The 57,671-nt window shown below is 64.9% G+C and carries 47 protein-coding genes and 2 tRNA genes (2 of these 49 only partly in view); 17 read left to right on the top strand and 32 right to left on the bottom strand.

Annotation, left to right across the window (positions count from 1 at the left end; genetic code table 11):
- The 11 genes from EN786_RS02660 to EN786_RS02610 all read right to left on the bottom strand — a co-directional run.
- Positions 1 to 478, bottom strand: the 5' portion of a protein-coding gene (locus EN786_RS02660; RefSeq protein ID WP_127286727.1) for a 3-ketoacyl-ACP reductase. It extends 284 nt beyond the left edge of the window; the window shows 478 of its 762 coding nt (coding positions 1-478); it begins with the start codon at positions 476 to 478; the stop codon falls past the left edge of the window.
- A complete protein-coding gene (locus tag EN786_RS02655) occupies positions 475 to 1,977 on the bottom strand; it encodes a GMC family oxidoreductase (protein WP_127286726.1) in 1,503 nt (500 codons plus the stop codon). Before EN786_RS02655 ends, EN786_RS02660 begins: the two co-directional genes overlap by 4 nt.
- 5 nt (positions 1,978 to 1,982) lie before the next feature.
- Positions 1,983 to 3,098: an ABC transporter ATP-binding protein gene (locus EN786_RS02650; protein ID WP_127310893.1), complete on the bottom strand. Its 1,116-nt coding sequence runs from the start codon at positions 3,096 to 3,098 to the stop codon at positions 1,983 to 1,985.
- A 25-nt stretch (positions 3,099 to 3,123) separates the two neighbouring features.
- A complete protein-coding gene (locus EN786_RS02645) occupies positions 3,124 to 4,068 on the bottom strand; it encodes a carbohydrate ABC transporter permease (RefSeq protein ID WP_127286870.1) in 945 nt (314 codons plus the stop codon).
- A complete protein-coding gene (locus tag EN786_RS02640; RefSeq protein ID WP_126058401.1) occupies positions 4,065 to 5,024 on the bottom strand; it encodes a sugar ABC transporter permease in 960 nt (319 codons plus the stop codon). Before EN786_RS02640 ends, EN786_RS02645 begins: the two co-directional genes overlap by 4 nt.
- A 126-nt stretch (positions 5,025 to 5,150) precedes the next feature.
- Positions 5,151 to 6,404: an ABC transporter substrate-binding protein gene (locus tag EN786_RS02635; RefSeq protein ID WP_126058402.1), complete on the bottom strand. Its 1,254-nt coding sequence runs from the start codon at positions 6,402 to 6,404 to the stop codon at positions 5,151 to 5,153.
- A 58-nt stretch (positions 6,405 to 6,462) separates the two neighbouring features.
- The gene (locus EN786_RS02630) at positions 6,463 to 7,974 is read right to left on the bottom strand and encodes an aldehyde dehydrogenase family protein (RefSeq protein WP_127310894.1); all 1,512 of its coding nucleotides are present in this window, start codon (positions 7,972 to 7,974) and stop codon (positions 6,463 to 6,465) included.
- A 9-nt stretch (positions 7,975 to 7,983) separates the two neighbouring features.
- Entirely contained in the window at positions 7,984 to 8,760 is a 777-nt protein-coding gene (locus tag EN786_RS02625; RefSeq protein WP_127284378.1) for an enoyl-CoA hydratase/isomerase family protein, read from the bottom strand.
- A complete protein-coding gene (locus tag EN786_RS02620; protein WP_127310895.1) occupies positions 8,753 to 10,354 on the bottom strand; it encodes an acyl CoA:acetate/3-ketoacid CoA transferase in 1,602 nt (533 codons plus the stop codon). Before EN786_RS02620 ends, EN786_RS02625 begins: the two co-directional genes overlap by 8 nt.
- A complete protein-coding gene (locus EN786_RS02615; RefSeq protein WP_127284380.1) occupies positions 10,351 to 11,367 on the bottom strand; it encodes a Gfo/Idh/MocA family oxidoreductase in 1,017 nt (338 codons plus the stop codon). Before EN786_RS02615 ends, EN786_RS02620 begins: the two co-directional genes overlap by 4 nt.
- Positions 11,364 to 12,413 carry a LacI family DNA-binding transcriptional regulator gene (locus EN786_RS02610; RefSeq protein WP_127284381.1) on the bottom strand — a complete coding sequence of 350 codons (1,050 nt, stop codon included), beginning with the start codon at positions 12,411 to 12,413 and terminating at the stop codon, positions 11,364 to 11,366. Before EN786_RS02610 ends, EN786_RS02615 begins: the two co-directional genes overlap by 4 nt.
- A gap of 240 nt (positions 12,414 to 12,653) precedes the next feature.
- Here EN786_RS02610 and EN786_RS02605 point away from each other — a divergent pair, with 240 nt between their 5' ends.
- The 5 genes from EN786_RS02605 to EN786_RS02585 all read left to right on the top strand — a co-directional run bounded on the left by EN786_RS02605 (position 12,654) and on the right by EN786_RS02585 (position 17,708).
- Positions 12,654 to 13,808 (top strand): dihydrodipicolinate synthase family protein, encoded by a 1,155-nt coding sequence (locus EN786_RS02605; protein WP_127284382.1) that lies wholly within the window; start codon positions 12,654 to 12,656, stop codon positions 13,806 to 13,808.
- Positions 13,809 to 13,907: 99 nt separating this feature from the next.
- Positions 13,908 to 14,954: a GDP-mannose 4,6-dehydratase gene (gmd, locus tag EN786_RS02600; protein WP_127284383.1), complete on the top strand. Its 1,047-nt coding sequence runs from the start codon at positions 13,908 to 13,910 to the stop codon at positions 14,952 to 14,954.
- Between the two features lie 31 nt (positions 14,955 to 14,985).
- A complete protein-coding gene (locus tag EN786_RS02595; protein ID WP_127284384.1) occupies positions 14,986 to 15,948 on the top strand; it encodes a GDP-L-fucose synthase in 963 nt (320 codons plus the stop codon).
- Positions 15,893 to 17,371, top strand: coding sequence for a hypothetical protein (locus EN786_RS02590; RefSeq protein WP_245478316.1), 1,479 nt, complete (start codon positions 15,893 to 15,895; stop codon positions 17,369 to 17,371). Before EN786_RS02595 ends, EN786_RS02590 begins: the two co-directional genes overlap by 56 nt.
- Before the next feature lie 133 nt (positions 17,372 to 17,504).
- A complete protein-coding gene (locus EN786_RS02585) occupies positions 17,505 to 17,708 on the top strand; it encodes a hypothetical protein (RefSeq protein ID WP_127284385.1) in 204 nt (67 codons plus the stop codon).
- A gap of 508 nt (positions 17,709 to 18,216) precedes the next feature.
- Here EN786_RS02585 and EN786_RS02580 read toward each other — a convergent pair.
- A tRNA-Val gene (locus tag EN786_RS02580) sits at positions 18,217 to 18,291 on the bottom strand.
- Between the two features lie 114 nt (positions 18,292 to 18,405).
- Positions 18,406 to 18,768 carry a response regulator gene (locus EN786_RS02575; RefSeq protein ID WP_006199474.1) on the bottom strand — a complete coding sequence of 121 codons (363 nt, stop codon included), beginning with the start codon at positions 18,766 to 18,768 and terminating at the stop codon, positions 18,406 to 18,408.
- Between the two features lie 163 nt (positions 18,769 to 18,931).
- Here EN786_RS02575 and EN786_RS02570 point away from each other — a divergent pair, with 163 nt between their 5' ends.
- Complete coding sequence (locus EN786_RS02570; protein ID WP_127285164.1) at positions 18,932 to 19,873, top strand: N-formylglutamate amidohydrolase; 942 nt, start codon at positions 18,932 to 18,934, stop codon at positions 19,871 to 19,873.
- 317 nt (positions 19,874 to 20,190) lie between these two features.
- Complete coding sequence (gene hisN, locus EN786_RS02565) at positions 20,191 to 20,964, top strand: histidinol-phosphatase (RefSeq protein ID WP_127285163.1); 774 nt, start codon at positions 20,191 to 20,193, stop codon at positions 20,962 to 20,964.
- Positions 20,965 to 21,043: 79 nt separating this feature from the next.
- On the opposite strand, the gene EN786_RS02560 is transcribed toward hisN, so the two are convergent.
- Positions 21,044 to 22,000, bottom strand: a complete 957-nt coding sequence (locus tag EN786_RS02560; RefSeq protein WP_127285162.1) for an alpha/beta hydrolase — start codon at positions 21,998 to 22,000, stop codon at positions 21,044 to 21,046.
- 455 nt (positions 22,001 to 22,455) lie between these two features.
- On the opposite strand from EN786_RS02560, the gene EN786_RS02555 reads away from it, so the two are divergent.
- Entirely contained in the window at positions 22,456 to 22,923 is a 468-nt protein-coding gene (locus EN786_RS02555) for an Hsp20 family protein (RefSeq protein ID WP_126058414.1), read from the top strand.
- A gap of 147 nt (positions 22,924 to 23,070) precedes the next feature.
- Positions 23,071 to 23,823 carry a sulfite exporter TauE/SafE family protein gene (locus tag EN786_RS02550; RefSeq protein ID WP_127285161.1) on the top strand — a complete coding sequence of 251 codons (753 nt, stop codon included), beginning with the start codon at positions 23,071 to 23,073 and terminating at the stop codon, positions 23,821 to 23,823.
- Between the two features lie 3 nt (positions 23,824 to 23,826).
- On the opposite strand, the gene EN786_RS02545 is transcribed toward EN786_RS02550, so the two are convergent.
- Both EN786_RS02545 and EN786_RS02540 read right to left on the bottom strand, forming a co-directional pair.
- Entirely contained in the window at positions 23,827 to 24,717 is an 891-nt protein-coding gene (locus tag EN786_RS02545) for an MBL fold metallo-hydrolase (RefSeq protein WP_127310093.1), read from the bottom strand.
- Between the two features lie 26 nt (positions 24,718 to 24,743).
- Entirely contained in the window at positions 24,744 to 25,796 is a 1,053-nt protein-coding gene (locus tag EN786_RS02540) for a low specificity L-threonine aldolase (RefSeq protein WP_127310094.1), read from the bottom strand.
- Positions 25,797 to 26,276: 480 nt separating this feature from the next.
- On the opposite strand from EN786_RS02540, the gene gltB reads away from it, so the two are divergent.
- Both gltB and EN786_RS02530 read left to right on the top strand, forming a co-directional pair.
- Positions 26,277 to 31,013, top strand: a complete 4,737-nt coding sequence (gltB, locus tag EN786_RS02535; protein WP_135907954.1) for a glutamate synthase large subunit — start codon at positions 26,277 to 26,279, stop codon at positions 31,011 to 31,013.
- A 142-nt stretch (positions 31,014 to 31,155) separates the two neighbouring features.
- Complete coding sequence (locus EN786_RS02530) at positions 31,156 to 32,610, top strand: glutamate synthase subunit beta (RefSeq protein WP_127310096.1); 1,455 nt, start codon at positions 31,156 to 31,158, stop codon at positions 32,608 to 32,610.
- Here the strand turns inward: EN786_RS02530 and EN786_RS02525 are convergent.
- Both EN786_RS02525 and EN786_RS02520 read right to left on the bottom strand, forming a co-directional pair.
- Positions 32,607 to 33,833: a DUF459 domain-containing protein gene (locus EN786_RS02525; RefSeq protein WP_127310097.1), complete on the bottom strand. Its 1,227-nt coding sequence runs from the start codon at positions 33,831 to 33,833 to the stop codon at positions 32,607 to 32,609. The genes EN786_RS02530 and EN786_RS02525 overlap by 4 nt on opposite strands.
- 26 nt (positions 33,834 to 33,859) lie before the next feature.
- Entirely contained in the window at positions 33,860 to 35,083 is a 1,224-nt protein-coding gene (locus EN786_RS02520) for a lytic murein transglycosylase (RefSeq protein ID WP_127287155.1), read from the bottom strand.
- Positions 35,084 to 35,285: 202 nt separating this feature from the next.
- Here EN786_RS02520 and galU point away from each other — a divergent pair, with 202 nt between their 5' ends.
- Positions 35,286 to 36,200 carry a UTP--glucose-1-phosphate uridylyltransferase GalU gene (galU, locus tag EN786_RS02515; RefSeq protein WP_189340465.1) on the top strand — a complete coding sequence of 305 codons (915 nt, stop codon included), beginning with the start codon at positions 35,286 to 35,288 and terminating at the stop codon, positions 36,198 to 36,200.
- A gap of 97 nt (positions 36,201 to 36,297) precedes the next feature.
- Here galU and EN786_RS02510 read toward each other — a convergent pair whose 3' ends face one another.
- Positions 36,298 to 38,088: an outer membrane beta-barrel protein gene (locus EN786_RS02510; RefSeq protein WP_127310098.1), complete on the bottom strand. Its 1,791-nt coding sequence runs from the start codon at positions 38,086 to 38,088 to the stop codon at positions 36,298 to 36,300.
- 208 nt (positions 38,089 to 38,296) lie between these two features.
- Here EN786_RS02510 and EN786_RS02505 point away from each other — a divergent pair, with 208 nt between their 5' ends.
- Complete coding sequence (locus EN786_RS02505; protein WP_135907953.1) at positions 38,297 to 39,298, top strand: KpsF/GutQ family sugar-phosphate isomerase; 1,002 nt, start codon at positions 38,297 to 38,299, stop codon at positions 39,296 to 39,298.
- A gap of 80 nt (positions 39,299 to 39,378) precedes the next feature.
- Here EN786_RS02505 and EN786_RS02500 read toward each other — a convergent pair whose 3' ends face one another.
- The 12 genes from EN786_RS02500 to EN786_RS02445 form a co-directional block, all read right to left on the bottom strand.
- On the bottom strand, positions 39,379 to 39,843 hold the full coding sequence (locus EN786_RS02500; protein ID WP_127284907.1) for an NfeD family protein: 465 nt from the start codon (positions 39,841 to 39,843) through the stop codon (positions 39,379 to 39,381).
- A 20-nt stretch (positions 39,844 to 39,863) separates the two neighbouring features.
- The gene (locus EN786_RS02495; RefSeq protein ID WP_127284908.1) at positions 39,864 to 40,814 is read right to left on the bottom strand and encodes an SPFH domain-containing protein; all 951 of its coding nucleotides are present in this window, start codon (positions 40,812 to 40,814) and stop codon (positions 39,864 to 39,866) included.
- 158 nt (positions 40,815 to 40,972) lie between these two features.
- A complete protein-coding gene (gene hemH / locus EN786_RS02490) occupies positions 40,973 to 42,037 on the bottom strand; it encodes a ferrochelatase (RefSeq protein WP_127311676.1) in 1,065 nt (354 codons plus the stop codon).
- A gap of 161 nt (positions 42,038 to 42,198) precedes the next feature.
- Positions 42,199 to 44,181 (bottom strand): bifunctional UDP-sugar hydrolase/5'-nucleotidase, encoded by a 1,983-nt coding sequence (locus EN786_RS02485; protein WP_127311677.1) that lies wholly within the window; start codon positions 44,179 to 44,181, stop codon positions 42,199 to 42,201.
- A 166-nt stretch (positions 44,182 to 44,347) separates the two neighbouring features.
- Positions 44,348 to 44,722, bottom strand: coding sequence for a hypothetical protein (locus tag EN786_RS02480; protein WP_127284911.1), 375 nt, complete (start codon positions 44,720 to 44,722; stop codon positions 44,348 to 44,350).
- Between the two features lie 171 nt (positions 44,723 to 44,893).
- Positions 44,894 to 46,339 (bottom strand): homospermidine synthase, encoded by a 1,446-nt coding sequence (locus tag EN786_RS02475; protein ID WP_127311931.1) that lies wholly within the window; start codon positions 46,337 to 46,339, stop codon positions 44,894 to 44,896.
- Between the two features lie 132 nt (positions 46,340 to 46,471).
- On the bottom strand, positions 46,472 to 47,398 hold the full coding sequence (locus tag EN786_RS02470; RefSeq protein WP_127311932.1) for a DUF3445 domain-containing protein: 927 nt from the start codon (positions 47,396 to 47,398) through the stop codon (positions 46,472 to 46,474).
- Complete coding sequence (locus EN786_RS02465) at positions 47,395 to 47,682, bottom strand: YciI family protein (RefSeq protein WP_127311933.1); 288 nt, start codon at positions 47,680 to 47,682, stop codon at positions 47,395 to 47,397. The genes EN786_RS02470 and EN786_RS02465 overlap by 4 nt, the downstream gene beginning before the upstream one ends.
- Before the next feature lie 19 nt (positions 47,683 to 47,701).
- Entirely contained in the window at positions 47,702 to 48,364 is a 663-nt protein-coding gene (locus tag EN786_RS02460) for an aminotransferase class IV family protein (RefSeq protein WP_135907952.1), read from the bottom strand.
- Complete coding sequence (locus EN786_RS02455; protein WP_127311592.1) at positions 48,313 to 49,458, bottom strand: aminodeoxychorismate synthase component I; 1,146 nt, start codon at positions 49,456 to 49,458, stop codon at positions 48,313 to 48,315. The genes EN786_RS02460 and EN786_RS02455 overlap by 52 nt, the downstream gene beginning before the upstream one ends.
- 162 nt (positions 49,459 to 49,620) lie before the next feature.
- Positions 49,621 to 50,409, bottom strand: a complete 789-nt coding sequence (locus EN786_RS02450; protein ID WP_127311591.1) for a proton-conducting membrane transporter — start codon at positions 50,407 to 50,409, stop codon at positions 49,621 to 49,623.
- A gap of 355 nt (positions 50,410 to 50,764) precedes the next feature.
- Complete coding sequence (locus EN786_RS02445; RefSeq protein ID WP_189340655.1) at positions 50,765 to 52,603, bottom strand: M3 family oligoendopeptidase; 1,839 nt, start codon at positions 52,601 to 52,603, stop codon at positions 50,765 to 50,767.
- A 141-nt stretch (positions 52,604 to 52,744) separates the two neighbouring features.
- Here EN786_RS02445 and EN786_RS02440 point away from each other — a divergent pair, with 141 nt between their 5' ends.
- The 3 genes from EN786_RS02440 to EN786_RS02430 all read left to right on the top strand — a co-directional run bounded on the left by EN786_RS02440 (position 52,745) and on the right by EN786_RS02430 (position 56,732).
- Positions 52,745 to 54,271 (top strand): sigma-54 dependent transcriptional regulator, encoded by a 1,527-nt coding sequence (locus EN786_RS02440; protein WP_127286201.1) that lies wholly within the window; start codon positions 52,745 to 52,747, stop codon positions 54,269 to 54,271.
- A 391-nt stretch (positions 54,272 to 54,662) separates the two neighbouring features.
- Positions 54,663 to 56,522 carry a DUF882 domain-containing protein gene (locus tag EN786_RS02435; RefSeq protein WP_127311726.1) on the top strand — a complete coding sequence of 620 codons (1,860 nt, stop codon included), beginning with the start codon at positions 54,663 to 54,665 and terminating at the stop codon, positions 56,520 to 56,522.
- 136 nt (positions 56,523 to 56,658) lie between these two features.
- Positions 56,659 to 56,732, top strand: a tRNA-Gln gene (locus EN786_RS02430).
- A gap of 109 nt (positions 56,733 to 56,841) precedes the next feature.
- Here EN786_RS02430 and EN786_RS02425 read toward each other — a convergent pair.
- A complete protein-coding gene (locus tag EN786_RS02425) occupies positions 56,842 to 57,480 on the bottom strand; it encodes a 2-dehydro-3-deoxy-phosphogluconate aldolase (protein ID WP_127311727.1) in 639 nt (212 codons plus the stop codon).
- Between the two features lie 171 nt (positions 57,481 to 57,651).
- On the opposite strand from EN786_RS02425, the gene EN786_RS02420 reads away from it, so the two are divergent.
- On the top strand, positions 57,652 to 57,671 hold the start of the coding sequence (locus EN786_RS02420; RefSeq protein WP_127393550.1) for a rhodanese-related sulfurtransferase. It continues 910 nt past the right edge of the window; only the first 20 of its 930 coding nucleotides appear in the window; the start codon lies at positions 57,652 to 57,654; its stop codon lies off the right edge, out of view.

The following is a 57,671-nucleotide window of genomic DNA, read 5'->3' as shown; positions in this document are numbered from 1 at the left end:
AGACGCAGTAGTCCGCGCGCTCCGGCGAGGCCGCTTCGGCGCTGATCGAGGTGATGGTGATGATCGATTTCGCCTGATCGCTTGGTTTCGCCAGCATGGCCTTGGCGACGGCCTGGCTGAGGAACACGGTGCCGCGCAGATTGATGCCGAGGGCGCGGTCGAAATTCTCCGGCTTCAGCTCCAGCAGATCGCCGCGCACGACGGCGCCGACGCCGGCATTGTTGACCAGGCAATCGATGCGGCTGAAGGCGCCCATCGCGGTCTCAACCAGCGCCGCGTGGGCGCCGAGATCGGCGATGTCGCAGCTTGCATAGGCGAACTTCGCGCCGCGCGCGGTGATATTCCTTGCAAGTCCGTCGGCAGGCTTGTCGGCCAAGTCGGCGACCAGGATGTCGAAGCCGGCATCGGCCAATGCCTCGGCGCAGGCCAGTCCGATGCCCCGCGCGCCGCCCGTGATGATGGCCGCCGGGCGGGTCATGCGGAAAGCTCCGTTTTGCGGATGTGATCGGCCACGCGCAGCGCCTGCGCCGCAATCGACAGCGCCGGGTTGACCGCGGCCGAGGTCGGCAGGAAGCCGCCGTCGACGACGAACAGGTTCTGGTGATCGTAGGCGCGGCAGAACGGGTCGAGCGGCGAGCTGCCCGGATCGTCGCCCATCCTCACCGTGCCGCACTGGTGCGAGGGCGTGCGCTTGTCGAAGGGACGCGACAGCACGATCGGATAGCCGCAAGCGCGGAAATTCTCGCGCATCACCTTGGTCAGGCCTTCCAGCGACTGCATGTTGGAGCGCCGCCACTGCATGACGATGTCCTTGCCGTCGACCATGATGCGGCTCTCGGGGTCGGGCAGGTCCTCGCACATCAGATACCAGTCGACGGCATGGCCGGCCATGAAGTCGAGCGCGAATTTTGGCGCCAATTTCACGTTGGCCCTCAGCATGTTGCCGTCGATCTTGCCGAGCAGTTGCACATTGCCGAGCGGCTTGCCGCCCTTGCCGTCCGACAGATAGTAATCGTTGAGCATCAACGTCTTCTGGTAGACGGCGTCGTTGCGGCGGCGCGGGTCGATCGCCAGCATGGCGCTCGAATTGTGGTTCATGAAGTTGCGGCCGACCTGGTCTGAGCTGTTGGCAAGACCCTTTCCATCGGAGGAAGGCGAGCGCAGCAGGATCACGGCGGAGTTGACGGCGCCGGCCGAGAGGATGACCAGCTTCGGCGAGAGCGTCTTTTGCGCGCCCTTCTGCGTGTAATGGATGGCGGCAATCGACCTGCCATCCGGCGATGCCTCCAGATAGTCGACATGGGCACCGGTCTCGAGCCGGATGTTCGGGTCGGCAAGGGCCGCCGCCAGCGGTCCGGTCTGCGCATCGACCTTGCCCTGGCCGGCATTGGGAAACGCGTCCCAGCCTGTCCTGCCGTCCTTCAGCCAGGCGTCAATGTCGACACCGAGCGGCAGCGATGCAGGATGCAGGCCGAGCCCCTTCAATTCGGCACGGGCGCGCGCGATCGGCGCCTCGTCGGGCACGGGTTTGAAAGCGTAGGGAATCGAATGGAAGGGCTCTGTCGGGTCTTCGCCCAGTGTGCCGCGCACGCGAAAAAGCTGTTCGGCCTTCGAATACCACGGCTCGAACTCCTCGTAGGAGAACGGCCATGCCGGCGAGACGCCGCCGAAATGCTCCATGGCGGAAAAGTCTTCCTTGCGGTAGCGGATCAGCACCGCGCCATAGAATTTCGAATTGCCGCCGACATAATAGTAGTTGCCGGGATTGAAGGCCGCGCCGCCGGCCTCGCGCCACATCTCCTTCGGCCGGTAGTGGCCGTTGACGAAGATGGCGCGGGTGTCGCGCGTCTCCGGCGTCGCCGGCAGCGGCTCGCCGCGTTCCAGGATCAGGATCGAGGCGCCACTGCAGGCTAAGCCGGAGGCGATCGCGGCGCCGCCGATGCCGGAGCCGATGATGACGATATCGGGGCTTGCCATGGCGGTCAGAGAATGCGCTTCTCGGTCGCCGGATCGAAGAACACGGCCTTGGTCAGGTTGAAGGCGAGCGGCGTCACCGTGCCTGGCTGGATCTTGGCATCGGCGCGCAGCCGCGCCACCACCGCCTTGCCGCCGAGATTGGTGACGGCGAAGGTGTCGGAACCTGCCGGCTCGATCACCTCGATGTGGCAGTCGGCAGTGGCGATGCTGGAGGCGTTGCGTTCGGCGCCTTCCGGATCGGTCAGCGCCTCCGGACGGACGCCGAAGATGACCGGCTTGCCCTGGAAGGCCGACAAGCCCGGCGTAGCCCCGGCGAGCGGCAGCGAGATCGGCTCGCGCCCGTCGCGCTGCAGCACCACAGACAGCCCACTGCCATTGCCACCGATCGTCGCCGGCACCAGGTTCATGGCCGGCGAGCCCATGAAATCGGCGACGAAGATGTTGGTCGGGTTGTTGTAGATCTCGGCCGGCGTGCCGAACTGCTGCACCTCGCCATCGCGCATCACGGCGATTTTGGTGGCCAGCGTCATCGCCTCGATCTGGTCATGGGTGACGTAGACGATCGTCGTGCCGGTGTTGGCGTGCAGGCGCTTGATCTCGATGCGCATGTCGACGCGCAGCTTGGCGTCGAGGTTGGAGAGCGGCTCGTCGAACAGGAACAGTTTCGGGTCGCGCACCAGCGCCCGGCCCATGGCGACACGCTGGCGCTGGCCGCCGGAAAGCTGGCTCGGCTTGCGCTGCAGCAGGTGGCCGATCTGCAGCACCTTGGCCACCTTGTCGATCGCCTTCTGGCGCTCTTCGGCCGGCACGCCGCGCATCTCCATTCCGAATGAGATGTTCCCGGCGACCGTCATGTTCGGATAGAGCGCGTAGCTCTGGAACACCATGGCGATGTCGCGCTTGGACGGGTGGAGATCGTTGATCGCGCGCCCATCGACGCGGATCTCGCCCTCGGTGATGTTTTCCAGCCCGGCGATGGTGTTGAGCAGCGTGGACTTGCCGCAGCCGGACGGACCGACCAGCACGAGGAAGCCGCCCTTCTCCAACTCGACATTGATGCCCTTCAGGATCTCGACATTCCCGAAGCGCTTCTTCAGCCCATCAATTTCCAGAAAAGCCATGGTCGTTCCTTAAGCAAAAAGAGGGTCAGCCCTTGACCGCGCCCGCCATCAGCCCGCGCACGAAATAGCGGCCGGCGACGACGTAGACGAGAAGGGTGGGGAGGGCGGCGATCATCGCCGCCGCCATGTTGACGTTGTATTCGACGACGCCGGTCGAGGTGTTGACGACGTTGTTCAGCGCCACCGTCATCGGCATCACGTCGCCGGTGCCGGCATAGGCGGAAGCGAACAGGAAGTCGTTCCAGATGTTGGTGAACTGGTAGATCACGGTGACGACGAAGATCGGCATCGAATTCGGCAGCATGATGCGGCGGAAGATCTGGAAGAAGGATGCGCCGTCGACCTGCGCCGCCTTGATCAGTTCGGTCGGGAAGGCCTCGTAGTAATTGCGGAAGAACAGCGTGGTGAAGCCGAGGCCGTAGACGACATGGACGAAGACGAGGTTGACCGTCGAATTGCCGAGACCGAAGTTGAACCCGGTCGCGTTCTGCAGGGTGACGCCGAAGCGGCCGATGCTGCCGAGGATCGTCGCCATCGGCAGCAGCACCGACTGGAACGGGATGAAGCAGGCGAACAGCATCATCGCGAAGACCAGCGTGTGGCCGCGGAAGCGCCATTTGGTCAGCACATAGCCGTTGAGCGCGCCGAGCAGCGTCGAGATCAGCACCGCCGGCACCACCATCTTGATGGAGTTCCAGAAGTAGCCCTTGATGCCGGCGCAGGTGAGACCGACGCAGGCCTCGCCCCAGGCCTTCCACCAGGGGTCGAAGGTCGGCGCCTGCGGCAGCGCCAGCATGTTGCCGTTCTGGATCTCGTCCATTGTCTTGAACGAGGTGACCAGCATGACGAAGAGCGGCATCAGGTAGAAGATCGCGAACAGCGCGAGCAGCCCGTAGATGACGATGCGGTTGATCGTCCTAGCGCTGATGCCGCTCGAGGTCGGGCGGGCGGGTGAGGCAACAGTGCTCATCGCGGCTTCTCCCTGAGCTCGGAATAGAGGTACGGCACGATGATCGCGGTCAGCGTCATCAGCATGATCACGGCGCTCGCCGAGCCGACGGCCATCTCGTTGCGCTTGAAGGTGAACTCGTACATGAAGTTGGACGGCAACCAGGCCGAGCCGCCCGGTCCGCCGCTGGTCAGCGCCACCACCAGGTCATAGGACTTGATGGCGAGGTGGGCGAGGACGATGAACGCCGAGAGGAAGACCGGCCGCAAGAGCGGAATGACGATGCGGCGGTAGAGCTGGAAGGTGGTGGCGCCGTCGATCTGCGCCGCCTTCATGATCTCGCCGTCGATGCCGCGCAAGCCGGCCAGGAACATCGCCATGATGAAGCCGGAGGCCTGCCAGACACCGGCGATCACCACCGTGTAGATGACGAAATCCTTGTTCTTGATCCAGTCGAAATGGAAGCTCGTCCAGCCCCACTGGTGCAGCGTCTGCTCGAGGCCGAGGCCGGGATCGAGGAACCATTTCCAGGCGACGCCGGTGACGATGAAGGAGAGCGCCATCGGGTAGAGGTAGATCGGCCTGAGCATGCCTTCGCCGCGGATCTTCTGGTCGAGCAGGATGGCCAGGAACAGGCCGAGCGCCAGGCAGATGAAGATGTAGAGGAAGCCGAAAATGCCCATGTTGGTGATCGAAGTGTACCAGCTCGAGGGCGGATCGCTCTCGAAGGTCCAGCGCCACAGCCGCTGATAGGCGCGGGCACCGGTGATGGCATAGGACGGGAAGGTCTTGGAGTTGGTGAACGACAAATAGATCGTCCACAGGATGAAGCCATAGACGAAGACGATCGTCGCCGCGAAGCTCGGCGCCAGCACGATCTTCGGCAGCAGATCCTGCAGCCGCGAGCGAACGGACGCACCTGGGCGGGCGTCGTGCTCCGGTGTCAGCTTCGCAGTGGTTTCGGCTACTGTGCTCATCGGCTCATCCAGTACCGGTTCGTCGGGGACCGGCCGGCGCAAAGCGCCAGCCCGGGCAATCCCGGACCTTGCCTCGGTGAAATTCTCCCCCGCCCTGGGGCGGGGGAGATTTGTTTTGAGCGCCGCTTACTTGGCGTCGTCGATCGCCTTGACCAGCTCGGTCACGGCCTCGTCCGAGGTCTTGATCTGGCCATGGACGAACTTCGAGACGACGTCCTTGTAGGCGTTGGCGACGGCCGGCGGGGCGCCATAGCCCTGGGCCAGCGAGCCGAACAGTGTGCCGCCCTCATTGGCCGCCTTCAGGTCGGCGATGCCCTTCTTGCCGCAAGCGTCGAAGTCGGTGTCAGGCACGTCGGTGCGGGCCGGAACCGAACCCTTGACGACGTTGAAGGCCGACTGGAAGCTCTTCGACAGCGTGGCGGTGGCAAGCGCTGCCTGGGCGGCCTTGCGGTCGTCCGGAACGTTGAACATGCCGAACATGTCGGAGTTGTAGATCACCGAGCCGTCGGTGCCCGGGAAGCGATAGCACAGGAAGTCGGTGCCCGGGGTCTTCTTGGCGGCGTGGAACTCGCCCTTGGCCCAGTCGCCCATGACCTGAACCAGCGCGTCGCCCTTGATGACCATGGCAGTGGCGAGGTTCCAGTCGCGGCCCGAGAAGTTCGGGTCGACATAGGTGACCAGCTTGGCGAGGTTGTCGAACGACTTCTTCATCGTGTCGGACTTCAGCGATTCCTCGTCGAGGTCGTTGAAGGCCTTCTTGTAGAATTCCGGGCCGCCGGTCGACAGCACGACGGAGTCGAACATCGTAGCTTCCTGCCAGTTCTGACCGCCGAGCGCGAGCGGGATGACGCCCGCGGCCTTGGCCTTGTCGAGCAAGGCGACGAAGTCGTCGAAGGTCTTCGGCTCGGCGCCGCCGATCTTGTCCATCACCGCCTTGTTGATCCACAGCCAGTTGACCGAGTGGACGTTGACCGGAGCCGCGACCCACTTGCCGTCATAGACCGAGAACTTCTGCAGGGCCGCCGGAACCGACTTGTCCCAGCCTTCCTTCTTCGCCGTCTCGGTCAGGTCGCCCATGACGCCGGCGGCGGCATAGTCGAGCACGGTGTAGCCGAGCATCTGCGAGGCGGTCGGGTAGTTGCCGGCCGCGACCATCGCCTTCAGCGCCGTCATCGCGGCGTCGCCGCCGCCGCCAGCCACCGGCACGTCCTTCCAGGCATAGCCTTCCTTGGACAGATCCTCCTTGAGGACGTTCAGAGCAGCCGCTTCGCCACCCGACGTCCACCAATGCAGCATCTGCACTTCCTTGACGTCGGCGGCATGCGCCGAAAACGCAAAGGTCGACGCAAGAGCCGTTCCGATAAGCAGTTTGCGCAACATGTAGTTCCTCCCTTGTTGCATGCACATAACCGACGGATGTCCGCCGGGGTCTCCCAACTCAGCCGACCCACCAACGGGTGCGCTGGCCGCGATGAAACTGGATTGTCTTTTCCTCTGTATAGTCCTCGACAGCGCGCTTGCCGAGTTCACGTCCGAGACCGGACTGTTTGTAGCCTCCGAACGGCAGCTCAGGGTTACCTTCCATGAACGTGTTCACCCAAACCGTCCCCGAACGCACACTCCGCGCCACCGACATGCAGGTGTCGATGCTGGCGCTCCACACACCCGCAGACAGACCATAGGGCGTGTTGTTGGCGATGTGCAATGCCCTTTCAATCGATTCAAAAGTCAGCACGGAAAGCACCGGCCCGAACACTTCTTCGCGCGCGACGGCCATATCCTCGGTGACGCCGCGGATGATGGTCGGATCGAGATACTGGCCGGCGTTTGACGCAAGCTGGCGGCCGCCTGCATAGACGGCGCCGCCGTCGCCGGCCGCAGCCGTCACATAGCCGGCTACCTTCGCGAGATGGTCGGTGGAGATCATCGCGCCGACCTTGGTGCGATCGTCGAGCGGATCGCCGACCGTCACCCTTGCGGTCAGCGCCTTGACGGCGGCGAGGAAGTCGTCGGCGATCGCTTCATGCACGATCAGCCGGCTGCCGGCATTGCAGCATTCGCCGGCATTGAAGAAGCCGCCGAACACCGCGGCGTCGGCGGCGGCTTCGAGATCGGCGTCGGGGAAGACGATCTGGCCATTCTTGCCGCCGAGTTCCATCGACACCTTTTTCAGGGAATTCGAGGCGGCAGCCATGGTCATCTTGCCGACCCGGGTCGAGCCGGTGAAGGACACCATCTCGACCAGCGGATGGCTGACCATCGGCGCGCCGACATCGCCGCCCAAGCCGGCGAGGATGTTGACGACGCCGGCGGGGAGGCCTGCTTCGAGCAGGATGTCGCCGAGCACGAAGGTCGAGGCCGAGGTCATCTCGCTCGGCTTGACCACCGCCGTGCAGCCGGCGGCGAGCGCGAAGGGCAGTTTCTGGCTGACGATCAGGAAGGGGAAATTCCACGGCGTGATGATCGAGACGACGCCGATCGGCTCGCGCAGCACGACGCCGAGCATCGCGTCGCCGAGATTGGCATAGCTCTCGCCATGCAGCGTGCGGGCGAGCGAGGCGGCATAGCGCCAGATGTCGACGGCGCCGCCGATCTCGCCGCGCGCCTGGGCGATCGGCTTGCCGGATTCCAGCGCGTCGAGCCTGGCAATCTCTTCCAGTCGGACCTCGATCAGGTCGGCCGCCTTGAGCAGGATGGCAGCGCGCTCGGAGGCCTTCATGCGTGGCCAGGGGCCGGCCTCGAAGGCCCTGTGCGCGGCGGCCACCGCGGCCTCGACTTCCGCCTCGCCGGCCTGCGCATAGAGCGAGACGGCGAAGCCATGACCGGGACTCTTGCGCTCCAGCGAGCGGCCGTCGCGGGCCTCGACATGCTTGCCGTCGATCAGCAGCTTGTAGGTCTTCGGCGCCGCGGACGCCTCGGCCGGCATGGTAATCTTGAGGGGTGCGTTCATCGGATTCCTCTAGGACCTCGAAAAGGCCGGCTTCTGCTTGGCCTTGAAGGCATCGACGCCGGCCTTGAGGTCGCCGGTCAGCGCGATGAAGCCGCTGGCCAGCGCTTCCGTGGCTGCAGCACTCTCCTCGCCTTCGGCGACCGCGATCATCAGCTTGGCGGCTTCGGTCGCCAGCGGCCCGCGCTCGGCGATTTTTTCTCCCCATGTCCTGGCCTCGGCGAGCGCCTTGCCGGTCTCGACGACGCGGTCGACAACGCCGAGCGCAAGCGCTTCGCTCGCCAGCAGGACTTCGCCTCCAATGGTCATGCGCCGCACCGCCTGCGCGCCGAAGCGGCGCACGGCGCGCTGCGTGCCAGACCAGCCGGGAACGACGCCGATCGAGGTTTCGGGAAAGCCGAGCTTCACCTGTGTCTCCGCGACGCGGAAATCGCAGGCCACCGCCAGCTCCAGGCCGCCGCCCAGGGCATGGCCGGACAGCACCGCGATGGTCGGCTGCCGGAGCCGTGCCAGCCGGTCGAAGACACGGTGGCCATAGCGGACCCATTGCACCTGGAAATCGGCGGCGCTCAATTGCGCCCAGGCCTCGACGTCGCCGCCGGCGCAAAAGCCCTTGCCTTCGCCACGGACGAGCACGACACGCACGCCTTCGGCCAGCTCCGCCTCGTCGAGTGCCGCTTCGAGCGCGCGCAGCATCGGAATGTCCAGCGCGTTGAACTTTTCCGGCCGGCGCAGCGTGACGATGCCGATGGCGCCGTCCTGTTCGAAGCTGACGAGACGATCAGCCATGCGCGCCTCCGAGCGAAGCGCCGCCATTCAGCGATAGGCCGATCGGCCGATCCTGGTAGAGCGACGCCGGCGTCACCTTGAGGTCATTGGCAATGCCGAGCGGAATGTCGGCCTGCGCCAACACATCGCGCTCGAGATCGATGCCGGGCGCCAGCTCGGTCACCATCAACCCGTCGGGCGTCAGCTTCATCACGCAGCGCTCGGTGACATAGGTGATGTCCTGCCCTTGCGCGACCGCGCGCTTGCCGGAGAAGGAGATGTGCTCGACCTCTTCGACGACCTTCTTGACCTTGCCTTCCTGGTCGATGCGGATGCAGCCGTCAGCCAGCGACAGCTTGGCGCCGGCGTTGAAGAAGCCGGAGAAGACGATCTTCTTCGCCCGCGAGGTGATGTCGACGAACCCGCCGGCGCCGGCGGTGACATGCGGCCGCGCCGAAAGCTTCGAGACATTGACCGAGCCATGGCGGTCGATCTGCAGGAAGGACAAGAGCGAGGCGTCGAAGCCGCCGGCCTGGAAGTAGATGAACTGGTGCGGCGAGGGCATGATCGCCTCGGCATTGGAGGCGCAGCCGAACTTGAAGTCGAGCAGCGGCACGCCGCCTACGGCGCCCTGCTCGATCACCCAGGTGACCTTGCCGTGCTGGCCTTCCTCCAGAAGGATGCGCGGCACGTTGGCGGAGATGCCGAAGCCGATGTTGACAGCCATGCCGTCGCGCAACTCCATGGCGACGCGGCGCGCGATCACCTTCTGGACGTTCATCTCCGCGTTGCGGAAGGTCGACAGCGGCCGGAAGATCTCGCCGGAGATCGCCGGATCGTAAGGGGTCAGCGTCGTCTGCAGCTGATCGGGCGCGACGACGATGTGGTCGACGAGCACCCCAGGCACACGGACGTCGTGCGGCTTCAGCGTGCCATTCTCGACGACGCGTTTGACCTGCGCGATGACGACGCCGCCATTGTTGCGGGCGGCGAGAGCCTGCTCCAGCCCGCCGAGATAGGCGCCTTCGTGCTCATAGGTGAGGTTGCCGCGCTCGTCGGCGGTGGTGGCGCGGATGATCGAGACGTTGGGAACGATGGCGCGGAAATAGAGCCATTCCTCGCCGTCGAACTGCTGCACCGATACGATCGGCTCGCTGGCCGCCGCGTTCATGGCGCAGCCCTGGTGGCGGGGATCGGCGAAAGTGTCGAGACCAACCTTGGTCAGCACCCCCGGCCGCTTGGCGGCGGCCTCGCGGTGCATGTCGAACAGGATGCCGGACGGCACATTGTAGGCCGCGACCGAATTGTCGCCGATCATCTTCCAGATCTGCGGCGGCTCGGCGGAGGACGGCCCGGAAGGGTAGGAGCCGCAAAGCGTGCGCTTCAACAGGCCGGGTTTCGCCAGATGATCGATGCCCTTGATGCCGTACATGTCACCGGCGGCGATCGGGTGCAGCGTGGTGATGGCCTTCGGGTGGCCTTCAGCGTCGAAGCGCTCGCCGATCGCGGCAAGCACGGCGTCCGGGCAGCCGAGGCCGCTCGACGACGACACCGACACGACCATGCCGTCCTTGATCAGGCTGGCGGCTTGCGCCGCGGAAATGACCTTGCTCACGCCGCGCTCCCGAGTTTCGGATCGATGGTGACGGCCTTGCCCGATTTGGCCGATTGCAGCGCGGCTTCAGCCGCTGCCAGCGACCAGACACCGTCCTCGCCGGTGGCGGAAGGCCGGCCTTCGCCGCGGATCGCGGCATGGAACTGGCGCAGCGAGCGCGCGTAGAGGTCCTCGCGGTCGAAGCTCAGCTCTTCCTCGCCGGCGCCCGTGCGTAACAGCACCGAGCCGACCGGCTTCTGGGTCATGACATTGGTGGCGAACAGCGAACCTTCCGAGCCGTGCACCTCGAAGCCGGTGCCGGCGAATTTCGTCGTGAAGCCCTCATGCGACTGGGCGATGACGCCCGATTTGAAGCGCCAGATGCACATGGCGCCGTCCTCCAGCCCGCTGCCGGCCATGCCGGCGCTTTGCGTGAAGGCGGAAATCTCGACCGGATCGTCGCCGAGCACGAAGCGCAGCGTGTCGGCATCATGCACTGTGATGTCGAGCACCACGCCGCCGCCGGCCTCGGGCTTGCTGATGCGCCAGCCCTGGAGGCTCTCCGGCAGGTAGACGGAATGGAAGACGCGCGCCGCGACCGGCTTGCCGATCCTGCCGGCGGCGATCGCCTCGCGCATGGCGCGATGCGCGCCGGCATTGCGCAGATGATGGTTGGTGCCGAGCACGACACCGGCAGCGTTGGCGGCGGCGACCATCTTCCTGGCATCGGCGCTGGTCAGCGCCAGCGGCTTTTCGCACAGCACATGCTTGCCCGCCTCGATCGCGGCAAGCGCTTGTTCAAGATGCAACTCGTTGGTGGTCGAGATGTAGACGGCGTCGACGCCGGCGCTGAGCAGATCGGCGAGTGTCGAGACGCCGCGCGGAATGCCGTTCTCGCCGGCATAGGTGCTGGCGCGCTCGGGGCTGGAACTCATCACCGCAACGACCTCGCCATCGCCTTGCGCGCGGATGGCTTTGATCATGAACTGCCTGGCGATCGTGCTGGCGCCGATCAGTCCCCATCTGACGGTCATGCCGCGTCTCCCATTCCCGGACGGCGCGGGCGGTCCGGCCCGCAGCTTTCCCTGACCACCAGGTTGACCGCGCCGATGTGGTCCTCGGCGCGGGTGGTGCGCGACTGGATCATCTTCAGCATGGCATGGGCGGCGCGCTCGCCGAGGCCGGCCGCGTCGACCGCGACGCTGGTCAGCGCGGGCATGTAGTGTTCGGCCTCGGTCACGTCGTCGAAGCCGACGACGGCGAAATCCGCGCCGGGCTCCAGTCCGTGCTTGCGCAGCGCCAGCATGGCGCCGAAGGCGACCGCGTCGTTGAAGCAAAGCGCGGCCGTCGGCGGCTCGGCCATGGCGATGGCGGTATCCAGGCAGGCGATGCCGCCCTTGCGGCTGGTCTCACCTTCGAAGACCAGCGTGTCGGCGGCGGCAATGCCCAGCGTCGCGCAGGCCTCGCGGAAACCGCCGAGCCGCTCGTGATAGACGACGAGGTCGGAAGAACCGCCGAAGAAGGCCAGCCGGCGATGGCCCTTGCCGATCAGGTGGGCGGTGGCGAGAAAGGCGCCGCGATGATTGTCGGGCGCGATCACCGGGATGCGGCTCTCGGGCAGCCGGCGCATGGCGAAGACAACGGGAACGCCGGCTGTCTCGATGCGGCGGAAAGCGCCCGGCGTGGTGCCGCGCGCCGGCGACACGATTAGCCCGGCGACGCCCTGCTCCATCAGCGACTTCAGCACTTCTTCCTGGCGCACCGGGTTCTCGGCCGTGTTGGCGATGAAGGGCACGATGCCGGCCGACTGGAAGACGCGCTCCATGCCGACCGCCAGCTCGGTGAAGAAGGGATTGGTGAGGTCGTTGATGACCATGCCGATGACGTTGGAGTGAGCCTTGCGCAAATTGGCGGCGCCGCGGTTGTAAACGTAGCCGACATCCTCGATCGCCTTGCGCACCTTGACCGCCGTCTCGGGCCGGATCAGCCCGCTGCCCTGCAGCACGAGCGACACCGTCGACTTGGACACGCCCGCCTCGCGGGCGATGTCGAGTATCGTCGCCTTGGCCCGGCTGGCCATCCAGATCGTTCCTCCCAATTGGTCAAATTTATTGGAACGTTCTAATCACGGGATGCAGCGAGAGTCAATCCGGTTTTCTGGAAAACGGAAAAATCGACAATTCTCTTACATCAACGCCTTATTCGGTAAGGGATGCTGTGTTGCGTTGCAAGCATTCCGGCGAACCGAGGCGCCAAAATCATAAAGCTTCTTGATTTATTGGAACGTTCCATCTATAGGCGCTGCCAAAGGGAGAGTTTCATGGACATCACCTTGCCGGGCGAGGGTGGCCGTCGCGCCAGCTACCGGCTTCTCGGCCGGCCTGCGCAGCCGGTTGCCGGGGCGCGCTTTTCGCGCATCGCCTATGCCGCCGCCCATGTCGTCGCCGACCCGCTTGCGATGACCGACCCGTGGTCGCTGCCCGTCGTCGACTGGGACAGGACGATGGCGTTCCGCCATCACCTGTGGCGGCTCGGCTTCCGCATCGCCGAGGCGATGGACACCTCGCAGCGCGGCATGGGTTTCGACTGGGCAAGCGCGAAGGAATTGATCCGCCGCTCGATCGCAGAGGCGCGGACCGCCGAAGGGGCCGATCTCGCTTCCGGGGCGGGCACCGATCATCTGGCGCGTTCCGCGGCGAGCACGCTCGACGATGTGATTGCCGCCTATGAGGAGCAGTTCGGCTTCATCGAGGGGCAGGGCGGCAAGGCGATCATGATGGCGAGCCGCGCGCTGGCGGTGGTCGCCAAAGGTCCGGACGACTATGCCCGCGTCTACGACCGGATTCTGGCGCAGGCGTCCGGCAAGGTGATCCTGCACTGGCTGGGCGACATGTTCGACCCGGCCCTGAAGGGATACTGGGGCAGTGGTGATTTCGAGACGGCGCTCGATACGGTCGTGGCCATCATCGAGCGGCATGCCGGCAAGGTCGAGGGCATAAAGATATCGCTGCTCGATGCCGGCAAGGAGGTGGCGCTGCGGGACCGGTTGCCGGACGGCGTCGTCATGTTCACCGGCGACGACTTCAACTACCCAGAGCTGATCGCCGGCGACGGCAGCAAGCACTCGCATGCCTTGCTTGGGATTTTCGACGCCATCGCGCCGGTCGCCAACGCGGCGCTGGCCAGGCTCGCCGATGGCGACCGCGCCGGCTATGACGCGCTGATGGCGCCGACGGTGCCGCTGTCGCGCAAGATCTTCGAGGCGCCGACCGAGTACTATAAGGCCGGCATCGTCTTCATGGCCTGGCTCAACGGCCACCAGGAGCATTTCGCGATGGTCGGCGGCATGCAGTCGGCGCGCGGCATCCTGCATTATGCCGATGTATTCCGGCTGGCCGACCAGGCGGGATTGCTGGCCGACCCCGAGCTTGCGGTGGCCAGAATGAAGAGCCTCTGCGACGTCGCGGGTATTTGACCGCGACGCCCGATCGGTTGCGATCGAAGACCACAAATTTGCCTTGGCCGGACAAATCTGTTTTCCCTATGCGTCCCGAGGGGCGGGCGAAGACGGACAATGACGGGCAAAGTGGCGCTCATCACCGGCGTGACCGGGCAGGACGGAGCCTATCTGGCGCAATTGCTGCTTGAGAAGGGTTACGTCGTCCACGGCGTCAAACGCCGCTCGTCCTCGTTCAACACCGGGCGCATCGACGACATCTATGTCGATCCGCATGAGCGCGACGCGCGCCTCTTCCTGCACTATGGCGATCTGACCGACGCGGCCAACCTGATCCGCCTCGTGCAGGAGACGCGGCCCAACGAAATCTACAATCTTGGCGCCCAAAGCCACGTCCAGGTGAGTTTCGAGGAACCGGAATACACTGGCAACGCCAATGCGCTGGGGACGCTCAGGCTGCTGGAGGCGATCCGTATCCTCGGCCTTGAAAAGTCGGTGCGCTTCTATCAGGCCTCGACCTCCGAGCTCTACGGCAAGGCCTCGGAAGCGCCGCAGAACGAGACCACGCCCTTCCGTCCGCGCTCGCCCTATGCGGCGTCCAAGCTCTACGCCTACTGGACGACGGTCAACTATCGCGAGGCCTATGGCCTGTTCGCCGCCAACGGCATCCTGTTCAACCATGAGAGTCCGCGCCGTGGCGAGACCTTCGTCACCCGCAAGATCACGCGCGCCGTGGCCGCGATCCATCACCGGCGGCAGGATACGCTCTATCTCGGCAATATCGACGCCAGGCGCGACTGGGGCCACGCGCGCGACTATGTCGAAGGCATGTGGCGCATCCTGCAGCATGACGAGGCCGACGACTTCGTGCTGGCGACCGGCGAGATGCATTCGGTGCGCGAATTCGTCGAGCTGGCTTTCGCCGAGACGGGACGCACCATCCAATGGCAGGGCCAGGGCGCCGACGAGGTCGGCATCGACGCCGCCTCAGGTGAGATTGTGGTGCGCATCGACCCGCGCTATTTCCGGCCGACCGAGGTCGACCACCTGGTCGGCGACGCGTCCAAGGCCAGGGAGAAGCTGGGCTGGTCGCACAGGACCGGGTTCAGGGAGCTGGTGGCGGAAATGGTGCAGGCCGATCTCAAGCGTTCGGCCGTGCCGTAGCGGCCGGTGAACGCGGTTCGGGGGCAAGTTCATGATTTTCGATCTCAGGGGAAAACGGGTGTTCGTCGCCGGGCATCGCGGCATGGTCGGCTCGGCGATCGTGCGCCGGCTGGCGGGCGAGGACTGCGAGATCCTGACGGTCGCGCGCAGCGAACTCGATCTGCTCGACCAGGCCGGCGTGCGGCGCTGGATGGCCGAGCACAAGCCGGACGCGGTGGTCATGGCGGCCGCCAAGGTCGGCGGCATCCTGGCCAACGACACGCTTCCGGTCGACTTCCTGCACGAGAACCTTGTCGTGCAGACCAATGTCATGGAGAGCGCGTTTCGCAGCGAGGTGCAAAAGCTGCTGTTCCTGGGCTCGTCCTGCATCTATCCAAAACACGCGCCGCAGCCGATCCCGGAAGACGCGCTGCTGACCGGGCCGCTCGAGCCCACCAATGAATGGTATGCGGTCGCCAAGATCGCCGGGCTGAAACTTTGCCAGGCCTACCGGCGGCAATATGGCGTCGACTACATCTCGGCGATGCCGACCAACCTCTATGGTCCGGGCGACAATTTCGACCTGACCAGCAGCCATGTCGTGCCGGCCCTGATGCGCAAGGCCCATGAGGTCAAGCGCGCCGGCGAGCGGACCCTTCAGGTCTGGGGATCGGGCAGGCCGATGCGCGAGTTCCTGCATGTCGACGATGCCGCTGACGCGCTGGTCTGGCTGTTGAATAACTATTCCGGCGATGGCCACGTCAATGTCGGCTCGGGAGAAGACATCAGCATTGGGGAGCTTGCCCGCACGATCCTGTCCGTGGTCGGCGAAGAAGCCACGGTCACCTTCGACGCGACCAAGCCGGACGGCACGCCGCGCAAGCTGATGGACGTGTCGCGCCTGTTTGCCACGGGCTGGCATCCGCGCTACTCGCTGCGCGATGGATTGGAACAGACCTATGCGTGGTTTCTCCGGCATGTCGAGAAAGGCGACGTCCGCCTCGGCGCGGGCTGAACCGCAAGCGCCGCTGATTGTGGCGACGCGAAGGGACGGGCTGGGCAGCCGCCTTCTGGCAATGGCCAATGCAAAGTCGGTCGCGGACGCGTTCGGCTACCGCTTCGGCTTCACCTGGAACCGGACGGCCGTTGCGGACAAGACCTTCCACGTCGTCGATGTCGTAGACAGGATCTTCTCCGCCGAATTCATCGAACGGCATTGGCTGGGGGCACGGATCAGAGAATCCGATTTCGACGTTCTCGATGGGGCCACCCTCAAGCGGCTCAGTCTTGAAGCTGGCAAGCGACAAGGAGATCCGAGCGGTTGGATCTGCGACGACTTTCGCGTCCTGGATCCTTTTCGCGGTGGCGAAGCCGGGCTCTTCGACGCATCCCGGGCGCTGCGCAGCTTCGGCTTCTCGGACAGCGTGCGGCAGGCGACCGACGCAGCCGCCCGCAATCGATTTCCACGCCCCATGGCCGCGCTGCATTTGCGCAGCGGCGACATTGTCCGTGGCAAATACCGGACGCGGCTGGTCTTCGGTCGCAAGGTCATCCCCGCGACGCTGGCCAAGGCGATCGTGAGGGAGTTGTCCTCGATGGGCCTGGCGACGCTGCTGATCGGAGAGGACCGCGCCACGCTCGACTATCTGAAGGCTGAAACCGGGGCGTCGCTGGCGGAGGACTTCGGAGCCGGCGCGTTCGAGGACCGGACGCAGCGGGCATTCTTCGAAATGGCGTTGATGGCGCAATGCCAGCGGATCCATGCAGGCAGCAGCATCTTTGCCTCGATTGCGTCGCTGATGGGCGGCATTCCCATGATCGGAACGAACACCCTGTTCGACAAATCCCGAGCCGCGGAAATCATCCTGGACGAATTGAAGGATCGCCAGGCAGACTATCATCCGCTCGAGGCTGCCTTCGGCTATCAAGCGGCCTTTCTCAACCTGGAAGACCGGATCGGTCCGGCGCAGGCGCGTGACATCCTCGAGAGGGCTCACGGGCTGGATCCGCAAAACGACGTCTATGCCCTGAAAATGGCCTCGGCCTATTTTCGCGAGCACGACTATCCGTCGGGCGAGGCTGTCTTGCGGTCGCGGATGGCAGCGCAATTCCAGGCCCGCCCGCAAATCCCATTGCCGATGATGAAAGTCCTCGGGGACGAGGCTTCGGGCGGCTTTGTCCTGATGAGGGACTTCGAATTCTTCCTCGCGGCGGCCAGGGCTGGCTATCCCTGTGCTGCGGCGTGCTCGGCCTGGATCCGCCAGCAGGTGTCGGCCGAGAGGAAGGCGGCGCTGGCGATGGCGCGGCAGGCGGTGACCGCGGAGCCGGCAAATCGCATGTTCAGGAAGATCGAACGGCGAATAAGGCAGGGTCGAAAACCGAAAGCGGGGCGGCTGGCGAAGTTAAGGTGGCGGCTCGCCGGACTGGCGCGGTTCTAACGCTCCGCGCCGAACCAGGAGGCGCGATCGCCCGGGGCATCGTTCGCCGATTTTTTCCGATTCGTTTGAACCAATCCATCGAGGGGCGCGACCCAGCGCCGCGTAACAAACGCGGTCATCAAGGAGAACGCCCATGTTTACTGTTTCAAGAAACGTCTTGCTTGCCGTCGTCGCCGCTTCGGTGGTCGCGGGCTGCAAGACGACCACCCCCTGGGATTGCGACAACCTCAAGCCGAACGTCACCTATCACGGCAAATGCTGCGGCATTGGCGATGCGCCCTGCCGCGAAGGCAAGAACGGCAACCACGACCACAGGCACGATCCCCGGCCGCAGTGAAGGCAGGGGATCAAGGCCGCAGGGAGTTGGTCGGGTCGTACTCCACCTTTTAGTTGCATCCTTCGTTCAATTGGTTGTGTTCCAGTCATATTGGCTGGCACGTATATGTTTGATAGCCGGCGCCCGCCCTTCGATGACCACGCCGGTCAGGCTCGGCATCTGCTGGCCTCCCCGCCACAGATGCCGGGCCGCTCCTTCCTCTGCGGGTGCTTCCGGTGCTTCGGTCCTCTTACAAGTCCTCGGCGGGGCGATTTGCCCAACAGGAGGTCGCAGTGGGTTAGCTGCAATCATCCAAAGCAGCTATCGCCGCGCCAGTCAGGGTCTTCGGCTGCTGCGTCGAGCATGCTAAAAATCGACATCTCGGAAGCGGGCGCACGCTTGGCATGTCCGCCAAGACGGTCGACAAGCCGCACGGGTCATCAGCACGATTTGTAAAAGGAGGCGGCCGAGAACGAGCGGTTTTTTGCGTGCCCCACGACGCGGGCAGGTCGCCAAGTTATTGAAAGGATGGTGGGCGTGACAAGGATTGAACTTGTGACCCCTGCAATGTCAATGCAGTGCTCTCCCGCTGAGCTACACGCCCATCCGATGCCGCGCATACACCATTTTTGATCCAGCACGTCAATAGGTGGAAAAATGAAAGAAGGGCTCGTTTTGTCGCGCCCCGAAGGCGCGCCGGGATCGAGCCGGAAACGCCTCAGGCCGCCTGCAGCATCTTTTCGACCTCGTTGACGAGGTCGCGCAGGTGGAACGGCTTCGACAGCACCTTGGCGTCCTTCGGCGCCTTGGAGTCGGGATTGAGCGCGACGGCGGCGAAGCCGGTGATGAACATCACCTTGAGGTCGGGGTCGATCTCGGTGGCGCGGCGCGCAAGCTCGATGCCGTCCATCTCCGGCATGACGATATCGGTCAGAAGCAGCGAGAACGGCTCCTCGCGCAAGCGTTCGTAGGCGCTGGCGCCATTGTCGAAATCGCTCACCTGATAGCCGGCGCGCTCCAGTGCCTTGACGAGGAACCGGCGCATATCGTCATCGTCTTCCGCCAGCAGAATGCGTGCCATCATATCCCGTCCGAATCACCCGCCCAACCTTGGCGCCGGGCTAGCCCGTTAACCATCCTGTATATGAGGAGGTGACGGTAAACATCAAGTGAACGAAGGCCGTATTATACTCAGTTCGGGCAGGGGTTCGGGGCGCCTAAAAGCTGGACATGCGGCTATCGAAATGGCAGTTTTGACTCATGATGCAGTGCTGTTTCCTGGTTCATTCACATTGAAGACGGCAGCCGAGGATTTTTCGGTCGTTCCACCCTTCGAAATCCGATCGGGCGCCGAGCAGCGCGTCCCCTTCCTGTTCAACTCGCCGCATAGCGGCCGCCACTATCCCGAACGCTTCCTGGCCATGGCCAGGCTCGACCGCAACGCCATCCGCCGGTCCGAGGATTGCTACGTCGACGAATTGTTCGGCGGCGCCATCGCGCTCGGCGCGCCGCTGCTGGCGGCGAATTTCCCGCGCGCCTATCTCGACGTGAACCGGGAACCCTGGGAGCTCGACCCGCGCATGTTCGCCGAGCCGGTGCCGTCCTTCTGCAACATCCGCTCGGCGCGAGTGGCTGGCGGATTGGGCACCGTGCCCAAGCTCGTCGGGGAGGGGCTCGACATCTATTCCGGCCGCTTGCCGCTGGCCGAGGCGGTGGCGCGCATCGAGACCGTGTACAAGCCCTATCACGAGACGCTGAAGCGGCTTTTGACCCGCACGCATGCCAGGTTCGGCTACGCGGTGCTGATCGACTGCCATTCGATGCCGGCAAGCATCAGGGTCGGCGACAACGGCGTGCGACCGGATTTCATCATCGGCGACCGTTTCGGGATTTCCGCGACGGCGGCGCTGACCGAGACGGCGATCGCCCTGCTCACCGGCATGGGCTACACGGTGGCCCACAACAAGCCCTATGCCGGCGGCTTCATCACCGAGCATTACGGCCGTCCGGCGCGCCATCTGCATGCGCTGCAGATCGAGGTCAATCGCGGGCTCTACATGAACGAGCGGACGTTCCAGAAATCCGCCGGCTTCGACGCGCTTGCCGACGACCTCACCCGCTTCTCGGCCGATCTAATGGCGATGCCGGACCATCATTTCGTCGATCTGCCGCTGGCCGCCGAATAAAGCCAGGCGCTCCCCGCCCGCGCCGCGAGCCGGTGAAAAAAAGACCGCATCGTTTTCACGACACGGTCGAAGTCTAGGGAGGAAACGCCCAAGGAGGGCATGGACAGGAAAACCTGTCCGAGAACAAATCTATTGTGCGATGCACAAATGTCAATCGACTTCAGGCTTTTTTAATTCACAGTGAATGGGAAATTGCGTTTCGGTGGCGTTTGCGTGACATTCAGGCAACAGTTGCCGCGGCGCTAAAGTGATCCCTCCCCTTGTTCCGGCAGGAAATCATCGGCAAAGGACGGCATGCTGCAAAGCGGGAGAATCAGTTGGACATCAGCATCGACTTTATCCGGCGCATCGCGCATGCCGCCGCCGCCGAGACCTTGCCGCGCTTCCGCAGCCAGGGCGCGGTAACCAACAAGGAGGCTGGCAGCTTCGATCCGGTCACCGAAGCCGATCGCGAGGCCGAGCGGGCGATCCGCGCACTGATATCGGCCGAGTATCCCGATCACGGCATTCTCGGCGAGGAGCACGGCAGCGAGAACATCTCCAGCCGGCATGTCTGGGTGATCGATCCGATCGACGGCACGCGTGCCTTCATCTCCGGCCTGCCGGTCTGGGGAACGCTGGTCGGACTGACCGTCGAGGGCGACGCCGTCGCCGGGCTGATGTCGCAGCCTTTCACCGGCGAGCTGTTCTATGCCAACGCGTCCGGTTCCCACTATGAGGGTCCGGGCGGGCCGCGCAAGCTTGCGACGCGCAAGACGACCGACCTCGCCAAGGCGACGCTGTTCACGACGACGCCGGCGCTGTTCAAGGGCGAGGCGCGCACGCGCTACGACCAGTTCGAAAAGCAGGTCCAGCTCGCCCGCTACGGCACCGATTGCTATGCCTTCGCCATGGTCGCCGCGGGAAGCGTCGACATCGTCGCCGACCCCGGGCTGAAACCCTATGACATCGTGGCGCTGATCCCGATCATCGAGAAGGCCGGCGGCGTCGTCACCACGTTTGAGGGCGGACCGGCGGAGAAGGGCGGGGACATCCTCGCTGGGGCGACGCCGGAGCTCCACGCGGCGGCGATGGCTGCTCTGCGCGGCTGAGAGCCCGCGGTCGTTGGTCCTGAGAGCAGGCTGTCAGCTGCCCTCGGTCATGGACGCCATGACAGTGCCCGGGCGCTGATCAGGGCGCGTCGCCGGTTCCGGGAATGAAGGCGTCGAAGGCGGCGAGAAGCTGCTCGCGATAGAGGTCCTTCTCCTGCAGGATCTCGTGGCGGGCGCCGTCGATCATCAGCAGCGAGCCGAGGCGCAGGCGCCTGGCATAGGCTTCCACCGCCTTGGTCGAGACGACCTGGTCGGCACCGGCGGCGATCACCAGCATCGGAACCTGGATCGCGCCCATGAAATCCGGATCGCCTATCTTGACGGAGGCCTCGGCCGCCGCCTTCAGCCAGCGGATCGTCGGCCCGCCGAGCGCCAGCTGCGGCCAGGCTTCGTAGATGCCGGTGTTGCGCCGGTAGCGCGCGGGATCCGACGTCACCTTGTTGATCTCGAACGGCGTCGTCTCCTTCGGTCGCGGTCCCATCGCGGCATAGAGCCGGCCAAGGCCGATCGCGCAGAACACCGTGCAGACGCGGCGGACGGTGCTTATCGACACCGGCAGATCGGGCAAGGTCAGGAAAGGCGCGATCAGCACCATGCGCCGCACCCGATTGACCATCGAAGGCGAGGCGAGCAGCGCGACCACCGCACCGGCGGAATGGGCCAGGATGTAGTAGGGCCCGCGACAGTCAGGCAGCACCACCTCCTCGAAGAACTGCTCGAGATCGCTGGCATAGTCGCGGAAGCTGCGGACGTAGCCTCGCTGCCGGTCGCCGATCAGCCGGTCGGAGCCGCCCTGGCCGCGCCAGTCGAGCGTGGCGACGCCGAAGCCGCGGCCGCAAAGATCGCGGATGGTCTCGAAATATTTCTCAACGCATTCGTTGCGGCCGGTGAGCAGGACCACGGTGCCCTTGAGCGGGCGGGTGGTGGCAGCAAAGACGCCGTAGCGGATCTTCTTGCGGTCACGCGTGGTGAAGAAGCCGCCGGCGGCGTTCTCCGGCGGCGGATTGTCCGGCGTCTGATAAAAGAGATCCGTCATTCGGCGTTTCGTTCTTTGCTCCGTCGCCCGAGCTGGCGAGGCGTCGCATGGTGATAGACGGCCATGCGGCAAAAGCAAAGGCGTCGCGGAGGTGAGGTGGAGACAACGAACGAGGCCGGAAGCAGCGTTGGCGGCCTCCGGCCTCTGTCGATCCGGGAGGAAGGGACGTTAACACCCGGCTCGGCCTCGTCGCGGCGTCTGTTGGGCGCGCCGCCTGGTCCTTGATCCTGGCCGCATCCTAACGCCGCCTGGCTGAACGCAGGCCGAAACCGCGGTTCATCTGCCGTTCATCGAGGCCGGAATGTCATGTCCGCAAAAAATCTTGAAATGCCCTTTTGCGCTTCCCAAATGTCTGGTGCGGTCGCCGATGTCGGGACCGCTGGCCCATCCGAAGCGCCATTCCGGGTTTCGCAGCGGCCAAACGCAAACTCTGTTGCTCAGTAGGAGAACACCCCATGCGTCACGTTGATTTTTCCCCGCTTTATCGTTCGACCGTCGGTTTCGACCGTCTCTTCACCATGCTCGATTCGCTCGGCCAGCCCGACGGCGCGCAGACCTATCCGCCCTACAACATCGAGCGCACCGGCGAGAACGCCTACCGTATCTCGATGGCGGTTGCCGGCTTCTCGGAAGACGAGATCTCGATCGAAGCCCACCGCAACGTGCTGACCGTCAAGGGTGAGCGCAAGGAAGAGGGCAATGGCGAGGGCTCCGAGCTGCTCTATCGCGGCATCGCGTCCAGGGCTTTCGAGCGGCGTTTCCAGCTCGCCGACCATGTCGAGGTCGAGGGCGCCACGCTGAAGAACGGCCTGCTCTTCGTCGACCTCAAGCGCAACATCCCCGAGGAGCTGAAGCCGCGCAAGATCGCGATCACCCAGTCCTCGGACAAGGCCAGGCAGATCGAGGCCAAGGCGGCCGCCTAAGCGCGGGCTCCATCCTCAAAAGTCCGTCTCCTCCCGAGACGAAAGCGGCGCCGAGAGGCGCCGCTTTTTGTTTGCGCGGATTCTGTGCCATCCGCAACAAAGGCTTCTGGCCCTTTTGAAGCAGGCGCCGGCCCAGCATGAAGGGCGATGTCCGATTTTTCCCTGGCGCTGACGGCAACCATCGCCATCACCTTCCTGCTGGCCGGCATCGTCAAGGGCGTGACCGGCATGGGCTTGCCGACGCTGGCGATGGGGCTTCTGGGCACCGTCATGCCGCCTGTCACCGCGGCCTCGCTGCTGATCGTGCCGTCCTTCGTCACCAATGTCTGGCAGCTGTTCGCCGGCCCGAGCTTCGCGTCGATCCTGCGCCGGCTGTGGCTGATGATGGCCGGCATCCTGATCGGCACGATTGCCGGCGCGCGGCTGCTCGCCAGCGACAATGTCAAATGGACGACCGCCGGCCTCGGCGCCGCCCTTGTCCTCTACGCCGCCTACACACTCCTGGCGCGGCAGCCCGGCATTCCGGCCCGGGCCGAGCGCTGGCTGTCGCCCATCATCGGCGTCCTCACCGGCCTCGTCACCGGCGGCACCGGCGTCTTCGTGGTGCCGGCCGTGCCCTACATCCAGGCGCTGGGGCTCGGCAGGGACGACCTGATCCAGGCGCTCGGCCTTTCCTTCACCGTGTCCACCATCGCGCTGGCGCTTGGCCTCGCCTCGCACGGAGCGTTCGAGGTCGAGCATCTCGCGATGTCGTCGCTGGCGGTGCTGCCGGCCCTGCTCGGCATGTGGCTCGGCCAGTTGCTCAGGCAGCGCATCAGCCCGGCGACCTTCCGGCGCTGGTTTCTGATCTTCCTGATCGTGCTTGGCCTGGAGCTGCTGGCGCGGCCGTTCCTGGGCTAGCCATTAGCCCTTTGCCGCCAGCACAGCCTCGACATTTTGTCGGTGAACGGCTTCGTATGGCGCGAAATACTCGACGGCCGTCGAGGCAAACATGTCCGCGCCGAAGGTTCTCAGATCCTGCTTGGCCAGGTCAGGCACTTGCCGGCAGGCAAGGAGTTTTCGAACATAGGCCTGGGTCGCGGCGATAAGGCTTCTGTCATAGCCACCCGCTGCAATTATTTCCCAGGAGCCGTGGTTGGGCAGGATGCGATCGAACCGCCAGCCGGCCATGCGCTCGAGGTCGATCAGATGTTCGGCGAGACGCTCCGGTTCGGAGACATAGGTGATCGAGTCCTCCACCGTGTCGCCCGCCAGCAACAGGCCGGCATCGGGCATCAGCAGGACCGTGCCGTCATGGCTGTGGATTTCGACCTGGCGGAGTTCGACGGGGATCGCTCCGACGGTCAAATGGAGGTTGTTGTCGAATATCCTGTTGGGGAGCACGAGCGGCCTGATCGGCGGATTGCCGCCTTCGATCTCGGCCCGGCCGCGTTCCAGGGCCGAGGCTGTGAGGCGGTTGGCGATGATCTCGCAATCATGGAACACCTCGTTGCCGGCAATATGATCGTCATGCCAGTGGCTGAGCACGACGCGGATCGAGGTCACGCCCATCTCTTCGAGTGTCCGCCGGACAAGGCGGGCGTGGGGCAGGGATATATGCGTGTCATAGACAAGCGCTTGCGATCCATCGACGATCGCATAGGTGCAAATGCCCAGCGTATAAGCGCCGTCGTCGAGCCAGTTCGGCTCCTCCGACCAGATGCGAACGCCATCGACGCGGCCATCGTAGAAGCCGACAACGTTTGGCGCCGGACGAACCAGCCGCATGGTCGAGCCGAGAGAGGGCCTGGTCATCCGGTTACTCCCGATCGCTGCAGCGCTTAAGGGGCGAGCAGTTGCCCGAGGCGATCGATCTCTTCCGTCGCGGTGGCGAAGCTGGCGACGAAACGGTAGATCGCCTCGTTGTCGCCGAGATGGCCGTCAAAACCTTGCGGCACGCCCCATTCGTAGAATTTGGCGCCAGCCGCCTGCAGCCTTTCGGCGATAGCGCGGTCGAGGATGGCGAACACCTCGTTGGCTTGCGGCAGCCATGCCAGCCTGCCCGTCGGCGCGTCCTCAATCGTCTCGGCCAAATGCGCGGCCATGGCATTGGCATGGCCTGCCATCCGCAGCCAGAGGTCATCGGTGAGATAGGCTTCGAACTGGGCCGAGATGAAGCGGGCCTTGGAGAAGGTCTGGCCGGCGCGCTGGCGAAGCAGGCGCAGGTCCTTGCCGACCTCCGGATTGAAGATCACGACAGCGTCGGCCATCCAGCAGCCGTTCTTGGTGGCGCCGAAGGAGATGATGTCGACGCCGCTCTTCCAGGTCATCTCGGCCGGCGTGACACCGGTCGCGGCGATGGCGTTGGCGAAACGGGCACCGTCCATGTGGAGCGGCAGGCCGTGGCGACGGCTGATCTCGGAGATCGCCTTGACGTCGTCGACAGCGTAGACCGTGCCGACTTCGGTCGCCTGGGTGATGGTCACGGCCATCGGCTGGCCGCCGGGCGCGAGGTCCCGCGAATAGCGCTGGATGGCCTTGTCCAGCGCCTGCGGGTTAATGCGACCCAGAGGCCCGGGCACCGGCATCACGCGCGCGCCGCCCGTGTAGAAACCCATCGCGCCGAATTCATCGACATTCACGTGTGCTTCGGAATGGCAAAGCGCGATGCCGCCGATACGGTTCAACGCCGCCATCGACAACGCGTTCGCCGCCGTGCCGGTGGCGACGAAGAACACCTGAACGTCGCGCTCGAAGATCTCGTTGAAGCGGCGGTAGACGGCGCGGTCCAGGTCTCCGTCGCCATAGGCGGTGGCGATGCCGACGGCGTGCCGCGCAAGGTTGGCAGAGATGTCGGGATGGACGCCCGCCCAGTTGTCGGATGCAAAGAACATCGAGAGGTCCGTAGCTGATTTGCAGAAGCCGGCGCGACTTGACCGTTTTGGTCTTGCAAGTGCAAGGGGCCAACTGCCGGGAAAGCGGTGATGCCAGCCGAAGCTGAAATGGGCGGGCGACCGAACCTTGCGTTGCGCCTCCATCTCACGAAATTTTGTGTCGCATCCTGGGCAAGATTTTTGTGAATCGGTCTTGTGCGGGCGGCTGATTTCTGCCATAAAAAATTTAGGACAGTAGTGCTGTCTTATTTTGTCGCGCAAAACAGGCCGGACTGGCGTATCATATGGGCCATTCCGGCCGTTGCCGCGCGCGACGGGTAGACGGCTCGGCTCTGGCCTGTACGATACCGGATACGACCCAGGCGGCCAGCCGCATGGTTCGGCAAGGATTTCGCAAGACGTGCAGCAAGGATGAAGGGGAAGCAACGCGCTTCCCGAGGCAAACCAGCGCCCGAAGGGCTGGGAACGGAGGATAGGACGATGACGGAATTGACGCCATCTGCGATCAACGGCCAGGCCGCGCAGACGAAAGCGGCAACCGTCAAAAATACCTCCCTGACCAATGCCGGGCGCGCCGCCAACGGTTTCGCCGCCCAGGGCCTTTACGATCCGCGCAATGAGCACGACGCCTGCGGCGTCGGCTTCATCGTCAACATGAAGGGCGTGAAGTCGAACCAGATCGTCAAGGACGGTCTGGCGATGCTGGAGAACCTCACGCATCGCGGCGCCGTCGGCGCCGATCCGCTGGTCGGCGACGGCGCTGGCGTTCTGGTGCAGCTTCCCGACAGCTTCTTCCGCGAGGAGATGGCAGCCAAGGGCATCGACCTGCCGCCGGCGGGCCAATACGGCGTCGGACACTGGTTCATGCCGCAGGACGCGGCACTGCGCGCCCATATCGAGGACATCATCACCGAATCGGCGCAGTCCGAGGGGCTGCCGCTGATCGGCTTCCGTGACGTGCCGGTCGACAATTCATCTTTGTCGAAGGCTCCGGACATCGCGGCGTCGGAGCCGTTCCACAGGCAGGTCTTCATCGGCCGCACGGCCGACATCCCCGACGACGAAGAGTACGAGGCCAGGCTCTATCTGCTGCGCAAGGTCATATCCGGCCGCATCTATGCCGAGAACGACAACAAGGACATCGGCGCCTATTGCGTGTCGCTGTCGGCGCGCACCATCGTCTACAAGGGCATGTTCCTGGCCTACCAGGTCGGCGCCTACTACAGGGATCTCAGCGATCCGCGCTTCGAAACGGCGCTGATCCTGGTCCACCAGCGCTTCTCGACCAACACCTTCCCGTCGTGGAAGCTGGCGCACCCGTACCGCATGGTCGCGCACAACGGCGAAATCAACACCGTGCGCGGCAACAACAACTGGATGGCCGCCCGCCAGGCCTCGGTCGATTCCGAGTTGTTCGGCAACAACATCTCGAAGCTGTGGCCGATCTCCTATGAGGGCCAGTCGGATACGGCGTGCTTCGACAACGCGCTCGAATTCCTGTTCCAGGGCGGCTACAGCCTGAGCCACGCCATGATGATGCTGATCCCGGAAGCCTGGGCCGGCAACAAGCTCATGGATGCCGATCGCAAGGCCTTCTACGAATACCATGCGGCGTTGATGGAGCCGTGGGACGGCCCGGCGGCGGTGGTCTTCACCGACGGTCGCCAGATCGGCGCCACGCTCGACCGCAACGGCCTGCGCCCGGCGCGCTATATCGTCACCGATGATGACCGGGTCATCATGGCCTCCGAGGCCGGCGTGCTACCGGTGCCGGAGGAGAAGATCGTCCAGAAGTGGCGGCTGCAGCCCGGCCGCATGCTGCTGATCGACTTGGAGAAGGGCCGCATCATCTCCGACGAGGAGATCAAGTCGGAGATCGCGACCAGGCACCCCTACAAGAATTGGCTCGCCAACACGCAGCTCATCCTGGAAGATTTGAAGCCGGTCGAGCCGCGCGCTTTGCGCAAGGACGTCAGCCTGCTCGATCGCCAGCAGGCGTTCGGCTACAGCCAGGAAGACACCAAGCTGTTGATGTCGCCGATGGCCACCACCGGCCAGGAAGCGGTCGGCTCGATGGGCACCGACACGCCGATCTCGGCGATGTCGGACAAGTCGAAGTTGCTCTACACCTATTTCAAGCAGAACTTCGCACAGGTCACCAATCCGCCGATCGACCCGATCCGCGAGGAGCTGGTGATGAGCCTGGTGTCGTTCATCGGGCCGCGGCCGAACATCTTCGACCTGGTCGGCAATTCGCGCCGCAAGCGGCTCGAGGTGCGCCAGCCGATCCTGACCAATGGCGATCTGGAGAAGATCCGCTCCATCGGCCACACCGAGGATCGTTTCGACACCAAGACGATCGACATCACCTATGGCTCGAACGAAGGCGCTGCGGGCATGCAAGGCGCCATCGACCGGCTCTGCGAGCGCGCCGAGGCGGCTGTTGCCGGCGGCTACAACATCATCATCCTGTCCGACCGCCAGCTCGGGCCGGACCGCATCGCCATCCCGGCGCTGCTGGCGACGGCCGCGGTGCACCACCATCTGATCCGCAAGGGCTTGCGCACCTCGGTTGGCCTGGTGGTCGAATCCGGCGAGCCACGCGAGGTGCATCATTTCTGCTGCCTCGCCGGCTACGGCGCGGAAGCGATCAACCCATATCTCGCCTTCGACACGCTGCTCGACATGCACAAGCGCGGCGAGCTGCCGGAGGAGGTCGACGCCTACGAAGTGGTCTCGCGCTACATCAAGTCGATCGGCAAGGGCATCCTCAAGGTGATGTCCAAGATGGGCATCTCGACCTACCAGTCCTATTGCGGCGCGCAGATCTTCGACGCCATCGGCCTGAAGTCGGACTTCGTCGAGAAGTACTTCACCGGCACCGCGACGCTGATCGAGGGCGTCGGGCTGGACGAGATCGCGGCCGAGACGCTCAGCCGCCACACCGACGGCTTCGGCAACGATCCGGTGCTGCGCAACGGCCTCGAGGTCGGCGGCGAGTACATGTACCGCATGCGCGGCGAGGCGCATATGTGGTCGCCAGACGCGGTCGCCACGTTGCAGCACGCCGTGCGCCAGGGCTCGTGGGACACGTTCAAGGACTATTCGGCGCAGATCGACAGCGAGACGGCGCGCGCCCAGACCATTCGCGGCCTGTTCAAGATCAGGCTCGCCGAAGAGACCGGCCGCAACAAGGTCGCGCTCGACGATGTCATGCCGGCGGCAGAGATCGTCAAGCGCTTCTCGACCGGTGCGATGTCGTTCGGCTCGATCTCCAGGGAAGCGCACACGACGCTGGCGCGCGCCATGAACGCCATCGGCGGCAAGTCGAACACCGGCGAGGGCGGCGAAGAGTCGGACCGCTATCTGCCGCTGCCCGGCGGCGGCAAGAACCCCGAGCGCTCGGCGATCAAGCAGGTCGCGTCGGGGCGGTTCGGCGTGACGGCGGAATATCTCGTCAACTCGGACGTCATGCAGATCAAGGTCGCGCAGGGCGCCAAGCCCGGCGAGGGCGGACAACTGCCCGGACACAAGGTCGACGCGACCATCGCCAAGGTCAGGCATTCGACGCCCGGCGTCGGCCTGATCTCGCCGCCGCCGCATCACGACATCTATTCGATCGAGGATCTGGCGCAGCTCATCTACGACCTGAAGAACGTCAACCCGGCGGCCGACGTCTCGGTCAAGCTGGTGTCGGAGGTCGGCGTCGGCACGGTCGCGGCCGGCGTCGCCAAGGCGCGCGCCGACCACATCACCATCTCGGGCTATGACGGCGGCACCGGCGCTTCGCCGCTGACCTCGCTCAAGCATGCCGGCAGCCCGTGGGAAATGGGCCTCGCCGAGACGCATCAGACGCTGGTGCTCAACGGCCTGAGGTCGCGCGTGGCGCTGCAGGTCGACGGTGGCCTGCGCACCGGGCGCGACGTCATCATCGGCGCGCTGCTCGGCGCCGACGAGTTCGGCTTCTCGACCGCGCCGCTGATCGCGGCCGGCTGCATCATGATGCGCAAGTGCCACCTCAATACCTGCCCGGTCGGCGTGGCGACGCAGGACCCGGTGCTGCGCAAGCGCTTCAAGGGCGCGCCCGAGCACGTCATCAACTTCTTCTTCTATGTGGCGGAAGAGGTGCGCGCGCTGCTCGCCGAAATGGGCTTCACCCATCTCGACCAGATCATCGGCGACACCGATCTTCTGGAGAAGCGCGACGTGATCCGGCACTGGAAGGCGCGCGGGCTCGATTTCGGCAAGATGTTCTTCAAGCCGGACGCGCCGCACGAGGCGGTGCACTGGACCGAGCGCCAGAAGCACCCGATCGACGACGTGCTCGACCGCAAGCTGATCGAGCTGGCCAAGCCGGCGCTGGAAGCCAAGCAGGCCGTGTCCATCGAGCTGCCGATCCGCAACGTCGATCGTTCGGCGGGCGCGATGCTGTCGGGCGAAGTGGCCAAGCGCTTCAAGCACAAGGGCCTGCGCGAGGACACGATCCAGGTGAAGCTTACCGGCACCGCCGGCCAGTCCTTCGGCGCCTTCCTGGCGCGGGGCGTCTCGTTCGAGCTGGTCGGCGCCGGCAACGACTATGTCGGCAAGGGCCTGTCGGGCGGCCGTATCGTCATCCGCCCGCCGGAAGAGGCCAAGATCGTCGCGGCTGACTCCATCATCGTCGGCAATACGGTGCTTTACGGCGCGACCGAGGGCGAAGCCTATTTCGCCGGCGTCGCCGGCGAGCGCTTCGCGGTGCGCAATTCGGGCGTCGCGGCAGTCGTCGAAGGCGTCGGCGACCATGGCTGCGAATACATGACCGGCGGCATCGTCGTCGTGCTCGGCAAAACGGGGCGCAACTTCGCTGCCGGCATGTCGGGCGGCGTCGCCTATGTGCTGGACGAGAAGGGCGATTTCGCCGAGCGCTGCAACATGGCGATGGTCGAGCTGGAGCCGGTCCCCGAGGAAGACGACCTCATGGAGAAGCTGCTGCATCACGGCGGCGATCTCGACCACAAGGGTCGCGTCGACGTCTCCGGCGACATGACCAGCCATGACGAGGAGCGGCTCTATCAGCTGATCTCGAACCACGTGCATTTCACGGGCTCGGTGCGCGGCCGCGAGATCCTCGACAACTGGACGGCGTTCCGGCCGAAATTCCGGAAAATCATGCCGGTCGAGTATCGCCGCGCGCTGATCGAGATGGAACGCATGCGCATGAGCGTGGCGGCCGAATAAGCATTGGAAGGGCCGGAGAGATGGATCTCCGGCTGCCATCCTCACCAACAATCCTGACCCCGGACTGCGGTTGCCATGGCGGCCTTATGGGGTTAACGGGTGCGCCGACAAGTGCGTGCCTTCGGACAGCAGGGACTGGACTATGGGCAAGGTAACAGGGTTTCTTGAGATCGACCGGCAGGTGCACAAGTACCAGCCGGCCTCCGACCGCATCCGGCATTTCCGCGAATTCACCTTGCCGATGTCGGACAAGGAGGTCGAGAAGCAGGCCGCGCGCTGCATGGATTGCGGCATTCCGTTCTGCCACGGGCCGACCGGCTGCCCGATCCACAACCAGATCCCCGACTGGAACGACCTCGTCTACAATGGCGACTGGGACAATGCGATCCGCAACCTGCATTCGACCAACAACTTCCCGGAATTCACCGGCCGCATCTGCCCGGCGCCGTGCGAGGAAGCTTGCACGCTGAACCTCGAGGACATTCCGGTCGCCATCAAGACGGTCGAGCAGGCGATCGCCGACAAGGCCTACGAGACCGGCCATGTACGGCCCTATCCGCCGGAGAAGAAGACCGGCAAGCGCGTCGCCGTCATCGGTTCCGGCCCGGCCGGCATGGCGGCGGCCCAGCAGCTCGGCCGCGCCGGCCATGACGTGCATGTCTATGAGCGCGAGAGCCGTCCGGGCGGGCTGATGCGTTACGGCATCCCGGACTTCAAGATCGAGAAGCACTATATCGACCGCCGCATCGAGCAGATGCAGGGCGAGGGCGTGACCTTCCATTGCGGCGTCAATGTCGGCGTCGACAAGCCTGTGGCCGAACTGCTCGCCGAACATGACGCGGTGCTCTATTGCGGCGGCTCGGAAATGCCGCGCGCCGCCAACATCCCGGGCGACGACCTCGGCGGCGTGCATGACGCCATGCCCTATCTGGTGCAGCAGAATCGCCGTGTCGGTGGCGAGCCGATCCAGTCCGTGGCGTGGCCCTCGCATCCGATCATAGCCAGCGGCCAGCATGTCGTCGTCGTCGGTGGCGGCGACACCGCGTCCGACTGCGTCGGCACCGCCTTCCGCCAGGGCGCGGTGCGCGTCACCCAGCTCGACATCCGCCCGCAGCCGCCGGAGAAGGAAGACAAGCTCGCCGTCTGGCCCTACTGGGCGACCAAGATGCGCACCTCGTCCTCGCAGGCCGAGGGCGCCGAGCGCGAGTTCCAGGTGGCAACGCTTGAATTCATCGGCGAGGACGGCCAGCTGACCGGCGTCCGCTGCTGCGAGGTCGACGAGAAGCGCAAGCCGATCGCCGGCACCGAATTCGTCATCCGCGCCGATCTCGCCTTCATCGCCATCGGCTTTGCCGGGCCGGCCGCCACCGGCGTGGCGAGCGAGCTGGATGGGCAGATGAGGATCGTCACCGACAGCCGCCGCTCGAAGAATGTCGAGGCCAATGACCGCGACTACAAGACCAGCGTCGACAGGCTCTACGCGGCGGGCGACGTGCGCCGTGGCCAGTCGCTGGTAGTGTGGGCGATTCGCGAGGGCCGCCAGGCGGCGCGCTCGATCGACGAGGCGCTGATGGGATCGAGCGTGCTGCCTCGTTAAGGGTTGATAGCCGTCGTCGTATCCGGTGTCGCGGCTGACGTTGTGGGCTGGCTTTTCGGCGGCCAGGAGAAATCGTCGGCGCGGCCGGGCGAGGCGGCGGGCGCCTTGCCCTCGATGACGAGTTTCTCGCCAGGTAAATTCGGATTCGCCTTGGCGGGCGCCGCCGCGCCGAGAAGCTCGGAGCCGCCGTCCAGCGCCGGATCGCCGAGCAGCATCGGCACGGTGCGGTCGATCACGATCGGGGCGGCATTGGGCGCCGGCGCTTCGACCGGGGCGCCCGCCGGCGCGGAGACTGTCGTCACGCTTCCGGGCGCCGCCAGTCCGAGGATCTTGGCCAGCGGCTTTTCGGTGTAGAAGGCAAGCTTGCGCTTGCCGGCCTTGGAGACATTGATGCCGTCGTCCGAGCGCAGCCGCACCGCCTGGCCGTTGATGTCGGGGCCGGTGGTGACGAAAGCGCCGTTCTCGTCGACGAAACCGTCCCAGACATCGACGAACTCGCCGCCATGCTTTTCGGCGGCCGAGCGGTAGATGTCGTTGAAGGCCAGCATGTCGGAAGTCATCTTCGGCAACCGGAAGGCCGGCATGCCGACCCACAGGAACGGCACCTTGGCTTCCGCGATGGCCTTGCCGAGCGCATCGGTGCGGCGCTCATATTCCTTGGTCCAGTTCTCGGATCGCGGCTGTTCGCGCACGTCGCCGACCTTCATCTGCTGGCGGTCGTTGGAGCCGAGCATGACGACGACGACCGATGGTTTCTCGGTCTCGATCAGCGTTTTGATCTGTTCTGGCCAGTTGTAGAAATCATCGCGCACGAAGCCGGAAGAACCGTTGCTGCGCACCGCGATCCTGACGCCGGCGTTTTCGGCGAAGGCGGTGTCCAGGCCCTCGCCGAGACCGCTCGCCATGAAATCGCCGACCACCAGCACGGCGCGGGCATCCGGCGTCTTCTCGACGATCGGCGTCTGTGGCTCTGCCGGCAGGCGCGGCTTGGATTTCCTGGTCTTTGCCTTCGGCCTTGCCTTCTGGATGTCGAGCGGCGGCTCGAAGCGCTCGCTGCGGCGCGGGAACAGCAAGTCACGCAGCGACCAGCCGCGGCTCTGCTCCTCCTGCGCCATGGCGGGCGTGTGGAAGGCGCTGGCCGCAGCCACCGCCAGGACGGCGAGGGCCAGGATCAGGATCGGCGTGCGGCGAACGATCGCCAGTATGCGCCCAGCCGAAACCAATCACTTCCTCCGTCCCTGAGGCGTTCCTATTTCTTGCGGAGCCATTTGAGCACTTCCATGCTCGGATAGCCATCCTGGGTCAAGCCGGCCTTCGCCTGGAAGGCCATGATGGCGGCCTTCGATCCCTCGCCGATCTTGCCGTCGAACTTGCCGTCATAATAGCCGTGTTCGGAAAGCCGCTGCTGCAGTTCCTGCCGCTCCTCGAAGCTCAGCTTGGTGAAGGGCCGTTTCCAGTCCTGAACCAGGCCGCTGCCACCAGCGATCTCGTCGGCAAGAAGGCCGACGGCGAGCGCGTATTTGTCGGCGTTGTTGTAGGCCTTGATGACCGAGAAGTTCTTGATCATCAGGAAGGCCGGCCCGCCGCGGCCGTCGGGCACTTTCAGCGTCGCCTTGTCGGAGCCGTTCTTGAACGGCTTGCCGTTGGCCCTGACGACGCCAAGCGCCTGCCATTGCGCCAGCGTCTTCGAGCCGGCGGGAAGCTTGCCGGCCGGCAGGACGACCTCGTAGCCCCAGGTCTTGCCGGCCTGCCAACCGTTCTTCCTCAGCAGATTGGCGGCCGTCGCCAGCGCATCGGGGATCGAGTTCCAGATGTCGCGCTTGCCGTTGCCGTCCATGTCGATGGCATAATGCTGGTAGCTGGTCGGTATGAACTGGGTGTGGCCCATGGCGCCGGCCCACGAGCCGCTGAGATGGCTTTCGTCGATGTCGCCGCTCTGCAGGATCTTCAGCGCCGCGATCAGCTGGGTGCGGGCGAATTTCGAACGCCGCGGGTCGGCATAGCCAAGCGTCGCCAGCGAGCGGATGACATTGCGCATGATGTCGTTGCGCTTGAGGATCTCGCCATAGTTCGATTCCATCGACCAGATGGCGAGCAGGATGTTGCGGTCGACGCCGAACCGCGCCTCGATCCTGTCCAGCCACGGCTTCCATTTCCTGGCCATCTGCTGGCCGACGGCGACCGACTGGTCGTGCACGCGGTTGTCGAAATAGTCCCAGGCGGGTGCCGTGAACTCGGGCTGGGTGCGGGCCTTTTCCAGCACGACCGGATCGACATCGGTGATGTTCCTGAAGGCCTGGTCGTAGATCGCACCGGAGACGCCGCTCTGCACCGCCGTGGCGCGGAAGCTGGCAACCCATTGCCGGAATCCGGCATCGGCGAAAGCAGGTCCCGCGGGCATCAGCAGGGCAAGCGACAGGCTGGCCGCCGTCACGACGCTTGCAAGGCGCTTTGCGGTGCTGCGAACGGACATCTGTTCCTCCTTTTTCGTATCAGGAAGATCATTCATCGCCGAACCCGGTTAGTATTTAGTTTACCATAGGTGGGGGCGGGAACGAAAAGACGCGACGATGCTTTACGCACTGCAAGTTTTGTAAACTCGGCGTTCCTTACATCTCGATTCCGGCGCGAAAATGTCTCAGAACGGGATTGCGGAGCGCGTAATCAAGCGGATAATTGGCAGCATGAAGAGAGTTCGCAAAGCAGTCTTCCCGGTCGCTGGTCTCGGTACGCGGTTCCTTCCCGCCACCAAGGCGATTCCCAAGGAAATGCTGACCGTCGTCGACCGACCGGTCATCCAGTATGTGGTCGACGAGGCGCGCGACGCCGGCATCGAGCATTTCATCTTCGTCACCGGCCGCAACAAGGCGGTCATCGAAGACCATTTCGACGTCCAGTTCGAGCTCTACGACACGCTTGCCCAGCGCGGCAAGGACGACCAACTCGCCCGCCTGCAGCGGCTGCAGCCGGCGCCGGGCCAGACCAGCTTCACCCGCCAGCAGGTGCCGATGGGGCTCGGCCATGCCGTCTGGTGCGCCCGCGAACTGGTCGGTGACGAGCCCTTCGCGCTGCTGTTGCCCGACATGATCATGCAGTCGGAAAAGAGCTGCATGAAGGACATGGTCGAGCTCTATGCCGAGACCGGCAACAACATCATCGCGGTGCAGGAGTGCGATCCGGCCGAGGCGCATAAATACGGCATTGTCGGCCGCGGCGAGGATACCCATCACGGCTTCCGCATCACCGGCATGGTCGAGAAGCCGAAGGCAGGCACCGCGCCCTCGAACCTGTTCATCAACGGCCGCTATATCCTGCAGCCGGAGATCTTCGGCATCCTCGAAGGCCAGGAGCGCGGCGCCGGCAACGAGATCCAGCTCACCGATGCGATGCTGAAGCTGGAGAAGCAGCAGCCCTTCTACGGCTACCACTACCAGGGCCGCACCTTCGACTGCGGCTCGCCGGAAGGCTTTGTCGAGGCCAATGTCGCCTTCGCTTTGTGGCGCAGAGACATGAATGAGAGCATGGCCGGCGTCATCCGCACCCTGCTCGACGAGATGCAGCCGTCCGAGCGGCGCGGTGCGGCGCTCTAGAGCAATTCCAGGAAAAGTGCGAGCGGTTTTCCGTCCGGAATTGCGTCAAAACAAAGAGATAGAGCGGCTCGCCGTTTCTTTGAAACGGTGAGACCCCTCAGCGCTGCACCTTCAGCCCCAGGAAGATGCTGTTGGCGACATAGTCGCGGCCGGCCAGGTTGCTGTTCAGCTTCTCGGTCCTGACCCTTGTGGTGAGACCGGCATAGCGGTTCAGCCACCATGTCAGGCCGGCCTCGGCGCTCAGGATCAGGTCATGGCCGTCGGAGCCGGTATAGTCGCGCCAGTCGAGGCCAAGCGCGGAATTCGCCGTCAGGTTGGCGCGGACCTGGCGTTCGCCGGTAAGCCTGCCCGAGTAGAGGACATCGCCACTCTCCCCGGCCGTGGTGGTGCTCTCGATGGTGGTCCTGCCTGTGAGCCCGACGATGGTGCCGCGCTCGGGCGACCATTTGAGATCGGCGTTGACGTAGGGGCCCGCATTGGCCGGCAGGCGGTCGTCGTCGATCGCTTCGCGCAGCCAGCCGACGGAGAATTCGCCCGACAGCTTGTCGTCCATGTCGAGTTCGAGGCCGGCGCGCGCGCCGAGCCTGGTCGAGGAACGTTCGTACAAGTTGCTGTCGAGGCGCAGATCATAGACCCGTCGCCCTGCCTCCACCTCGACAAAAGGCGTTATGGCCGGCGAAACCTGATAGCCGGTGCGCAAGGTCGCGGAATAGAGCGTGGAGTCGCGGTCCTTCTGCGACAGTGTGGTGCCGTCCGAAAGATCGGCGTCGCCATAGAAGTCATGCGTGATCGCGCCGGTCAGCGCGTAGCGCATCTTGCCGACGTCCTTCTCGATGCCGAGGCTGCCGTCCACGGTCTGCCGCAGCGGCTGCGAAGTGACGCCGGCGATGGCGTCCGGCGAGGAGGCCGATTCCGGCACCGCCTCGTAGCCGAGCTTGGCGATGGCGCGCAGCTCGTTGTCGAGGTCGACGTTGAGCTGGCCTTCGATGCGGCCTTGCGCGTCGTTGATCTTCTGGCCGGAAACCGTGTTGCGGAAAATGCCGTAGCCATCGATCGTGGCCGAGTTCTCGCGCCAGTCGGAGGTCGCGGAAAAACGCAGCGCCGTCTCCGACAGCACCGCCGACGTGCCGCCGCTGCTGGCATCGGCATTGGACGTCGCGGTGAAGCCCTGCTCCAGCGTCGGCCGGAAGACGAAGGTGCCGACCTTGATGCCGGTGGCGGCGAAGGGGTCGTCCTCGGGCTTGATCTTCTGGCCTTCGATCGAGGCGGTGCGCTCGGCGCCGGGGTCAAGCTTCTGCTTGTCGACGCTGTCGATGGTGACGGCGCGACGGTTGGCGCCGTCCTGGTCCTCTCCGGCGGTTCCAGTGTCTGCGGTAGTGGTGGTCCCGGTCGCCGTTGGGTCGGTCTGCTGCTTGGTCTTCTTCTTGTCGGCGGCCTTTGTCTTTTTGTTCCCGGCGGTGTCCTTCTTGTCCGCATCGTCGGCGCGCTGTTTGGCGGTTGAGGTCCGGCGCGGCTTGGGCGGAGAAGGGTTCTCGACGAACGGATCGTCGGTGGCGGCAGGCTGGTCGAAGATGCTGTCGTTCGCGGCCGTTCCATCGGTCTCGTCAGGCACTGCGCCGGGGCTAGCCGGCGAATAGGGGTCGGCCGGAGCGTCGGCGGTCGCGGTCGCCGGCCCGTTCAGATCCTGAGCGCGAGCCCTGCTCATCTGCCTGACCTTGCGCTGCTGGTCCGACAGGATCGCCGATTCCGAAACCTCGCCGCGCAACTCGGTTTCCTGGGCATGGAGCGGCATCGGCCGCAGCAAAGCGAGGACGCTCGCCGCCAGCAGCAGCGTGCTGACGGCCTTGCCCGTTCGACCTCTTTTCGTTTCAGGCTGGGCCCCGGTCATCGTCACCACTGCTTGCGCGGCGCAGGCGCGCCATACTTACCGAACCGTAAATGGGGATGGTTAACGGAGGGTTGAGGCGGGCGGTTCTCTCGCGCATTCGGTGTCCCGCATGTCGAAGCCAAAATGGTGCTTCAGGCGAGGGCCGCCATCGACCGCAGGTGGCATTTCTGTTGGACAGGCGGGCGGCAAAGCGCTAAGCGCATCAGCCATGCATGCAGGGTCCCCAGAAAAGAAGCGCCCGGACAGGCAGGCTTCGATCGATTCGGCGCTGAGAACCGTGGCGACGGAGCAGGCCGGCATGGTTGCATTTGCCGCCGCGCTCGAGAACGGGCTGGCCGAGCCATTCGCGCGCGCCGTCGAGCTGATTTCGGGCATCGAGGGCCGCGTCATCGTCACCGGCGTTGGCAAGAGCGGCCATATTGGCTCCAAGATCGCCGCAACGCTGGCCTCGACCGGTACGCCCGCCTTCTTCGTCCATCCGGCGGAAGCCAATCACGGCGATCTCGGCATGATCGCCAAAGACGATGCCATCATCGCCATGTCATGGTCTGGCGAAAGCAAGGAGCTGATGGGCATCGTCGCCTATTCCAAGCGTTTCTCGATCCCGCTGATCGCCATCACGTCCGGCGAGACCTCGGCACTGGCGCGCGCCGCCGACGTGGTGCTGCTCCTGCCGCCCGCGCCGGAGGCCTGTCCGCACGGCCTGGCACCGACGACATCGGCGCTGCTGCAGTTGGTTATGGGCGACGCGCTGGCCATTGCGTTGCTCGAGGCGCGGGGCTTCACGCCCGACCATTTCCGCACCTTCCATCCAGGCGGACAGCTCGGCGCCAATCTCACGCAACTGCGCGAGATCATGCATGTCGGCGAGCGTCTGCCGCTGGTGCCGTCGGGCACCGGCATGCGCGAGGCGATCATCGAACTCTCGCGCAAGGGCTTCGGCTGCGTGGCGATCAGCGGCGCCGATGGGGCGCTGATCGGCATCATCACCGACGGCGATATCCGCCGCCATATCGCCAACGACCTTCTGGCGATGAGCGTCGATCAGGTGATGACCAGGAAACCAAAGACGGCGACGCCGGACACGCTGGTGGCGACGGCGCTGCAGACCATCAACACCTCCGCCATCACCAGCCTGATGGTGGTCGAGGACGGACGTCCTGTGGGGCTCGTCCACCTGCATGATCTGCTGCGGATCGGGGCGGCCTGAAAAAGGCGCGTCACGCTCGGGAAGCCCTACGCGACACGCCCTGATTTTCTGTTTCGAAAGCGCTGCGCGCTTTCGGGCGATCAGACAGCTTCGACAGTCAGTTCCAGGTCGGTATCGGCCGAACTGACGACGCGCACTTGCGTGCCGGCCGGCAGGTCGGGACCCGACACGCGCCACAGCGTGTCGCCGAGCTTGATGCGGCCGCGGCCGTCCTTGATCGGTTCGGCAAGGGTGGCCATCTTGCCGACCTGCTGCGCGCCGCGCCGGTTGAGCAGCGGCTGGTCGGTCGCGTCATGACGGCCGCCAACCAGCTTCTTGCCGGCGAAGGCCGAGACCAGCGACAGTGCCAGGAAGGCAAGGACCTGAACTTCCCAGGTCCAGAAGCTTGCGTCCCAGATGAGCAGCGAAATCAGGCCGATCACCAATGCGGCGATGCCGATCCACAGCATGAAGATGCCCGGTGCTATGACCTCCATCACCAGGAGGACGAGGCCCAGTACCATCCAGTTCCACGGACCAAGTTCGGAAATGATGCGGTCGAACATGGGAGCAGCCTCCTATGATCTCAGTTGTCGCCGGACTTGACGACCGGCGGGCGCGAACCCTGCCGCGTCGCGGCAGCCGGTCCGCCATCTTTGAAGACTTCCTTGGCGATCTCGCCAATGCCGCCCAGCGTGCCGATCAGCGACGAAGCCTCAAGCGGCATCAGCACGATCTTGCTGTTGGTGGCCGAACCAATCCTGGTCAGCGCTTCGGTGTATTTCTGAGCGATGAAGTAGTTGAGCGCCTGGACGTCGCCCTTGGAGATCGCCTCCGAAACCACTTGCGTCGCCTTGGCTTCGGCCTCGGCCGAGCGCTCGCGCGCCTCGGCGTCGCGGAAGGCGGCTTCCCTGCGGCCTTCGGCCTCGAGGATCTGCGATTGCTTCAGGCCTTCGGCGGCGAGGATCTGGGCGCGCTTGTTGCGCTCGGCCGTCATCTGCCGGCCCATCGATTCGATCAGGTTGGCCGGTGGATTGATGTCCTTGATCTCGACACGGGTGATCTTGATGCCCCAGGGGTGCGCGGCCTCGTCGACGACGCGCAGCAGGCGTTCGTTGATGGCATCGCGGTTGGACAGCAATTCGTCGAGGTCCATCGAACCCATGACAGTACGGATGTTGGTCATCGTCAGGTTGAGAATTGCGTTCTGCAGGCCGGAGACCTGGTAGGCCGCTTGCGCCGCATTGAGGATCTGGAAGAAGGCGATGCCGTCGACACCCACAATGGCGTTGTCGCGGGTGATGATTTCCTGGCTCGGAACGTCGAGCACCTGCTCCATCATGTTCATCTTGGCGCCGATGCGGTCGACGAACGGCACGATGAGGTTGAGGCCTGGGCTCAGTGTTTTGGTGTAACGGCCAAAGCGTTCCACCGTATAATTATAACCTTGCGGGATTGTCCTGATGCCTTTGATAAGAAGCACCAACACCAGAAAGGCAAGTGCACCAATCGCAATACCGAAACCACTGAAGTCCATTTGAATCTCCCTCAGATGCCGGCCATGGCGTTGAGACCATGCAGCCGACTTCACCAAACACTTAGGTGTGTTTCAATAGTGTTACAATCAGGTGATCGCTCATTATTAGTGGATGGAAGAGCGCGACAGGGGCGATCGATCGCCTCAACGCAGTGGGCTCACACCCAGCCCGACAGCTCGCGCCGCGCCAGCGCCTCGATCACCGCCATGCCTTCGGCGCTGTCGTTGAGGCAAGGGATATGGGCGAAGTTCTCGCCTCCGGCATGATGGAAGGTCTCGGCCGCCTCGCGGCCGATCTCGTCCAGCGTCTCGATGCAGTCGACGGAAAAGCCGGGATTGACGATGGCGATCGATTTGACGCCGTCCTTGGCGAGCTTCTCGACCGTCACGTCGGTGTAGGGCTGCAGCCACTCCTGCGCGCCGAAGCGCGACTGGAAGGTGGTGATCAGCTTCTTCTCGTCCCAGCCGAGCTTCTGGCGCAGCAGCCTCGTCGTCTCCAGGCAATGGGCCTGATAAGGGTCGCCCTTGTCGGAATAGGGTTTTGGGATGCCGTGGTAGGAAGTGATGACCACCTCCGGCGCGAAGTCGAGGCTGGCCAGATGGCGTTCCATCGAGCGGGCAAGCGCCTCGATGTAGACAGGCTCGTCATAGTAGGGCGGCACGCTGCGGATCGCCGGCGCGCGCCTGATCTTCATCAGCGCGCGAAACAGCTGGTCGTTGGCGGTCGCCGTGGTCGTCGCCGAATATTGCGGATAGAGCGGAAAGGAAAGAATGCGGTCGCAGCCCTGCTCGACCAGTTTTTGGGCCACGCTCGCGGTCGATGGATTGCCGTAGCGCATCGCCCAGTCGACGACGACATCGGGCAGGTCACCAAACGCTTGGGTAAGCTTCTCGGCCTGGGCGCGGGTAAAGGTGCGCAGCGGCGACTCGTTCTTCTCCCGGTTCCAGATCCTGGCGTAGTTGGCGCCCGACTTCTTCGGACGGGTGGTCAGGACGAGCCCGTAGAGGATCGGGTACCAGATCGCCTTGTTGAGCTCGATGACGCGCGGATCGGAGAGGAACTCCCTGAGATAGCGCCACATCGGCTTGAAGTCGGTGCCGTCGGGCGTGCCGAGATTGATCAGCATCACGCCGACCTTGCCCGCCTTGGCCGGCGCGGGACCAGCCAGCAGCGCGCCTGCGGCCTGCGCGGCTTTGGGATCGATCGGGCTGGTCAACGTCATCAAGGGGTCTCCGGGCATCGCGAAACCAGCGATGGCGGGGCGAAATTAGCGATACGCCGTCGGTTTTCAATGCCGCGTCTGGCCGCACCTTAATACGCGTGCCGGAAAGCAGAAACCCGCCCGGTTGCCCGGACGGGTTCGTCGATTTGCCGCGGCAGGAGTTATTTGGCGGCGGGCGGGATGGCCAGCGTCCCGCCGATCGGCAGCCGGTGCGCCTCGAAACCCTTGTTGGCGCCGGAGATCAGCTTCCACTTGGTGCCATCGCCATAGGCCTTCTTGGCCAGATCCCAGAAGGTGTCGCCGGCGACGATGACGTGGCTGGCCTCGGCTGGCGCTGCCTCGGCCGGCTTTGCCGGTTCCGCTGCCTGTGCCGGCGCAGCTTCGGCGGGCTTGGCCGGTTCGGCCGCGGGAGCAGGGGCCGGCGCCGCCGCAGGAGCCGCCTCAGCCGGCTTGGCCGGTTCTGCTGGAGCTGGCGTTGCCGGTGCAGCCTCGGCCGGCTTCGCCGGTTCGGCGGCGGGCGCCGCCGCGACGGTCGCCGCGATCTCGGTAATGCGGCCGTCGAGCTTGGGTGTATACGGCCGGTGCGCGCCGAGATAGTCGGCGACCACCTGCTCCAGGCCCGGGCCGTAATCATAGGCGTTCTTGGCCTTCTCGGCGAAGACCTTGTAGCCGTCGCCGCCTTGGCGGACATAGTTGTTGGTGGCGACCATATAGTCCTTGTCGGGATTGATCGGCGCCCAGGCGCCGCCTTCCATCACCTCGACCGACTTGACGCGTCCGGCGTTGGGCGCGACCGATTTGTCGAAGGAATATTTCAGACCGGCGACCTGCGGGAAGCGCCCGGCGCCGTCCTCGATCTGGCTGAGGCCGCTTTCCAGCCCGGCGACGAGGTCCTTGCCCGAGATCTGGAAGGTCGCCAGCGTGTTCTGGAAGGGCAGCACGGTCAACACCTCGCCCATGGTGACGGTGCCCTGGTCGATCGAGGCGCGCAGGCCGCCGCCATTCGAGATCACGATCTCGACGCCCTGGCCCTTGACGCGGTCGAGAATGGCGTCGGAGACGAGGTTGCCCATCTCGCATTCGCGGGCGCGGCAGTTGTCGCGGCTGCCGTCGATCGGCTTGGTGGTCTCGGCCACTTCCTTGTTCTTCAATTCCTCGATCGGCGCGCCGAGCTCCTTGATGCGGGCGAGCACGGCCGGATCGGGCGTGATCGACTTGTCGAGAAAGATCGGGTCGCCGCTCGCTTCCTTGACGACGCCGTTGTCGTCGAACACGACCTTGAACTCGCCGAGATATTTGGAATAGGAGGCCGCCTGCACCACCGGCACCTTGGAGCCGTCGGGGTTGTCGACCATCGTCGGGTAGGGGCCGGCCGCCTTCGGATCGGTGTTGGACAGAAGCGTGTGGCTGTGGCCGCCGACCACGACATCGATGCCCGGGATCTTGGCGATGACATCGCGCTCGCGGTTGTAGCCGATATGGGTGACGGCGATGATCTTGTTGACGCCTTGCGCCTTCAGTTTCTCGACCTCGGCCGTGATCGACTTGACGTCGTCCTCGATGGCGATGTTCGGGCCGGGCGAGGCGAGTTCCGGCGTGTCGTTGGTCACCGCGCCGACAATGCCGATCTTCTGGCCGCCGACCTCAAGCACGATCGATGGCTTGATCTTGCCGGCGGCGCCGGACTTGTCGTTGGCCACGACATTGGCGCTGACGACCGGGAACTTCGCCTTGTCGAGGTAGGGCACAAGTGCTGTCTCGCCGTCGTCGAATTCATGGTTGCCAAGCGTCACCGCATCCGGCTTGATCTGGTTGAGGAATTCCTCCTCCGCGGCACCCTTGTAGGTGATGTAGAACAGCGAGCCCTGGAAGCTGTCGCCCGCATTGAGCAGCAGCACGTTCTGACCCTCGAGCTTCTTGCGCTCCTGGGCGATCGCGGTGACCAGCCGGCCGGCACCGCCGATGCATTCGCCCTTTGTCTCCTCCTCGGCGGAGCAGGTCGACTCGTATTTGTTGTTGCCTTCGATGCGGCTGTGCCAATCGTTGAAATGCAGGATGTTCAATGTGTAGTCGGCAAAAGATGCTCCGGCCGACAGGCCAAGCGCTGACGCGGACAGGGCTGCAATAGCGGCAAATTTCTTCATCTTCCTCTCCCGGATGAACCTCATCAGAGGTGTCTAGCGCCATCGCTTGACTGCAGCACGACAGCCAGCTTCGAGGCATGTTCACATCGCGTTTCGGTCGATGCAAGGGGAAATCAGGACGAGGGCTCGCGCCGCCGTCCGCTATCAGGATAGATGTCTTACCGGCTCAGACGCGACGCGTGAGCACGAAGTTCTGCCCGCTGGCGCTGGTGCAGTTGAGCTGGCTGGTGGAGATCATCAGGCAGTTGAAGCTGACCGGCGTCTGGCGGATCAGCGAGGTGCCGTGGATCTCGACCGAGGTCGCGCCCGTCATGGTGTAGCTGCCTTCGGCGAGCTTCTGGCCGGTATCGGTGGCGACGGTGGTGAAGGCGCCGGCGGTGAAGCTCGACAGACCGGTGCCCTTGGCGTCGATCCAGGAGCCTTCGACGCCTTTCGGTCCGGCCGACATCGGCGGCTCGGAAGGGCCGACGGTGGAGCAGGCGGAAGCGGCCAGCAGGCTTGCCGCTGCGCCCGCCGAAAGCAATTTGCGTGCAATGGTCATGATCAAAATCCTCTCCTCTCGCGTCGGCCCGAAGTCGGTTCGAAGCACGGCGCGGACATTCATAGTGCTAGAGCGTACTCTCCAAACGGACGCACGTCGCTCCAGGCCGCGCCCCTTCAATCGCCCGATTTCCGGGCGATTGCAAGGCAGTCGGATAGGCTGACGGCGCTGCTATCGCACCAGGATGTTGCGGAATTGCCACGGGTCGTTCTTGTCGAGATCCTCGGGGAAAAGACCCGGACGGTGATCGAGCGGCGTCCAGTCGGTGTAATAGCCCTTGACCGGTCCGAGATAGGGCGATTGCACTTCCAGACAGCGCCTGTAGTCCATCTCGTCCGCCTCGACGATGCCGGCTTCGGGATTTTCCAGCGCCCAGACCATGCCGGCCAACACCGCCGAGGTGACCTGCAGGCCGGTGGCGTTCTGGTAGGGGGCGAGCTTGCGGGCCTCGGCGAGCGACAGCTGCGAGCCATACCAATAGGCATTCCTGTCATGGCCGTAGAGCAGCACGCCGAGCTCGTCGATGCCGTCGACCAGTTCGTTCTCGTCAAGCACGTGATGGACAGGCTGCGCCTTGCCGGCGGCGCCGAACATCTCATGCAGCGACAGCACCGCGTCGTTGCAAGGGTGATAGGCATAGTGACAGGTCGGGCGATAGTGGACCTTGCCCTTCTTGCCGCGCAAGGTGAAGAAGTCGGAGATCGAGATCGCCTCGTTGTGCGTCACCAGGAAGCCATATTGCGCGCCGGGCGTGGGGCACCACGAGCGCACGCGAGTGTTGGCGCCGGGCTGCTCCAGATAGATCGCCGCCTGCGAGCCGTGCTTGTGCTTTTTTGCGTTCTTCGGCATCCAGGTCTCATGCGTGCCCCAGCCGAGCTCGGCCGGTTGCAGACCCTCCGAGACGAAGCCTTCGACCGACCAGGTGTTCCAGAACACGTCCATCGGCTTCGGCTTCTTGGTGCGCTGGGTGTCGCGCTCGGCGATGTGGATGCCCTTGACGCCGGCCTTCTTCATCAGCTTCGCCCAGCCTTCGCGGTCGTTTTGCGCCGGCTCGGCGAACTCCAGGCCGAGATCGGTGGCGAGGTTGACCAGCGCCTGCTTGACGAACCACGAGACCATGCCCGGATTGGCGCCGCAGCAGGAGATCGCCGTGGTGCCGCCGGGGTTGCTGGCGATTTCCTCGCGCACGCTCTCGCGCAGTGCGTAGTTGGTGCGCGCGGCATTGTCGGCCTTGTCGTCGAAATAGAAGCCGAGCCAGGGCTCGACCACCGTGTCGACATAGAGCACGCCGAGCTTGCGGCAGAGCTTCATCAGTTCGAGCGAGGAGGTGTCGACCGACAGGTTGACGCAGAAGCCCTGGCCGCCGCCATTGGTCAGAAGCGGCGTCAGCAGCTTCTTGTAGTTCTTCTTGGTCACCGCATCCTGCACGAAGGTGATGCCGCGCTCGTCGAGGAGCTTGCGGTCGGTGTCGCGCGGGTCGATGACCGTCATGCGCGACTTGTCGAACTTGAAATGACGTTCGATCAGCGGCAGCGTTCCCCGTCCGATCGAGCCGAAGCCGATCATCACGACGGGACCGGTGATTTCACCGTAAACGGGCCAGTTTTCATTCGCCATTTTTTCAGACACTCCTTCAAACATAGGGAAAAGCAGGGCAATTGCGCCGGACGGTCAAGCGCTACACCACAGATCATTGTCACAAACCAGCGAAAAGCGCCAACCGCCGGCCAGGCCAGCCCGGCGGCGTGGTTAAGCCGCCCTGGCCATATCGGCGAGGAAGGCGACCAGGCGGTTGCGGTCGGATGTCAGGCCCTTGTAGTCGAGCTGTGCCTCGTCGAGCGCCTCAAGCTGCGCGGCGAAGGATGCCGCGAGCGTTGCCCTGTCGGGATGGCGGGCCAGCACCTTGAGCGGGTCGAGATGGATGCGGATGGTGAACAGGATGTCGCGCGAGACAGGCAGCTTGCGCAGCGTCTGGCGCTCGACGCGGATGAAGGCGTGGGCGTCGACGTCGCCATCATGAAAGCGCGAGGGCCGATTGGTGGCGCGGTCTATGCGCTGCAGGTTGGAAAGCGGATGATAGAGCGCGTCGCCGGCCTGGATCGACCAGTTGTAGCGCTCGACCGCCTGGCCCTGGAGACCGTCGAACATACGGTTGATCAAGTCGGCCGGACGCGTTCCTGGTCCGAAGCCGGGCACCGGCGCATGGATCTGCTGTAGCGGCTTGCCGAATTTTTCGGTGAGCGACCAGGATGAGGGAAAGCAGAGCGAGCCGGCGGCCAGCCGCCAGCCGCTTTCGTCCCGGCGCATCAGGATCAGATCCTCCTGGACGAGCAGGGATGCCTTGACGAGCGGCGCCTCGCGCAAGGCCGCGGTCGGACCGCCGCCGCTCTCGGCGCCGATGACCTCGACGCCGGCGCTCATGCCGCGGTGGGTGCCGGGGTGCTTCGCCGCGAGATAGGCGACGATGAGGTCGAGCACCTCTTGCTGCGCCTCGCGCGTGCCGTCTTCCTCGACAAAGACCTTCTCGGGGATTTCCGCGTAGAGCCGGCGCTTCTCGGCGAGGTGAGCAGGCAAGTTCTCGTCGACATCGAGCCATTGGTCGAGGCCGAGCGACTTGAGCCCGATGGTGAAGGGCTTTGACGAGCCGTCATAGGGCGTATGGGCGGGCCTGCTCATACTTCCTTGAACGCGTCCAGCTGGGCGACGGTCATTTTCGCCGTGAATTCGGTGACATCGTAATCGGCAGCGCCTGCCCTGGCGAAAGGATCGTCCGCCAGCCTAGCATCGAGCACGTCACGCGGACCACGCGCGATGATGATGCCGCCGGTCCTTGGCCGCTTCGGCCCGGAGGCGACGAAGATGCCTTCGGCGTAGCAGGCTTTCAGCCATTCGACATGCGCGGGCCCCAGCCGGTCAATCTCGGTCAGCGGCACCTTGTAGTTCAGCGAAACGACGAACATCGCATTCTCCCAGCCTGCGTCAGGACAGTTTTGCGGGGATCAGGCCGCGCAGCGAATTGCCGACGTAGACCGCACGGGCGGCCTTCAGATCGTCAAGGGTGTAGATCGCTTCGACGGCGCGGCCTTCATCCAGAAGCTCGCCGCGCAATACGCCAGGCAAGAGGCCGCAGTCGAGCCGGGGCGTTGCCAGCACGCCGTCGCCGAAATCGGCGAAGAGATTGGTGATCGTGCCCTCGCAGAGCTCGCCGCGCTCGTTGGCGAGCAGCACCTCGTCGGCGCGGCTGGCGAGATATTCGGCGCGCGCGTGCTGGTAGGTGTCGCGGCGGCTGGTCTTGTGGCGAAGCAGCGTATCGCCGGAATCGAGGCGAACGCGCGCCAATTGCAGCCGCCAGACCTTGTCGGCGGCGAGCGGCTCAAAGGGCTGCGCCGCGGCCGTCACCTCGCCGTTGCGCGCCAGCACGAGGCGGGTGCGCAAGGCGACGGTTTGCCGGCCAACCGTGTTCATCAGCACTTCGCCGACCTGTTGCGGATCGCAGGCGAAGCCGAGCTCCGCCGCCGAGGCGTAGAGCCGCGCGAGATGGCGCTCGAAGCGCAGGAAGCCGGAACCCGGCTCCCAGCGCAGGGTCTCGATCAGCTCGAAATCGGCACGGTTCCCGTCGCGAAGCGCGCTTTCAAGAGACACTCCAGGTACTCCTCCTCGGCGGTGGAATCGAAGACGACGCCGCCGCCGACATTGTAGACGGCCTCGCCGCTGGAAAAGAGCGAGATGGTGCGGATCGCCACGGAAAAACGCATCGTGCCGCCGGGCGCGATCCAGCCGATGGCGCCGCAATAGACGTCGCGCGGCACGGCTTCGAGATCGTGCAGGATCTCCATGGCGCGGATCTTCGGCGCGCCGGTGATCGAGCCGCAGGGAAACAGCGCCGCAAGAACCTGGCGGATGCCGACATCAGGCAGCAGTCTCGCCCGCACGCGGCTGACCATCTGGTGCACGGTCGGATAGGTCTCGATGCGGAACAGCTCCGGCACCTCGAGCGTGCCGACCTCGCTGATCAGCGAGATGTCGTTGCGCAAGAGGTCGACGATCATGCGGTTCTCGGCCTGATTCTTCTCGTCCTTGCGCAGGAACGATTTCAGGCGCGCGTCCTCGGCCTTGGTCGCGCCGCGCGGCGCCGTGCCCTTCATCGGATGCGTCTCGATCATGCCTTCGGCGTCGATCTCGAAGAACAGCTCCGGCGAGCGTGACAGCACGATCGGATCGCCGAGCGCAATCAGCGCGCCGTATTTCACCGGCTGGCGCTCGGTCAGCGCGTCGAAGGCGGCGAGCGGATCGCCGGACCATTGCGCCCGCACCGGAAAGGTCAGATTGCCCTGGTAGCAGTCGCCCTTGCGGATGTGGTCGTGCAGCCGCGCGAAGCGCTTCGCATAGTCTTGCGCCGACCAGGCGGCATGGGCGTCGAAGATCGGGCCGTTGGTCGCGGGACCGGGACGGCGCGGCACCGCCTGTTCGGCAGGAGCGTCGAAGACGCCGAGGCAGACCAGCGGCGCGCGCCGGCCCTCGGGAAGCAATGGCACCAGCTTCGGCTCGAGCAGATATCCCGCTTCATACGAGAAGTAGCCGGCCAGCCATTTGCCCGCATCGGAGGCCGCCTGCGCGGCTTCAAGGGCCGCGGGGAAATCGTCCGCGCCGTGCGCGACGATGATCTCGGCCGGCCGGTCGAAGACCAGCTGGCGGCCGCTCTCGTCGTTGCGGAAAATGGCGGACGGCAGGGACATGGCTCGAGTGTTCGGTCGGTGGTGCAGCGATCGCTCTATATGGGGGGGCGGCGGCGCGCAATCGAGGGAGCGGCGTCGAGAGCCGCAAAGGCGGCTGGACCAAAGGAAAGCGGCGGTGTCCATGCGCACCGCCGCTTGTCATGCGCCGGAAGCGCAAGCCGATCAGGTGTTGCTTGCGGTTCCCGCGGTCGGGAAGCGGCGGGCGAATTCCGTTTCGTCGCCGGCGGCGAGCAGCTTCGCCTGCTCGATCCATTGCTCGCGCGCGATACGTCCGTCGAAATTCAGCACCTCCTCGATGCGCTTGACGTCGTCGGCCGTCCAGGCGGCGATCTGGGCGTAACTTGTGACCCCAAGGCCCTTGAGCAGCTTTTCATTGACCGGGCCGATACCGATCAGCCGGCGCAAATTGTCGGCCGTCCCTGTCGCCGGCTTGTCTGCTGCCGGCGCTGACTGGGCCGGTGCAGGCGCGGCTGTCTTTGCCACCGCGTTGGGGGCCGCGGCCTTAGGCGCGGCGGCCGTCTTTGATGCCGCAGGCTTTGCGGCGGCAGGCTTGGTTGCCGCCGGCCTTGCAGCGGCAGATTTGGCAGCGGCCGGCCTGGCGGCTGCGGGCTTGGCCGAAGCCGGCTTGGCCGGAGCAGGCTTGGCGGCAGCAGGCTTGGCCGAAGCCGGCGTCGAGATCAGCGCCGCGGGTGCTGGGGCGGAGGCCTTCGCCGCGCCGGATCCAGCCGGCGCTTCGCGCAGCCGGCGCTCGAGATCGGCGCGGGCACGGCCGCAAGCATCGAGCTCGCCGGTCAGCCGGTCGGCATCGGCACGCACCTTGTCGCGCTCGCTGCGCGTGCGCTCCAGATCACCGCGCAGGCCGTCGAGCTCGCCGCCCAGGCGGCCCCAGATGAACCAGCCGGCCACAACACCCACGATGAACGCCAGGAGCATGTAGAAAAAAGTGCTCATTCTCTCTCTCCAGTCCGATCCGTCTGCCGTGGCCTGGAGTGACGACCTTGGCGCAAGACCGTTCGATGGTTCCGCCAGGCGGAACAGCCGGCTTCAATCGAGCTGTCGGCGATCGGCTCTTCGCCATGGCCAACGGCCGCATCGCATTCGCCGAAGGTCGCCACCGGCCGAGATTGTCCCTTGCCTGAGCTCCGGCTGAGCTTGAGGCCGGACGCTACCATACGGCTTGTGGAAAGCTAACGGAAAAAATTCCCCGGAGAGTCATTCAAGAACAAATATTTATGCCAAGAATAGGCCAGTCCCAACTGCGTTCCGTCTAAACTATTCTGGCGACGCTCAGCGGCAGGGCCACCCTTCACTTGTCCAGCGCTTCCAGCTCGTCGATCAGGCCGCCGATCACACCCAGCCCGATCTGCCAGAAGGCAGGGTTGGTGGCGTCGAGACCGAAGGGCGCCAGCAGCTCGGAATGATGCTTGGTGCCGCCGGCGCGCAGCATCTCGAAATACTTCTCCTGAAAGCCGCGCTCGGCATTCTGGTAGACCGCGTAGAGCGAGTTCACGAGGCAATCGCCGAAGGCATAGGCGTAGACATAGAAGGGTGAATGGATGAAGTGCGGGATATAGGTCCAGAACACTTCGTAGCCGTCGCGCAGCTTGATCGCCGGGCCGAGGCTCTCGGCCTGCACCTCCAGCCAGAACTGGCCGAGCCGGTCAGAGGTCAGCTCGCCGTTCTTGCGCTCGGCATGCACCTTGCGCTCGAATTCGTAGAAAGCGATCTGGCGCACCACGGTGTTGATCATGTCCTCGACCTTCTGGGCGAGCATGGCCTTGCGCTCGCGCCGGTCGGTGGTCTGGTCGAGCAACGAGCGGAAGGTCAGCATCTCGCCGAAGACGGAGGCCGTTTCGGCCAGCGTCAGCGGCGTCGAGGCCATCAGCGCACCCTGGCCGCCTGCCAGCACCTGATGCACGCCATGGCCGAGCTCATGCGCGAGCGTCATCACGTCGCGCGGCTTGCCCATGTAGTTGAGCAGCACATAGGGATGCGCAGACGGCACGGTCGGATGGGCGAAGGCGCCGGGCGACTTGCCGGGCCGCACCGGCGCGTCGATCCAGTTGCGGTCGAAGAAGGTGCGGGCGATTTCGGCCATGTCGGGCGAGAAGCGCTGATAGGCCGACAGCACCGTGTCCCTGGCATCGTCCCAGCGGATGACCGCCTGCGGGGTCTCGGGCAAGGGCGCGTTGCGATCCCAGTGGTTCATCACTTGCATGCCGAGCCAGCGCGCCTTCATCGCATAGTAGCGATGCGACAGGCGCGGATAGGCCTCGCGCACGGCGGCGGCCAGGGCGTCGACCACACTGCGCTCGACGCGATTGGCGAGGTGGCGTGAATCGGCGATGTCCTCGAAGCCGCGCCAGCGGTCGGAAATCTCCTTGTCCTTGGCCAGCGTGTTGGTGATCAGCGTGAAGGTGCGCAGATTCTTGCGGAAGGTCGCGGCCAGCGCCTCTGACGCCTGGCGGCGCACTTCGCCGTCGGCGTCCTGCAAGCGGTTCAGCGCCGGTTCCAGCGCCAGCTCCTCGCCGCCGACGTCGAAGCGCAGATCGGTCATCGTCTCGTCGAACAGCCGGTTCCAGGCGCCGCGTCCGGTGATCGACTTTTCATGGAAAAGCTGCTCGACCCGATCCTCGAGCTGGTAGGGCTTGTCCTTCCTGAGGTCGAGCACCCAAGGCCGATAGTGGGCAAAGCCCGCGTCGGCGGCGAGCGCGCCCTCGATCACCGCGTCGTCGATCAGATTGAGTTCGAGTGCAAAAAACAGAAGATGCGCGCTGGCGTCGGTCATCTTCTCCTGGATATCGCCATAGAGCTTGGCGCGCTGCGGGTCGGCGGTGTTGCCGGCATAGACCAGCCCGGCATAGGAGACGATGCGGCCGATCAACTCCTCCAGCGCCTCATAGGCGCGCAACGCTTCGCCCAGGCGGCCGGCGGCGCCGCGCTCGGCCTCGGCGGCAAGCGTGCCTTTCCAGCGCGTCTCGAAGCTGATCGCATCCTGCGCCGCCTTGGCGATGTCGCGCTTCAGCTCGGCCGCTTGCATGCCGGAATAGAGGTCGGCGAGGTTCCATTCCGGCAGGTCGCCGAGCTCCGCCGCGCCGTGACCGGACGCTACCGCCGCGAGCTGCCCATCAGAAACCATGCGCATCAAATACCTTCCAGAAGCTGGGGAAAGAGAGAAGCCGGTCAAATCCTAAGGAATTCGTTCACCGGGTTTTTTGAAACCTTATTTAGAACCCTGTGCCAAGATGATCCATGGGGATTTCTCGGGCCAGGCATCAACGCAGTCATGACAGGTTCCATACTCATAGTCGATGACGATCCCGTGCAGCGCAGGCTGCTCGAGGCGGCAGTGACGAAATTCGGCCACGGCGCGATCGTCACCGACGGCGGCGAGGCCGGCCTCGGGGCTCTCGACGGACCCGGCGCGCGCGATGTGTCGGTGGTCATTCTCGACCTCGTCATGCCCGGCCTCGACGGCATCGGCGTCCTGAAGGCGATGCGCGAGCGCGGCATCCACGTTCCGGTCATCGTGCAGACCGCGCAGGGCGGCATCGAGACCGTCGTATCGGCGATGCGCCACGGCGCCTTCGATTTCGTCGTCAAGCCGGCCTCCCCCGACAGGCTGCAGACCGCGATCTCCAACGCGCTGAAGGTCGAGGCGGTCGAAGACGAGATGAAGCGCACGTCCAGGCGGCGCGGCGGCCACCTGACCTTCAAGGACCTGATCACCCACAGCCCGGCGATGGACCGGGTGATCCGACTCGGCCAGAAGGCGGCGGCGTCCAACATCCCGATCCTGATCGAGGGCGAATCGGGCGTCGGCAAGGAGCTGGTGGCGCGCGCCATCCAGGGCAGCGGCGACCGCCGCTCGAAACCGTTCGTCACCGTCAATTGCGGCGCCATCCCCGACAATCTCGTCGAATCGATCCTGTTCGGCCACGAAAAGGGCTCGTTCACCGGCGCCACCGACAAGCACACCGGCAAATTCGTCGAGGCGCATTCGGGCACGCTGTTCCTCGACGAGATCGGCGACCTGCCGCTCGACGTCCAGGTCAAGCTGTTGCGTGCGGTGCAAGAGGGCGAGGTCGATCCGGTCGGCGGCCGTTCGACGGTCAAGGTCGACATCAGGCTGATCTCGGCGACGCATCGCAATCTCCTGCAGCAGGTCAAGGACGGCCGTTTCCGCGAGGATCTGTTCTACCGGCTCAACGTCTATCCGATCTTCGTGCCGCCGCTGCGCGACCGCCGCGACGACATTCCCTATCTGGTCAGGCATTTCATGGAGAAGGTGGCGCCTGCCGATCCGCGTCACCGTCCGCAAGGCATCTCGGCCAGGGCGCTCGCCATGCTGCAGGCCTATGACTGGCCGGGCAACATCAGGCAGCTGGAGAACGCCGTCTTCAGGGCCTCCGTGCTGGCCGAAAGCGAGCTGCTGACGGAAGAGGAGTTTCCGCAGATCCGCGCGCAGCTGGAAGGCACGGTCAAGCTCGATGTCGAATTTGCCGCGCCAGCGCCTGAGCTGAACGGTGACGACGACGTGGCCGGCGAGCCGGGGGTGGTCGTGGCCGAGCCCGATCCGCCGGCAAGGCTGCAGCCGCGCTTCGGGACGCTGCGGGCACTGGACGAGCGCGGCAATGTACGCGCTCTGGCCGAAGTCGAACTGGAAATGATCAAGCTCGCCATCGACCATTACAATGGCCAGATGAGCGAGGTCGCGCGCCGTCTCGGCATCGGCCGTTCGACCCTCTACAGGAAGCTCAAGGAATACGGCATCGACCCGGAAAGCGGCCGCATCGAGCGCCTTGCATCCTGACCCGCCGAGCCCTGTTCGCAAGCTCCGGACCAGTTCCGTCCCCTGGTGCGGGCCCGCTCGGCATTGATCGCGGCGCCGGCGGCGCCGCAGCGACTCGATTATGGCTGCGATCACGCAATTGAGGCCCGCGGTAACAGATTGTGTTTCGGCCAAAGGCGGAAAAATGATCTAAACCAGCAATTTACCAAGAAACGCAGTGCAACATTTTTGACGGGATATCGCCACGGTGTTACCGCATTTCGGCTTCAATAAGCGATGATTAACCATTAGGATCGATATTCGGATGTGAGAACAACACATCCGTTTGGGCAAATCCGGGGACAAACGGCAGCCTGCAAGGCCATTTGATTTGAACCAAGTCGAACGACACACAGACGGGCGGCATTATCACATGAGCGTCTGGCCGAGATGGCTGGCTGCTGTGATTGTTGCGCTTGGTTTCCTCGCCGCGGCCGTGACCGGCGCCAGCGCCGAAGTTCGTTCGCTGAAGCTCTATCACCTGCACACGCACGAAAAGGCCGAGATCGTCTACAAGCGCAATGGGCGCTACGATCCCGAGGGCCTGCGCAAGATCAACATCATCCTGCGTGACTGGCGCCGCAACGAACCGACCAAGATGGATCCGCGGCTGCTCGACCTGGTCTGGGAAGCCTATCGGCAGAGCGGCGCCACCGACTACATCCAGGTCGTCTGCGGCTATCGCTCGCCGGCGACGAACTCGATGCTGCGCAGCCGCAGCCGGGGTGTCGCCGAGAAGAGCCAGCACATGCTCGGCAAGGCGATGGATTTCTATATCCCCGGCGTGCCGCTGAAGAAGCTGCGCAACATCGGTCTCAAGATGCAGGGCGGCGGCGTCGGCTACTATCCGTCGTCGGGCTCTCCGTTCGTGCATATGGATGTCGGCAATGTGCGCCACTGGCCGGGCATCAGCCGCCAGGAACTGGTCGGGGTCTTCCCGAACGGCAAGACGCTGCACGTGCCGAGCGACGGCAGGCCGCTGCCGGGCTACGAACAGGCTTTGGCCGCCTACAAAGCCCGTAAGGGCGCCGGCACCCCCAACATCGAACTGGCCAGCGCCGGCGGTTCGACCAAGCGGTCCGGCGGGCTGCTTGCTGCCTGGTTTGGCGGCGGCGACGACGAGGCGGACGACAGCGCCGATGTCGCGACTGCCGCGCCTGCGCCCAAGCCGAAGAGCGTGAAACCGGCGGTGGCGGCCAAGAGCAGCAACCTGCCTGGCATCGCGATCGTGTCACCCAAGGACGCGCAGCGCGCCAACATTCCACAGATCGCCGACGACAATTCGGCCGATTCGGAACCTGAGCAGGACACGCCGGAGACGATCATCGCGGCGCTGCCGCCAAAGGAGGTCCCGCTGCCGGACTTCGCGCCGCGTCCGAAGACCGATGTCGGCCAGCAGGCGCCTGAGAACGTGCCGTTCGGCGTGGCCGACGCCTCGACGACGACCGAGCAGGGGGTGGCGACTGCGCATGCGCCGGTCAGCGTGCCTTTCGGCATGACCAATCCGACTGCTGCGGATGCCGCGACTGCTGCCGCAGATCCAGCGCAGGTCGCGGTCAACAACATCCCGCTACCGACATGGCGTCCTGACCGTTCGTTGCCGGCCGATCTCGCAGCGCAGGACAAGAGCGTGCTGCTGGCGCTGGCCGACACCGCCCAGCACAACAAGACCGCGACCGATGCGTTCTCGGTCCTGCCCAGCGCGCGTCCGGATGAGGCCAAGGCGGACGAGGTCAAGCCGGATGAAGTCAAGGCCGTTCTAGACGAGGCCAACGCCACGAGCGAGGCCAGTGTCGCGAGTGGCGACTATCAGGTCGCCTCGCTCGAGCCGCGCTCGGCATTCAACGATCCGTCCGGCGTCGATGCGGCCTCGCCGCGCGACGCCATCGCCAGCCGCCCGGCCGGTTCCGATCCGGCGCTGGCAATCGGTGCCGGCGTGAAGACGACGCGCAAGGAAGCCAGGGCCAGCGCCCGCGACCTGAAGCCTGGGCCGAAGGCAATGGTGGTTGCCGCTGCCCCGCAGGCCGCGCGCTGGGCACTGAACAGCGGCGAATACGTCGCCACGGTCTCCGGCGCCACGACGGCGCCGCGCTATGCCTACAACATCGTGCATACGCCGCCGAGCGAGGTCTATACGGCGGGCTTCCAGGCCGACAACCAGATGGCGGATGCCAACCGGTTCACCGGCAATGCCGTGAAGTTCCTCTCGGTCGCCCGTTTCCAGACCAAGTAGGCGACAGGCCAGACAATCGCAAAGCCGCGCCGGGCGACCCGCGCGGCTTTTGCTTTTGAGGCAGGCAATCCGCGGCGCCGTTCGGGTCGGCGCTGGCTTCGGCGGGGCCGGGATGCTAACGACGTGACGCCTGCTTTCCCGCTTCGTCTAACGGTAGGACAGCGCCCTTTGAAGGCGTGAATCGTGGTTCGAATCCATGAGCGGGAACCAGCGGCTGCCGACCCGTCAGCAACCGGCTCGGGCCTGCGCATCGCGCGCTGATTGCATTCCAGGCAACTGGCCCGGTCGGTAGCCGGCCGGGTCTTTCGTGTCCCGGACGCTACTTCTTGAGCTGGCTCGCCGCGCGGGCCAGGGCCTCGATCTCGTCCCACTTGCCGGCCTTGACCATGTCGTCCGGCGCTACCCAGGATCCGCCGACGCAGACGACGTTGGGCAGGGCGAGATAGTCGGCGGCGTTCTTGGCGCTGATGCCGCCGGTCGGGCAGAACTTCACGTCGGCGAGCGGCGAGGCGAAGGCCTTCAGCGAGGCAATGCCCCCAGATTGCTCGGCCGGGAAGAATTTCAGGAAGCGCAAGCCGGCCTCGCGGGCAGCCATGATCTCGCCGGGCGTGATGGCGCCCGGCAAAAGCGGCACCTCGCTGTCCTTCGCCGCCGCCAGGAGCTGGCTGGTGATGCCGGGGCTGACGATGAATTTCGAGCCGGCGCGTGCTGCCTCGTCGAACTGCCCGGCGTCGAGAATGGTGCCGGCGCCGACGATGGCGTCCTCGACCTCGCCGGCGACGCGCCGGATCGCTTCCAGCGCATCGGAGGTGCGCAGCGTGATCTCGATCGCCGGCAGGCCGCCACGGGCGAGCGCGCGGGCTAGCGGCACCGCATCGGCGACATTGGCGATCTTGAGCACCGGTATGACCGGCTGGCCATTGAGGAGCGACAGGAGCTTCTCGGTCTTGCTGGGCATTCGCTTGGTCTCTCCGGTATCGATCGATTTCAACCGATTAGCAGAAGGGGTATCCCGAGTCCACGAAACGAGGCGTGTCGCGATGTCACGTACCGGCGGCGCCGCTTCCCCGGATGGCGGCTGGCCGGCTCCGCCTTGAATCGGCTTTCACCACGGTTTAGTGGCATGGCGATGACAATTTCCACCCGAAC

It is taken from the genome of Mesorhizobium sp. M4B.F.Ca.ET.143.01.1.1 (genome assembly GCF_004792275.1).
In the GTDB taxonomy this organism is placed as follows: domain Bacteria; phylum Pseudomonadota; class Alphaproteobacteria; order Rhizobiales; family Rhizobiaceae; genus Mesorhizobium; species Mesorhizobium abyssinicae.
This window is presented reverse-complemented; position numbering and strand designations above follow the sequence as displayed.

Bases quoted from the DNA above. Each gene is read 5' to 3' on its own strand.
- EN786_RS02445 (WP_189340655.1), bottom strand. From the start codon at position 52,603: ATGCGCATGGTTTCTGATGGGCAGCTCGCGGCGGTAGCGTCCGGTCAC.
- EN786_RS02635 (WP_126058402.1), bottom strand. From the start codon at position 6,404: ATGTTGCGCAAACTGCTTATCGGAACGGCTCTTGCGTCGACCTTTGCG.
- EN786_RS02550 (WP_127285161.1), top strand. From the start codon at position 23,071: ATGTCCGATTTTTCCCTGGCGCTGACGGCAACCATCGCCATCACCTTC.
- hemH (WP_127311676.1), bottom strand. From the start codon at position 42,037: ATGACGTTGACCAGCCCGATCGATCCCAAAGCCGCGCAGGCCGCAGGC.
- EN786_RS02625 (WP_127284378.1), bottom strand. From the start codon at position 8,760: ATGGCTGATCGTCTCGTCAGCTTCGAACAGGACGGCGCCATCGGCATC.
- EN786_RS02495 (WP_127284908.1), bottom strand. From the start codon at position 40,814: ATGGACTTCAGTGGTTTCGGTATTGCGATTGGTGCACTTGCCTTTCTG.
- EN786_RS02485 (WP_127311677.1), bottom strand. From the start codon at position 44,181: ATGAAGAAATTTGCCGCTATTGCAGCCCTGTCCGCGTCAGCGCTTGGC.
- EN786_RS02630 (WP_127310894.1), bottom strand. From the start codon at position 7,974: ATGAACGCACCCCTCAAGATTACCATGCCGGCCGAGGCGTCCGCGGCG.
- EN786_RS02465 (WP_127311933.1), bottom strand. From the start codon at position 47,682: ATGTTCGTCGTTTCGCTGAACTACAAGGTGCCGCTGACCGAGATTGAC.
- EN786_RS02470 (WP_127311932.1), bottom strand. From the start codon at position 47,398: ATGAGCAGGCCCGCCCATACGCCCTATGACGGCTCGTCAAAGCCCTTC.
- EN786_RS02500 (WP_127284907.1), bottom strand. From the start codon at position 39,843: ATGTTCGACCGCATCATTTCCGAACTTGGTCCGTGGAACTGGATGGTA.
- EN786_RS02510 (WP_127310098.1), bottom strand. From the start codon at position 38,088: ATGACCGGGGCCCAGCCTGAAACGAAAAGAGGTCGAACGGGCAAGGCC.
- EN786_RS02475 (WP_127311931.1), bottom strand. From the start codon at position 46,339: ATGGCGAATGAAAACTGGCCCGTTTACGGTGAAATCACCGGTCCCGTC.
- EN786_RS02605 (WP_127284382.1), top strand. From the start codon at position 12,654: ATGGACATCACCTTGCCGGGCGAGGGTGGCCGTCGCGCCAGCTACCGG.
- gltB (WP_135907954.1), top strand. From the start codon at position 26,277: ATGACGGAATTGACGCCATCTGCGATCAACGGCCAGGCCGCGCAGACG.
- EN786_RS02555 (WP_126058414.1), top strand. From the start codon at position 22,456: ATGCGTCACGTTGATTTTTCCCCGCTTTATCGTTCGACCGTCGGTTTC.
- EN786_RS02575 (WP_006199474.1), bottom strand. From the start codon at position 18,768: ATGGCACGCATTCTGCTGGCGGAAGACGATGACGATATGCGCCGGTTC.
- EN786_RS02615 (WP_127284380.1), bottom strand. From the start codon at position 11,367: ATGACCGTCAGATGGGGACTGATCGGCGCCAGCACGATCGCCAGGCAG.
- EN786_RS02450 (WP_127311591.1), bottom strand. From the start codon at position 50,409: ATGAGCACTTTTTTCTACATGCTCCTGGCGTTCATCGTGGGTGTTGTG.
- gmd (WP_127284383.1), top strand. From the start codon at position 13,908: ATGACGGGCAAAGTGGCGCTCATCACCGGCGTGACCGGGCAGGACGGA.
- EN786_RS02540 (WP_127310094.1), bottom strand. From the start codon at position 25,796: ATGTTCTTTGCATCCGACAACTGGGCGGGCGTCCATCCCGACATCTCT.
- EN786_RS02480 (WP_127284911.1), bottom strand. From the start codon at position 44,722: ATGACCATTGCACGCAAATTGCTTTCGGCGGGCGCAGCGGCAAGCCTG.
- EN786_RS02545 (WP_127310093.1), bottom strand. From the start codon at position 24,717: ATGACCAGGCCCTCTCTCGGCTCGACCATGCGGCTGGTTCGTCCGGCG.
- EN786_RS02655 (WP_127286726.1), bottom strand. From the start codon at position 1,977: ATGGCAAGCCCCGATATCGTCATCATCGGCTCCGGCATCGGCGGCGCC.
- EN786_RS02425 (WP_127311727.1), bottom strand. From the start codon at position 57,480: ATGCCCAGCAAGACCGAGAAGCTCCTGTCGCTCCTCAATGGCCAGCCG.
- EN786_RS02455 (WP_127311592.1), bottom strand. From the start codon at position 49,458: ATGTCCCTGCCGTCCGCCATTTTCCGCAACGACGAGAGCGGCCGCCAG.
- EN786_RS02530 (WP_127310096.1), top strand. From the start codon at position 31,156: ATGGGCAAGGTAACAGGGTTTCTTGAGATCGACCGGCAGGTGCACAAG.
- EN786_RS02435 (WP_127311726.1), top strand. From the start codon at position 54,663: ATGAGCGTCTGGCCGAGATGGCTGGCTGCTGTGATTGTTGCGCTTGGT.
- EN786_RS02640 (WP_126058401.1), bottom strand. From the start codon at position 5,024: ATGAGCACAGTAGCCGAAACCACTGCGAAGCTGACACCGGAGCACGAC.
- EN786_RS02505 (WP_135907953.1), top strand. From the start codon at position 38,297: ATGCATGCAGGGTCCCCAGAAAAGAAGCGCCCGGACAGGCAGGCTTCG.
- EN786_RS02590 (WP_245478316.1), top strand. From the start codon at position 15,893: ATGCGTGGTTTCTCCGGCATGTCGAGAAAGGCGACGTCCGCCTCGGCG.
- EN786_RS02645 (WP_127286870.1), bottom strand. From the start codon at position 4,068: ATGAGCACTGTTGCCTCACCCGCCCGCCCGACCTCGAGCGGCATCAGC.
- EN786_RS02560 (WP_127285162.1), bottom strand. From the start codon at position 22,000: ATGACGGATCTCTTTTATCAGACGCCGGACAATCCGCCGCCGGAGAAC.
- EN786_RS02585 (WP_127284385.1), top strand. From the start codon at position 17,505: ATGTTTACTGTTTCAAGAAACGTCTTGCTTGCCGTCGTCGCCGCTTCG.
- EN786_RS02440 (WP_127286201.1), top strand. From the start codon at position 52,745: ATGACAGGTTCCATACTCATAGTCGATGACGATCCCGTGCAGCGCAGG.
- EN786_RS02595 (WP_127284384.1), top strand. From the start codon at position 14,986: ATGATTTTCGATCTCAGGGGAAAACGGGTGTTCGTCGCCGGGCATCGC.
- EN786_RS02570 (WP_127285164.1), top strand. From the start codon at position 18,932: ATGGCAGTTTTGACTCATGATGCAGTGCTGTTTCCTGGTTCATTCACA.
- EN786_RS02610 (WP_127284381.1), bottom strand. From the start codon at position 12,413: ATGGCCAGCCGGGCCAAGGCGACGATACTCGACATCGCCCGCGAGGCG.
- EN786_RS02650 (WP_127310893.1), bottom strand. From the start codon at position 3,098: ATGGCTTTTCTGGAAATTGATGGGCTGAAGAAGCGCTTCGGGAATGTC.
- EN786_RS02520 (WP_127287155.1), bottom strand. From the start codon at position 35,083: ATGTCCGTTCGCAGCACCGCAAAGCGCCTTGCAAGCGTCGTGACGGCG.